General features: G+C 65.4%; 54 protein-coding genes (1 of these 54 cut by a window edge). 29 read left to right on the top strand and 25 right to left on the bottom strand.

What is annotated here, in order from left to right:
- Positions 1-301, bottom strand: the beginning of a protein-coding gene (locus PLO63_04595) for a hypothetical protein (protein HOI73407.1). Its footprint begins 338 nt before the window's first position; 301 of the gene's 639 nt are visible here — the first part of the coding sequence; its start codon is at positions 299-301; its stop codon lies off the left edge, out of view.
- 38 nt (positions 302-339) lie between these two features.
- Between PLO63_04595 and PLO63_04600 the strand changes: the two genes are divergently transcribed.
- The 9 genes from PLO63_04600 (at position 340) to PLO63_04640 (ending at position 12533) form a co-directional block, all read left to right on the top strand.
- Positions 340-1377 (top strand): methyltransferase, encoded by a 1038-nt coding sequence (locus tag PLO63_04600; protein HOI73408.1) that lies wholly within the window; start codon positions 340-342, stop codon positions 1375-1377.
- 114 nt (positions 1378-1491) lie between these two features.
- Positions 1492-1836 (top strand): DUF3467 domain-containing protein, encoded by a 345-nt coding sequence (locus tag PLO63_04605; protein ID HOI73409.1) that lies wholly within the window; start codon positions 1492-1494, stop codon positions 1834-1836.
- 277 nt (positions 1837-2113) lie between these two features.
- Entirely contained in the window at positions 2114-3937 is a 1824-nt protein-coding gene (locus tag PLO63_04610; GenBank protein ID HOI73410.1) for an HlyD family efflux transporter periplasmic adaptor subunit, read from the top strand.
- Positions 3938-3946: 9 nt separating this feature from the next.
- On the top strand, positions 3947-6091 hold the full coding sequence (locus PLO63_04615; protein HOI73411.1) for an efflux RND transporter periplasmic adaptor subunit: 2145 nt from the start codon (positions 3947-3949) through the stop codon (positions 6089-6091).
- 63 nt (positions 6092-6154) lie between these two features.
- The gene (locus PLO63_04620) at positions 6155-8161 is read left to right on the top strand and encodes a preprotein translocase subunit SecA (protein ID HOI73412.1); all 2007 of its coding nucleotides are present in this window, start codon (positions 6155-6157) and stop codon (positions 8159-8161) included.
- A 9-nt stretch (positions 8162-8170) separates the two neighbouring features.
- Entirely contained in the window at positions 8171-8911 is a 741-nt protein-coding gene (locus PLO63_04625) for an efflux RND transporter periplasmic adaptor subunit (GenBank protein ID HOI73413.1), read from the top strand.
- 258 nt (positions 8912-9169) lie between these two features.
- Positions 9170-9661 (top strand): putative molybdenum carrier protein, encoded by a 492-nt coding sequence (locus PLO63_04630; protein HOI73414.1) that lies wholly within the window; start codon positions 9170-9172, stop codon positions 9659-9661.
- Positions 9658-10959, top strand: a complete 1302-nt coding sequence (locus PLO63_04635) for a glycerate kinase (GenBank protein HOI73415.1) — start codon at positions 9658-9660, stop codon at positions 10957-10959. Before PLO63_04630 ends, PLO63_04635 begins: the two co-directional genes overlap by 4 nt.
- 14 nt (positions 10960-10973) lie before the next feature.
- The gene (locus PLO63_04640; GenBank protein HOI73416.1) at positions 10974-12533 is read left to right on the top strand and encodes an amidohydrolase; all 1560 of its coding nucleotides are present in this window, start codon (positions 10974-10976) and stop codon (positions 12531-12533) included.
- A 1-nt stretch (position 12534) separates the two neighbouring features.
- On the opposite strand, the gene PLO63_04645 is transcribed toward PLO63_04640, so the two are convergent.
- The 10 genes from PLO63_04645 to PLO63_04690 all read right to left on the bottom strand — a co-directional run bounded on the left by PLO63_04645 (position 12535) and on the right by PLO63_04690 (position 23182).
- Positions 12535-14400, bottom strand: a complete 1866-nt coding sequence (locus tag PLO63_04645; GenBank protein HOI73417.1) for an acyl-CoA dehydrogenase — start codon at positions 14398-14400, stop codon at positions 12535-12537.
- Between the two features lie 54 nt (positions 14401-14454).
- Complete coding sequence (locus tag PLO63_04650; protein HOI73418.1) at positions 14455-15510, bottom strand: dihydrodipicolinate synthase family protein; 1056 nt, start codon at positions 15508-15510, stop codon at positions 14455-14457.
- A gap of 247 nt (positions 15511-15757) precedes the next feature.
- On the bottom strand, positions 15758-16108 hold the full coding sequence (locus tag PLO63_04655; GenBank protein HOI73419.1) for a cupin domain-containing protein: 351 nt from the start codon (positions 16106-16108) through the stop codon (positions 15758-15760).
- A 49-nt stretch (positions 16109-16157) separates the two neighbouring features.
- Positions 16158-18167, bottom strand: coding sequence for a TRAP transporter permease (locus PLO63_04660; GenBank protein ID HOI73420.1), 2010 nt, complete (start codon positions 18165-18167; stop codon positions 16158-16160).
- A gap of 6 nt (positions 18168-18173) precedes the next feature.
- Entirely contained in the window at positions 18174-18644 is a 471-nt protein-coding gene (locus PLO63_04665) for a DUF1850 domain-containing protein (protein HOI73421.1), read from the bottom strand.
- 47 nt (positions 18645-18691) lie between these two features.
- Positions 18692-19660 carry a TAXI family TRAP transporter solute-binding subunit gene (locus PLO63_04670; GenBank protein ID HOI73422.1) on the bottom strand — a complete coding sequence of 323 codons (969 nt, stop codon included), beginning with the start codon at positions 19658-19660 and terminating at the stop codon, positions 18692-18694.
- 75 nt (positions 19661-19735) lie between these two features.
- Positions 19736-20884, bottom strand: coding sequence for a radical SAM protein (locus PLO63_04675; GenBank protein ID HOI73423.1), 1149 nt, complete (start codon positions 20882-20884; stop codon positions 19736-19738).
- A 42-nt stretch (positions 20885-20926) separates the two neighbouring features.
- Positions 20927-22180: a peptidoglycan DD-metalloendopeptidase family protein gene (locus tag PLO63_04680; protein ID HOI73424.1), complete on the bottom strand. Its 1254-nt coding sequence runs from the start codon at positions 22178-22180 to the stop codon at positions 20927-20929.
- On the bottom strand, positions 22140-22799 hold the full coding sequence (locus PLO63_04685) for a protein-L-isoaspartate(D-aspartate) O-methyltransferase (protein HOI73425.1): 660 nt from the start codon (positions 22797-22799) through the stop codon (positions 22140-22142). Before PLO63_04685 ends, PLO63_04680 begins: the two co-directional genes overlap by 41 nt.
- Positions 22796-23182 (bottom strand): hypothetical protein, encoded by a 387-nt coding sequence (locus PLO63_04690; GenBank protein HOI73426.1) that lies wholly within the window; start codon positions 23180-23182, stop codon positions 22796-22798. The genes PLO63_04685 and PLO63_04690 overlap by 4 nt, the downstream gene beginning before the upstream one ends.
- A gap of 179 nt (positions 23183-23361) precedes the next feature.
- Between PLO63_04690 and PLO63_04695 the strand changes: the two genes are divergently transcribed.
- Positions 23362-24951: an alkaline phosphatase family protein gene (locus PLO63_04695; protein ID HOI73427.1), complete on the top strand. Its 1590-nt coding sequence runs from the start codon at positions 23362-23364 to the stop codon at positions 24949-24951.
- A gap of 92 nt (positions 24952-25043) precedes the next feature.
- The gene (locus tag PLO63_04700) at positions 25044-25574 is read left to right on the top strand and encodes an O-acetyl-ADP-ribose deacetylase (GenBank protein HOI73428.1); all 531 of its coding nucleotides are present in this window, start codon (positions 25044-25046) and stop codon (positions 25572-25574) included.
- 7 nt (positions 25575-25581) lie between these two features.
- Here PLO63_04700 and PLO63_04705 read toward each other — a convergent pair whose 3' ends face one another.
- A complete protein-coding gene (locus tag PLO63_04705) occupies positions 25582-25932 on the bottom strand; it encodes a molybdenum cofactor biosynthesis protein MoaE (protein ID HOI73429.1) in 351 nt (116 codons plus the stop codon).
- A 79-nt stretch (positions 25933-26011) separates the two neighbouring features.
- Between PLO63_04705 and PLO63_04710 the strand changes: the two genes are divergently transcribed.
- Positions 26012-26524, top strand: a complete 513-nt coding sequence (locus tag PLO63_04710) for a DUF721 domain-containing protein (GenBank protein ID HOI73430.1) — start codon at positions 26012-26014, stop codon at positions 26522-26524.
- Here the strand turns inward: PLO63_04710 and PLO63_04715 are convergent.
- Together PLO63_04715 and PLO63_04720 are read right to left on the bottom strand one after the other, a co-directional pair.
- Positions 26466-27254: a tRNA1(Val) (adenine(37)-N6)-methyltransferase gene (locus PLO63_04715; protein HOI73431.1), complete on the bottom strand. Its 789-nt coding sequence runs from the start codon at positions 27252-27254 to the stop codon at positions 26466-26468. The genes PLO63_04710 and PLO63_04715 overlap by 59 nt on opposite strands.
- A gap of 37 nt (positions 27255-27291) precedes the next feature.
- Entirely contained in the window at positions 27292-28536 is a 1245-nt protein-coding gene (locus PLO63_04720; GenBank protein HOI73432.1) for a DUF1015 family protein, read from the bottom strand.
- 95 nt (positions 28537-28631) lie between these two features.
- On the opposite strand from PLO63_04720, the gene PLO63_04725 reads away from it, so the two are divergent.
- From PLO63_04725 to PLO63_04755, 7 genes are all read left to right on the top strand, one after another.
- Positions 28632-29117, top strand: coding sequence for an alpha/beta fold hydrolase (locus PLO63_04725; protein HOI73433.1), 486 nt, complete (start codon positions 28632-28634; stop codon positions 29115-29117).
- A 153-nt stretch (positions 29118-29270) separates the two neighbouring features.
- The gene (locus tag PLO63_04730; GenBank protein ID HOI73434.1) at positions 29271-30209 is read left to right on the top strand and encodes a poly(R)-hydroxyalkanoic acid synthase subunit PhaE; all 939 of its coding nucleotides are present in this window, start codon (positions 29271-29273) and stop codon (positions 30207-30209) included.
- Positions 30210-30218: 9 nt separating this feature from the next.
- A complete protein-coding gene (phaC, locus tag PLO63_04735) occupies positions 30219-31478 on the top strand; it encodes a class III poly(R)-hydroxyalkanoic acid synthase subunit PhaC (protein HOI73435.1) in 1260 nt (419 codons plus the stop codon).
- A 5-nt stretch (positions 31479-31483) separates the two neighbouring features.
- On the top strand, positions 31484-32542 hold the full coding sequence (locus PLO63_04740; GenBank protein ID HOI73436.1) for a GAF domain-containing protein: 1059 nt from the start codon (positions 31484-31486) through the stop codon (positions 32540-32542).
- Positions 32543-32668: 126 nt separating this feature from the next.
- Entirely contained in the window at positions 32669-33097 is a 429-nt protein-coding gene (locus tag PLO63_04745; protein HOI73437.1) for a MaoC family dehydratase, read from the top strand.
- A gap of 8 nt (positions 33098-33105) precedes the next feature.
- Complete coding sequence (locus PLO63_04750; GenBank protein HOI73438.1) at positions 33106-34131, top strand: hypothetical protein; 1026 nt, start codon at positions 33106-33108, stop codon at positions 34129-34131.
- 17 nt (positions 34132-34148) lie between these two features.
- Entirely contained in the window at positions 34149-36233 is a 2085-nt protein-coding gene (locus tag PLO63_04755) for a fused MFS/spermidine synthase (protein ID HOI73439.1), read from the top strand.
- Here PLO63_04755 and PLO63_04760 read toward each other — a convergent pair.
- The 4 genes from PLO63_04760 to PLO63_04775 form a co-directional block, all read right to left on the bottom strand.
- Positions 36228-36713, bottom strand: a complete 486-nt coding sequence (locus tag PLO63_04760; protein ID HOI73440.1) for a hypothetical protein — start codon at positions 36711-36713, stop codon at positions 36228-36230. The two genes, PLO63_04755 and PLO63_04760, sit on opposite strands and share 6 nt — an antisense overlap.
- Positions 36714-36774: 61 nt before the next feature.
- Positions 36775-38526 carry a hypothetical protein gene (locus tag PLO63_04765; GenBank protein ID HOI73441.1) on the bottom strand — a complete coding sequence of 584 codons (1752 nt, stop codon included), beginning with the start codon at positions 38524-38526 and terminating at the stop codon, positions 36775-36777.
- A 112-nt stretch (positions 38527-38638) separates the two neighbouring features.
- A complete protein-coding gene (locus PLO63_04770) occupies positions 38639-38902 on the bottom strand; it encodes a hypothetical protein (protein ID HOI73442.1) in 264 nt (87 codons plus the stop codon).
- A gap of 54 nt (positions 38903-38956) precedes the next feature.
- Complete coding sequence (locus PLO63_04775) at positions 38957-39265, bottom strand: hypothetical protein (GenBank protein ID HOI73443.1); 309 nt, start codon at positions 39263-39265, stop codon at positions 38957-38959.
- A gap of 252 nt (positions 39266-39517) precedes the next feature.
- Between PLO63_04775 and PLO63_04780 the strand changes: the two genes are divergently transcribed.
- Together PLO63_04780 and PLO63_04785 are read left to right on the top strand one after the other, a co-directional pair.
- Positions 39518-40003, top strand: coding sequence for a polyhydroxyalkanoate synthesis regulator DNA-binding domain-containing protein (locus PLO63_04780; protein HOI73444.1), 486 nt, complete (start codon positions 39518-39520; stop codon positions 40001-40003).
- On the top strand, positions 40000-40287 hold the full coding sequence (locus PLO63_04785) for a hypothetical protein (protein ID HOI73445.1): 288 nt from the start codon (positions 40000-40002) through the stop codon (positions 40285-40287). The genes PLO63_04780 and PLO63_04785 overlap by 4 nt, the downstream gene beginning before the upstream one ends.
- 27 nt (positions 40288-40314) lie before the next feature.
- Here PLO63_04785 and PLO63_04790 read toward each other — a convergent pair whose 3' ends face one another.
- The 6 genes from PLO63_04790 to PLO63_04815 form a co-directional block, all read right to left on the bottom strand.
- On the bottom strand, positions 40315-40833 hold the full coding sequence (locus tag PLO63_04790; protein HOI73446.1) for a ferritin family protein: 519 nt from the start codon (positions 40831-40833) through the stop codon (positions 40315-40317).
- A 297-nt stretch (positions 40834-41130) separates the two neighbouring features.
- Positions 41131-41475 (bottom strand): hypothetical protein, encoded by a 345-nt coding sequence (locus PLO63_04795; GenBank protein HOI73447.1) that lies wholly within the window; start codon positions 41473-41475, stop codon positions 41131-41133.
- The gene (locus tag PLO63_04800) at positions 41472-42182 is read right to left on the bottom strand and encodes a hypothetical protein (GenBank protein HOI73448.1); all 711 of its coding nucleotides are present in this window, start codon (positions 42180-42182) and stop codon (positions 41472-41474) included. Before PLO63_04800 ends, PLO63_04795 begins: the two co-directional genes overlap by 4 nt.
- Before the next feature lie 12 nt (positions 42183-42194).
- Positions 42195-43139 (bottom strand): ArsA family ATPase, encoded by a 945-nt coding sequence (locus PLO63_04805; protein HOI73449.1) that lies wholly within the window; start codon positions 43137-43139, stop codon positions 42195-42197.
- Positions 43139-43420: a hypothetical protein gene (locus PLO63_04810; protein HOI73450.1), complete on the bottom strand. Its 282-nt coding sequence runs from the start codon at positions 43418-43420 to the stop codon at positions 43139-43141. Before PLO63_04810 ends, PLO63_04805 begins: the two co-directional genes overlap by 1 nt.
- A gap of 94 nt (positions 43421-43514) precedes the next feature.
- Positions 43515-45293, bottom strand: a complete 1779-nt coding sequence (locus PLO63_04815) for a carbon starvation protein A (protein HOI73451.1) — start codon at positions 45291-45293, stop codon at positions 43515-43517.
- A 409-nt stretch (positions 45294-45702) separates the two neighbouring features.
- On the opposite strand from PLO63_04815, the gene PLO63_04820 reads away from it, so the two are divergent.
- The 5 genes from PLO63_04820 to PLO63_04840 are packed head-to-tail and all read left to right on the top strand — an operon-like array spanning position 45703 to position 50672.
- On the top strand, positions 45703-46281 hold the full coding sequence (locus PLO63_04820; GenBank protein HOI73452.1) for a cupin domain-containing protein: 579 nt from the start codon (positions 45703-45705) through the stop codon (positions 46279-46281).
- 16 nt (positions 46282-46297) lie between these two features.
- The gene (locus PLO63_04825) at positions 46298-46867 is read left to right on the top strand and encodes a 2-oxoacid:acceptor oxidoreductase family protein (GenBank protein HOI73453.1); all 570 of its coding nucleotides are present in this window, start codon (positions 46298-46300) and stop codon (positions 46865-46867) included.
- Positions 46868-46886: 19 nt separating this feature from the next.
- A complete protein-coding gene (locus PLO63_04830) occupies positions 46887-48635 on the top strand; it encodes an FAD-dependent oxidoreductase (protein ID HOI73454.1) in 1749 nt (582 codons plus the stop codon).
- On the top strand, positions 48632-49810 hold the full coding sequence (porA, locus tag PLO63_04835; GenBank protein HOI73455.1) for a pyruvate ferredoxin oxidoreductase: 1179 nt from the start codon (positions 48632-48634) through the stop codon (positions 49808-49810). Before PLO63_04830 ends, porA begins: the two co-directional genes overlap by 4 nt.
- Positions 49791-50672 (top strand): 3-methyl-2-oxobutanoate dehydrogenase subunit beta, encoded by an 882-nt coding sequence (locus tag PLO63_04840; GenBank protein ID HOI73456.1) that lies wholly within the window; start codon positions 49791-49793, stop codon positions 50670-50672. Before porA ends, PLO63_04840 begins: the two co-directional genes overlap by 20 nt.
- A 24-nt stretch (positions 50673-50696) precedes the next feature.
- Here the strand turns inward: PLO63_04840 and PLO63_04845 are convergent, their stop codons facing one another.
- A complete protein-coding gene (locus PLO63_04845) occupies positions 50697-52226 on the bottom strand; it encodes a patatin-like phospholipase family protein (GenBank protein ID HOI73457.1) in 1530 nt (509 codons plus the stop codon).
- Between the two features lie 136 nt (positions 52227-52362).
- Here PLO63_04845 and PLO63_04850 point away from each other — a divergent pair, with 136 nt between their 5' ends.
- The 3 genes from PLO63_04850 (at position 52363) to PLO63_04860 (ending at position 56105) form a co-directional block, all read left to right on the top strand.
- Positions 52363-53013, top strand: a complete 651-nt coding sequence (locus PLO63_04850) for a TetR/AcrR family transcriptional regulator (protein HOI73458.1) — start codon at positions 52363-52365, stop codon at positions 53011-53013.
- A gap of 146 nt (positions 53014-53159) precedes the next feature.
- Positions 53160-54758 (top strand): acyl-CoA dehydrogenase family protein, encoded by a 1599-nt coding sequence (locus PLO63_04855; protein HOI73459.1) that lies wholly within the window; start codon positions 53160-53162, stop codon positions 54756-54758.
- 96 nt (positions 54759-54854) lie between these two features.
- A complete protein-coding gene (locus tag PLO63_04860) occupies positions 54855-56105 on the top strand; it encodes an acyl-CoA dehydrogenase family protein (GenBank protein ID HOI73460.1) in 1251 nt (416 codons plus the stop codon).
- Positions 56106-56130: the final 25 nt, after the last annotated feature.

Genomic DNA, 56130 nt, shown 5'->3' on the forward strand with positions numbered 1-56130 from the left:
CGAGGGGCGTCTCCAGGACGATCCAGCGCCCCGCCGTGATGGGAGAGCCGGTCCGCGGATCCATGGCGGATTCGCCCCGCTTCAGCCGGGACAGGGCCTCCGCGAGTCCGGGGACGTTCAGGTCGTCGATACGCGCGCCGTCGTCGATCCAGCGCTCGACGTCGCCGGCGGATCCGCGGGTGGCCTGTTCGAAGTGGTCGTAACTGATCAGGGAGGCATCCCCCAGGCCGGATGCGATGGCCGTTGAGAGGGATGTCTTTCCTCCCCCGACGGGTGCCGCGATGGCGATGACGGGTATCATGCGGACTCCATAATGGGAAAGGGGATTTGTTGAACGGAATGACACTGCACGGCCCGAACCGGGAGTTCGATCATCTCTGCGTGGACGATTTTCTGCCGGATCTCCTGGCCGCCCGGTGCCTCGGCACGGCCTTCGAAAGCGGCCTTATCGACGATTTCCTGGCGCGCGAAACGGCCTCCCCGGAGGAGTTGGCGGACCGGTTCGGGGCGGACCGGCGGGGCATGGCGCTGCTTCTGGACCAGCTTCTGGCAAACCGGGTCCTCGTCGATCGCGGAGGCCGCTTCGGGCTGTCGGAGGCGTTTCTCCACTCCCTGTCCTACCGGGATCTCCTGGAGTTGAAGCTGGAGCTGGCGAACTTCTGCGCCTTCGACGTCCTGAGCCTGTTTCCGGACCTTGTCTTTCGCCCCCGGGAGTTTGCAGGGAAATCCGGCTTTTACGGGCTGTTTGCCTACGACCGGTGCTTCGAGCGGAGCGAGGAGGCCGTCCGGACGGCCCGGCGCTGGATGCGGATCACCACGGTGCTGACGAAGTACGAGGCCCGGGCATGCCTGAAGTACCACGATTTCGGAGGATGCCGGCGCATCCTGGACGTGGGCGGAAACAGCGGGGAATTTGCACTCAGGATCTGCAGGAGCCATCCCGGCGTTGAGGCCGTGGTCTTCGACCTGCCGCTGGTCTGCGAGATCGGCTCGGCCCACCTGCAGGCGGAGCCGGAGGCGCCCCGGATCTCCTTCGTGAAGGGCAACGCCCTCGTCGACGACTGGCCCGGCGGCTTCGACCTGGTCAGCTTCAAGTCGATGCTCCATGACTGGCCGGACGACCTGGCGGGAGAGCTGCTCGCCCGGGCCGCGGGTGCCCTCCGCCCGGGCGGAACGGTGCTCATCTTCGAGCGGAGTCCCCTTTCGCCCGGCGGAGGTCCGCTTCCCTATTCCCTGATTCCGTTTCTGCTCTTCCATCACAGTTTCCGCCCGCCCGGCTTCTATGCGGACCGCCTGCGGGCCCTCGGCTTCTGCAGGGTGGAGATCCGGAAAATCGACCTGGAGATGCCCTTCCATCTCGTGACGGGCACCCGCTGACCGCGGATCCGGGGTGGCCGTCCGGAGGCCCACCGACCGGTTGACACGGCGTATGCAGTCATATAAGAAAATTGGACAAAAGAGAATCCTGCAAATCCTGTTGAGGAGGAAAACATGGCACAGAAAAACGAGAAGACCGTTCAGGCATCCCTTCCCGGGGCCGATGCGGATAATGTCAAGGCGACGATCCGCTGGGACGTCGCCAAGATGCAGACGACCTACGCCAACGTGTGCAACGTATCCAGCACGAAGGAGGAGTTCACGCTCCTGTTCGGCATCAACAAGACCTGGAATCCCGAGCAGCGCGAATTGACGGTGGACATCAGCGACCGCGTCATCCTGAATCCCTTCGCGGCCAAGCGTCTCTCCCTCCTGCTCCGGAACATCGTCCGGCAGCACGAGAGCCGCTTCGGCGAGATCCAGCTGGAAGCCGGCGAAAAGCCGGAGGAGAACGCATAACCGGCGGGAGAAACCCACTGCCTGCCGGGGGCCGACCTGGCTCCCCGGCAGGCGGTTTGCCCGCTTCTTTTCGCCATTCACCCGTCTTGTCCGAGTCCGCCACGCCGGGCGGCCGCCAGCGGCGTCCCGGTGCCGGCCGTTCATCGATGCCAGGCCGTCCCATGTGCTTCCCGGGAAACGCCCCGCCCGTCCGCCGGATCCCGTTTCCCGGGGAGGAATTTTCCGGGAATGACCCGGTCGAGACAGGCCGTTCCAGGACCGAAGCAGGGAACCGAGAATGATTGAAAAACTCTGGGTAGATCTCGAACACGCGGATCGCTCCGACGACTTCGCTGCCGCCTGGCTGTCCATCCAGTCCTCCTTCATCCGGGGATGCGTGCAGGCCGTCCTGGTGCTTCGAGATCCCGTACGGCAGAGCTTCGCCCCCGTGGCCTCCTGGCCGGAGGGAAGCACCGGCGAGCCCTTGGCGGCGGTCCTGGAGCACACGATCACCGAGGCCGAAGGAATGCTCGTGGAGCTGTCCGAGGTCGACGGGGTTCCCGCGGACATGGAGCGGCACTACGGCCTGGCCTACCCGGTCATGGTGGACGGGGAGCTTTACGGTGCCGTGGCCATGGAGGTGACGGCGCCCTCCGGGGACGCGCTGCGTCCGGCCATGGAGGGGTTGCGCTGGGGATCCGTGTGGCTGGAGAACCGGATCCGCCGGCTCCGGGGCGAGGAGGACGCGAAGACCCTGAAGCGCATGAAGGCGGCGGTGGACATCCTGGCGGCGGTCCTGGCGGAGGAGCGCTTCGACGGGGCGGCCATGGCCTTCGTGACGGAGATCGCCAACCGCCTGGAATGCGACCGGGTGAGCCTGGGACTCGTGAAGGGGAAGCATACCCAGGTGAAGGCGATCTCCCACACGGCGATCGTCGGCAAGAAAATGAACCTGATGCATTCCATCGGCGCCGCCATGGACGAGGCGGTGATGCACCGGGGCGAGATCCTGTTCCCCGTTCCCGCGGAGGCCGGGGTCCTGGTCGTCCGGGACCACGAACAGATGGCCCGGCTGCATGGCACCCGGGCGATGATGACCCTGCCCCTGTACGGCCATGAGAAGTACTATGCAGCGATTACCCTTGAGCGGCAGGACGACAGGCCATTCTCCGAAGATGACGTCGCCTACGTCAAAAGCGTTGTCGCCCTGACGGGACCGGTGCTGGAGAGCAGGCACCGCCAGGACCGCCCCATCGTGTTCGGCGTGCTCGAGGCCATGAAGCGGCAGGCGGTCCGCCTGTTCGGGCCGGGCTACATGGTCCGGAAGGCCGCCGTCCTGGCCCTTGCGGCGGTGGTCGTCTTCTTCAGCGTGGCCATGGATGAATACCGGCTCTCCGCGGAGGCGGTCCTGGAAGGGTCCGTGAGCCGCTCCCTCGTCGCGCCCATCGACGGGTACATCAAGACGGCGAGTGCCCGGGCGGGCGACGTCGTGAAGAAGGACACCGTCATCTGCCAGCTGGACGACCGGGAGCTCATGCTGGAGCGGATCAATCTGCTGAGCAAGCGGGGCCAGTACGACCGGCAGTACAAGAAGGCCATGGCCGAGCACAACCGCGCCGAGGCGAACATCGTCAGCGCCCAGGCGGGGCAGGTCCAGGCCGAGCTGAACCTCCTGGACAACAGGCTCCGCCAGATCGTCATCCGGGCGCCATTCGACGGCATCCTCCTCAGTGGCGACCTGAGCCAGAAACACGGAGCCGCCGTGAAGCGCGGCGAAGAGCTTTTCGTGATGGCGCCGCTGGACGGGTACCGGCTCATCCTCAAGGTGGACGAGCACGGCATAGCCGACGTGAAGGAGGGGCAGCGGGGCACCCTGGTCCTGTCGTCGCTCTCCCGGGAGAAATTCCCCTTCACCGTGAAGAAGATCACCCCCCTCTCGACGGCGGAGGAGGGGAAGAACTATTTCCGCGTTGAGGCCATGCTGGACGAGATGTCCCCCCGCCTCCGGCCGGGCATGGAGGGCGTGGGCAAGATCGAAATCGACCGCCGGCTCATGATCTCCATCTGGACGAGGGGCATGATCGACTGGTTCCGCCTCCGCCTGTGGGCGTGGCTGCCCTGAGGTTTCCCGGTGGACAAGACCCTGTACAGCAGCTCCTGGTATCGCGTGGCGGGTCTGAAGCCGCTCGTGAGACGGCACGCGGAGATCCACCGGCACACCTACCGGGGGAAGGTCTGGTACGTCCTCCAGGATCATTCCTCGGGCCGCTTCCACCGGTTCACGGAGGAGTCCTATTTTCTGATCGGCCTCATGGACGGGAAGCGGACCCTCCAGGAGATCTGGGAGGCCGCCTGCCTCAAGCTGGCGGACGACATGCCGACGCAGGACGAGGTGATCGGCCTGGTCTCTCAGCTGAACAGGGCGGACGCCCTGCAGTCCGACACGGCCCCCGACGTGGAAAACCTGAGCCGGCGAAGTCGCAAGGACCGGTCGTCCCGGTTCTGGAACGCCGTGCGCTCGCCCCTGGCCATTCGCATTCCCCTCCTGGACCCGGAGCGGTTTCTCGAACGGACGAAGGGAATCGTCGCTCCGCTGTTCACGACGCCGGCTTTCCTGGTCTGGCTCGTCGTCGTCGCGGTCGGGGCCGTCCTTGCCTTCCTGCACTGGAGCGAGCTGACCTCCAACCTGGCCGACCGGGTCCTCGCCCTCGAAAATCTCCTGATCTTCTGGCTGATCTATCCCCTCGTCAAGGCGCTCCACGAATTCGGCCATGCCTGGGCAGTGAAGCACTGGGGCGGCGAGGTTCACGAGATGGGGATCATCTTCCTCGTGTTCATGCCCATCCCCTACGTCGACGCCTCGGCGACCTCGGCCTTCCGGGAAAAGAGGCGCCGGATCGTCGTCGGCGCCGCGGGCATCATGGTGGAGCTCCTGATCGCCGCCCTGGCCATGATCCTCTGGGTGAACACCGGCCCCGGGATTGTCCGGGCGGTGGCGTACAACACGATGGTCGTCGCCGGCGTCTCCACGCTTCTGTTCAACGGCAACCCCCTTCTGCGGTTCGACGCCTATTACGTCCTGTCGGACCTCCTGGAGATCCCCAACCTGGGGTCGCGTTCCAACCAGTACATCGGCTACCTGGTCCAGCGCTACGCGATCCGGAACGACGAGGCTGAGTTTGCCCTGGCCGATGCCGGGGAGGGGAGGTGGCTCGTCCTCTACGGCGTGGCCTCGTTCTTCTACCGAGTCTTCATCACGCTGCAGATCGCCCTTTTCATTGCGGGCAAGTTCTTCTTTGTCGGCGTTGTGATCGCCATCTGGGCGGTTATCGGGCTGATGGTCGTCCCGCTCGTCCGGATGACCCGAACGGTCATGAACAACCGGGCGCTCTACCGGCGGCGAGGCCGGATCGTCGGCCTGGTCGCCGTCGTTGCGGTGGTTGCCGGCGTCCTCGTCGGGGCCGTCCGCCTGCCCTCATTCACCGTCGCCGAGGGGGTGCTCTGGCCCGCGGAGCAGGCCCGGATCCACGCCCGGGTGGACGGCGAGGTCAGGGAGGTCCTGGCGAAGCCTGGCGCCCATGTGAAGAAGGGGGATCCGATCCTGCGGTGCGAAAACCCCGATCTCGTCTCCCGGGTGCACGCCCTCGAGGCGGAGATGCGGAGCTTCGGAGCCCGCCAGCGGATGGCCTTCGTCCAGGACCGGACGATGGAGCGGATGGTCCAGGAAGAGATCGCCCGCATCGCGAAGGAGCTTGCGGAGGCCAGGGAGCAGCTGGCCTACCTGGTCATCCGGAGCCCCATCGACGGGGAGATCCTGCTCCCCCGGTCCGACGACATGCCCGGCCGTTTCCTCCGGCGCGGGGAGGCCGTCGGCTACGTGGTCGACTACTCCGGGGTGGCGGTCCGGATCGTCGTTCCCCAGTCGGAAGCGGACCGGGTCCGGACGGACGTGCGCGCTGTCCAGGCCCGGCCGGCGGAGAACGTTGCCCGCGTCATCCCCTCGGAGCTCGTCCGGGAAGTGCCGGCGGCGACGGGCGACCTGCCCAGCTTCGCCCTGTCCCTCAAGGGAGGCGGGGCCTTTGCCCTCGATCCGCGCGAGACGGAGCGGCCGCGGGCCTTCGAAAAGCTCTTCCATTTCGAGGTGCGCCTGAAAGACACGACGGGGATGCGGATCGGGGAGCGGATCTACGTGCGGTTCGAGCATACGCCGGAATCGCTGGCCGAGCGGGTGTTCCGGACGTTCCGGGGCGTATTCCTCAAGCGGTTTGAAACCTGAGGCGGAAACGGCGGGCCGGCCGTACCGGCGGCGTCGCACGGCGGGAGAACGGAAGCATCCACCATGGGCAGGGACGTCAAGGATTGGCCGGTAGCGGACTACTTTCACCGCCCGGAGCGCCGGGAGCGGAGGAGGACACTGCTCGACCGCGCCGCCTGGGACCTGGCGGGCCGCTTTCTCGGTCCCGCGCGCGTCCGCACGAGCGGGCTAAAGGAGATCACGGAGCGGGTCGGCCGGCACGACCAGGCGATGCGGAGCGGGTCGGACGTGGAGCTCCGGGAGCGGGCCCAGTCCCTGAAGATGAGGCTCCGGCGGGAGGGCTTCCAGGACGACCTCATCGCGGAGACGTTTGCGCTGATCCGCGAGGCCGATGCGAGAATCCTGGGAATGCGCCCCTTCGACTGCCAGGTGGCCGGCGGCTATGCCCTGCTCCAGGGATTTCTCGCCGAGATGGACACGGGGGAGGGCAAGACCCTCGTCGCGACCCTGCCGGCCGCCACGGTAGCCATGGCGGGCCTTCCCGTCCACGTGATCACGGTCAACGATTATCTCACCGCCCGGGACGCGGAGCGGATGGGGGAGGTGTACCGCTTCCTGGGCCTCTCGATCGACTGCATCATCCACGACAAGACTCCTGCCCAGCGGCGCCGCGCCTACGGCTGCGACATCGTCTACTGCACCAACAAGGAGATCGTCTTCGATTACCTCCGGGACCGGATCGCCCTGGGCGACCGAATGGACCCGTATCGGCTGCACGCCGAGCACCTCTACGACCGGCGGGGGAAAAACAGCCGACTCCTGCTCCGGGGCCTGCATTATGCCATCGTCGATGAAGCGGACAGCGTGCTGGTGGACGAGGCCCGGACGCCCCTCATCATCTCCAGGACGGAGACCTCGGAAGACATGCAGGCCGCCCTGCGGCAGGCTCTCGAGATCGCCGGCGGCATGGAGGAGGGACGGGATTATCGCATCCACTACGAGGCCGACGACGGGATGCGGACCCTCGCCATGACCGAGGCCGCGAAGGAATCGATCCACCGGGCCGCCGATTCCATGGGGACCCTGTGGAGAAGCTCCGTCCGGCGGGAGGAGCTGGTCATGAAAGCCCTCACCGCGCTGCACCTGTATCGCCGCGACGAGCAGTACATCGTCCGGGACGGCAAGGTCCAGATCATCGACGAATTCACGGGGCGGGTCATGCCGGACCGCTCCTGGGAAGGGGGGCTCCACCAGCTCATCGAGGCGAAGGAGGGGTGCAAAATCACGGGGCAGCGGGAGACCGTGGCGCGGATCAGCTACCAGCGTTTCTTCCGTCGCTACCTCAAGATCTCCGGAATGACCGGGACGGCGAAAGAGGTGCGGCGGGAGCTGTGGTCCGTCTACGGCCTGCCCTTCGCCCGCATCCCGACAAACCGGCCCGTCCGGAGGCGCATCGAGCCCGACCGGATCTTCGCCACCCAGGACCTGAAGTGGCGGGCCGTGGCGGGCAGGATCGCGGAGCTTCACGCCGGGGAGCTCCCCGTCCTCGTCGGGACGAGGACCGTCGCGGCGTCCGAGCACCTGAGCCGCCTGCTGGCAGAGGCGGGGCTGCCTCACCAGGTTCTCAACGCCAAGCAGGACAAGGAGGAGGCGGAGATCATCGCCCGGGCCGGAGAGCCGGGGCGCATCACCATCGCCACCAACATGGCGGGCCGGGGGACGGACATCCTCCTGGCGCCGGGGGTTGCCGAGCGGGGCGGCCTCTACGTCATCATGACGGAGCGCCACGAGGCGGGACGCATCGACCGTCAGCTGGCGGGACGCTGCGGGAGGCAGGGCGATCCGGGGACCTGCGAGGCCTTTCTTTCGCTGGAGGATCCGCTGGTCAGCGAAGGGGCCCGGGCGGCGCTGGGCCGGCTGGGGGGGTGGTTGAGAAAACACGGATATGCTATAGGGGAAGCCGTCGGGAAACTGGCGATCCGGCAGGCGCAGAAGAAGGTCGAGAGGGCCCATGCGGGTGTCCGGAAGCGGCTCCTGAAATATGACGAAGAACGGGGAGACACCCTGTCGTTCTCCGGGAAAACGGAGTGAAGGCGTCTTATGAAAAAAGTATCCCGATGGGGATGGGAGGCGGCGATCGTGGCCGCGGCATGCCTGGGCCTCTTTGCCGGTGCGGCGGCGGCGGCGGATTTGAGGGGCATCCTCGAACCGAGCGAGGATATCGCGGTCAGCAGCCAGGTGCCCGGCATTATCGAGGAATTTGCGGTCGAGCGGGGGGACCGCATTACCAAGGGCCAGGTTCTCGTGCGGCTGAAGGCGGGGGTGGAGAAGGCCCAGGCGGAACTGGCGCAGCAGCGCTATGAGTTCGCGAAGCGGAAGCTCGAGCGGAACAAGGACCTCTACCAGAAGCAGCTCATCTCGATCCACGAGAAGGACGAGATGGAGACGGAACTCAGGATCATGGAGCTGCAGTACCAGGAGGCGACGGAGAAGTACAAGCTGCGCATCATCCTCAGCCCCGTCGACGGCGTCGTGGTGAAGCGGACCCTCAGTCCCGGCGAGTATGTCGGTGAGGGGGCCATCATGACCATCGCCCGCGTGGATCCGATCAACGTCGAGATCATCGCACCAGCCGGACTGTACGGATCGATCCGGAAGGGCATGTCGGCGGAGGTCCGGCCGGAGAAGCCCGCGGGCAGCGTCTACCGCGGCAAGGTGGTCGTCGTCGATCCCGTGATCGACGCCGCCAGCGGCACCTTCGGCATCCGCGTGGAGCTGCCCAATCCGAAGCATGCGATTCCGGCGGGGTTGAATTGTCGCGTCAGAATATACGGCCGCTGAGGCGACCCCGGAAAAAGCCCGGATGCTGCGTTGCGCGGCACCCCTCGTCGCTGCGGCGTACGGACAGAGTACGCCTCGCTCCTCGGGGCTTGCGCGCCTTGCCTGCGGGCTTTTTGCGGGGTCGTCCCGGCTGTCCTTGATGGATCGACTCACGGCTCGGGACTTCGGGCGCCTTGCATCCGACCATTTTTGAACAGCCCGAAGACGACGTGGAAAAAGCCCGGATGCCGCGTTGCGCGGCGCCCCCATGAGAAAATCATGATCACCCGCCTCATCTCCGGCGGCCAGACCGGTGCCGACCGGGCCGCCCTGGATTTCGCCATCCAGCGGGGCATTCCCCACGGGGGATGGGTTCCCCGTGGCAGGAAGACCGAGGCCGGGCCGCTTCCGGATCGGTATCGCCTGCAGGAAACGGCCTCGGGCGCCTACGCGGAGCGGACGGAAAAGAACGTCCTCCTGGCCGATGGAACCCTGATCATATCGAGGGGAAGCCTGAAAGGCGGCTCGCTCCTGACGAAGGAGCTGGCGGAGCGCCACGGCCGTTCCTGGATGCATGCCGACCTGGACCGCGGGTCCGTGGAGGAGGCCGCCGAGAGGATCCGGGGCTGGATCCGCGACCGGTCGATCGGCGTCCTGAACGTCGCCGGCCCCCGGGCCAGCCAGGACCCGGAGATCTACAAGGCGGTGCGAGGGGTCCTGGAGGCGGTCTTTGCCGGGTCCGGAAGGGCGGCAATGGGAGACGGGACATGAAGAGCGACGCTCAGGACATTTTCCGTGCAGCCCTCCGGGCGGTGGACCCGTTCGAGTGCGTCCGCCGTCATGCCGGCCGGGTCGAGGCCCGTCTCCGGGAGGAGCGCTGCGGGAGGCTGGCCGTCGTCGCCTTCGGGAAAGCCGCCTGCGCCATGACGCGGGGTCTCCTGGAAAGCCTGCCCGGCTGTGATGCCCCGGGAATCGTCGTCACGAAATACGGCCATGCCTCCGGCACCGTTCTGCCGGAGCGGATCGCCGTCTTCGAGGCGGGCCATCCCGTGCCGGATGAAAACGGGGTGTCGGCGACGGTCCGGGCCGTCGATCTCGCCCGCTCCGCCGGGGCGGACACCCTGGTTACCTGCCTCGTCTCCGGCGGCGGCTCGGCCCTCCTGGCTGCGCCTTGCGAAGGTGTCACCCTCGGGGAGAAACAGGAGATGACCCGGCTCCTGCTCGATGCCGGGGCGGACATCGTGGAGCTGAACACCGTGCGGAAGCACGTGTCCCGGGTGAAGGGGGGGCGCCTCGCGGAGGATGCCGCACCCGCCGGTGTGATGTCACTGATCCTCTCCGACGTGATCGGCGACCGGCTGGACTCCATCGCCTCCGGTCCGACGGCACCCGACGAAACCACCTACGGCGAAGCCCTTCGGGTCCTTGAGCGTTACCGTCTTGCCGGGCGGGTCCCCGGCAGTGTTCTCCGGACACTGGAGCGGGGGGCCCTGGGGGAGATCCCCGAGACGCCCAAGCCGGGATCGCCCCTCTTCGAACGGGTGGAAAACGTCATTGTCGGGAGCAACCGGCTGGCCCTGGAAGCCGCGCAGGAGAAGGCCCGGGAGATGGGCTACGAGGTGGTTGTCCTGACGTCGGAGCTGCGGGGCGAGGCCCGGGACGCGGCCCGCCTGCTGGCGGGGAAGGCCCGGGAGGCCCGCTCCGGAAGGACGGGCGGCGGCCGGCCCCTCTGCCTGATCTCCGGCGGGGAGACCACCGTGACGGTGAGGGGAAACGGAACCGGCGGGCGCAATACGGAGCTGGCCCTGGCCTTCGCCCTCGAAATCGAGGGGCTGGACGGGATCACGCTCCTCTCCGCCGGCACGGACGGAACGGACGGTCCCACCGACGCGGCCGGGGCCTTTGCGGACGGGAATACCGCCGTCGAGGCCCGCCGGGCCGGGCTCGATCCGGAGGCCTTCCTCGGGAACAACGACTCTTATCATTTTTTCAAAAAGGCCGGAGGGCTCCTGGTGACGGGGCCGACCGGCACCAACGTCATGGACATCCAGATCCTGCTTCTCCGTTAGGAAAGGAGGATGCCATGCAGTGCTTCGAAAACGGCGTCTTTGTCTCCTGCGAGGACGAAAACCGCGTCTTTTCCGTTCTTGTCGAGGACGGCGGCCGGATCCTCTTCACCGGCGACGAGGTCCCGGGGATGTACCGCGATGTACCGTCCCGGGTCGATCTCGGGGGAGCCTGCGCCGTTCCCGCCTTCGGGGACACGCACCTCCACTTCGCCTCCTACGCCCTGTTCCAGGCAACCCTGGACGTCCGCGACGCCCGGAACTTCTCCGAGCTGGGCGAGGCCGTCCGCGCCTACGGGGAGGCCAACCCGCGGGAAAAGGTCATCCTGGCCTTCGGCTCCTCCGCCCACACGGTGGAGGAGCGGCGGCTGCCGAACCGGCGCGATCTCGACACCGTCACCTCCCGGCCGCTCCTCATCGTGAAGTACGACGGCCACGCGGCCATGGCCAACTCAGCGCTCCTGGCGAAACTCCCCCCTGCCGTAGCCAGAAGGCCCGGCTTCGAGGGGGAGGACGGATGGCTCTTCCAGGAGGCCTTTTACGAGGGCGTGAACGCCATCACGAAGTCTGTCTCGCCGCTTCAGCTCTTCCGGAACCTCATCGGCGGGAACGACGCCCTCGCCGAAAAGGGGATCGGCTTCGCCCACACCTCCGAGGGCGTCGGGTTTCCCCTCGATCTCGACGTCGACCTGATGCGCCTTGCCGCCCGGGGGCTCCCCCTGGATTACACGGTCTTCTTCCAGACGCTGGAGGTCAAAAAGGCCCTCCGCCGGAAGCTGCCGCGCATCGGCGGCTGCTTCGCCACGGCCCTGGACGGCTGTTTCGGCTCCGAGGACGCGGCCCTCCGGGAGCCGTACTCGAACGGCACGGGCAATCGGGGCGTCCTGTTCTACGACCAGGACCGCGTTGATGCCTTCGTCAGGGAGGCGAACCGGGCGGGCCTCCAGGTGGCCCTCCACGCCATCGGCGACGCCGCCGTCGAGCAGGCCGTCCACGCCTTCGAGGCGGCCCTGGCGGACTTCCCGAGGACGGATCACCGCCACATCGTGATCCACGCGGACCTCATCCCGGAGCCCCTCCTGGACCGGGCCGCCCGGCTGGGACTCTGCCTCGCCGTCCAGCCCGCCTTCCTGGACTGGAAGCAGGAGCCCATGGAATACCTGGAGCGCATCCTGGGGGACCGGGCCGACAGCCTGATTCCCCTGAAGAGCATGCTCGACCGCGGCCTTACCGTGGCCGCCGGCTCCGACGCCCCCTGCACCCTGCCGGACCCCATGGCGGGCATCCACGCCGCCTGCAACCACCCGAACCCGGCGGAGCGCGTCTCTGTTCTCGACGCGCTCCGGATGCACACGAGCCGGGCCGCCCGGCTGTCCTTCGACGAGGAGAAGCGGGGGACCCTGACGGAGGGAAAGCTCGCCGACTTCGCTCTCCTCGGCGCGAACCTGCTGGAGACGCCGGCGGAGAGGCTCCGGGACATCGGGGTGACGGGCCTGTACCTGAGGGGGAAGCCCTTTGAAAGGAAGATCCGGGGCCCCCTGGATCTCCTCCTGGGGGCCCTCGGAGGGAAGGGCTGAGTCAGCGGGCGAAGCCGCCGTCGGGGATGTCCAGCATCGACAGGTCCTCGCTCCGGATCGCCTTCGCCGTGGCGCCGGCCTCCGGCAGGACGTGCTTGATGAAATAGCGGGCCGCCGCGATTTTCCCGGCATAGAAGGACGCTTCCGCGTCGCCGTCGATCCAGGCGGACCGTGCGGCCGGGTCCGATGCATTTACTCCCGCCGCCACGGCCAGCGCCGCCAGGCTCTTCTCCGCCACGCCGGCGCCCCAGAGCAGAAGCCACCCCAGGACCACCTTTCCCATCAGCATCAGGAACGGGTAGGCGTTGCCCACGGGGATCATGAACTTTCCCGCCCTGGCCGAGGAGGCGAAGAACATCGCAAGCTCCGCCAGCAGGTTCGCCGCCTCCTGGACGTCCGCCGCCAGGTCCCCAAGCGTTTCGTGGTTCCGGCATTCCCCGACAGTCTTCGACATCTCCCCGAGGAGGCTCATGAAATAGAGGCCCTTCTTCATGCCGAGCTTCCGCCCCACCAGGTCCAGCGCCTGGATGCCGTTGGTGCCCTCCCAGATGGAGGCGATCTTGAGGTCCCGCATGAACTGCTCGACGGGGTACTCGGAGCAGAACCCGTAGCCTCCGTAGACCTGGACCGCCGTCTCGGTGACCCGGAAGGCCGAGTCGGAGCAGTAGGCCTTGCAGATCGGCGTCAGGACCTCGATCATGCCCCGTCCGCTCTCCCGGGCCGCCTCGTCGGGGTCGGACCGGACCCGGTCGGCCAGGAGGGCCGTGAAGTAGACGAGCATGCGGATCCCCTCCACGTGGGCCTTCATCCACAGGAGCATGCGCCGCACGTCGGCGTGGCGGAGGATGGGGACCCGGGGGGCCTCGGGGTTTTTCATCTCCTCCAGGGCCGAGCCCTGTAGCCTCTCCCGGGCGTAGCGGACGGCATGGAGATAGGCGGCGGACGAGACTGCCAGGGACTGGAGGCCGACGCCGATGCGGGCCTCGTTCATGAGCTGGAACATGACCTTCATGCCCTGCCGCTCCTCGCCCAGGAGCTCCGCATAACAGTTCCCCTCGTCGCCGAAGGACAGGACGCAGGTGGCGCTTCCGTGGAGGCCCATCTTCTCCTCGATGGCGGTGACGGCGTAGTCGTTCCGCCGCCCCGGGGTGCCGTCGCCGTTCACCAGGAACTTGGGGACGAGGAAGATGGAGATGCCCCCCGTCCCGGGCGGGTCCCCCTCGATGCGGGCAAGCACCGGGTGGATGATGTTCTCCGTCAGGTCGTGGTCCCCGCTGGTGATGAACTGCTTGGTCCCCTGGATGCGGAACGTCCCGTCGGGCTGGCGGAAGGCCTTCGTCTTGATGTTGCCCACGTCGCTCCCCGCGTCGGCCTCGGTGAGGCACATGGTGCCGGCCCAGATTCCGGCGTACATCTTGTCCATGTAGCGCCGCTTCTGGTCGTCCGTTCCGTAGACCTCGATCAGGTGGGCCGCCCCCTGCGTGAGGTAGGGGTAGGAGAGGAAAGCGTCGTTGTGGACGAACCACTCCTTGGCGGCCACCTCCATGACCAGCGGAAAGCCCTGGCCGCCCGCCTCGGGGGAGGCGATCATGCTGATCCAGCCCCCGTCCCGGTAGAGCTCATAGCAGCGGCGGAATCCCGGCGGCACGGACACGCTTCCGTTCTCCAGGCGGCACCCCACCCGGTCACCCTCGCGGAGCGTCGGGAAGAGGACCTCCGTGCCGTACTTCTCCGCCTCCTTCAGGGCCATGTCGAAGAGGTCCCGGGAGAAGGCGCCGTAGCGCTCCGTCCGGAACAGGGAATCGATGCCCAGCATCTCGTAGAGCACGAACCGCTGGTCCCGCTCGTCGACGATCACACCCGACATATCCTCATTCTCCTTTCGTGATGCAGGAATGAACTGCCCGTTCGTTTTGTCCGTTCATGCCAGGTAGCCCTTCACGGGCAGCAGGGCCTGGCGCCGGAGGACCTCCCGGGTTGCCGCCAGGACGTCTCCGGGGATGCGCTCCCTCGCGTGCAGCATCGGGCCACGCCCGAGGTCCGCCGCGGGACCGAAGGCCAGGAAATGGTCCATGGCCTTGTTGGCGTTGGTGAAGGCGTTGCCCCACGGAAGCGGCCGGACGAGGGTGAAGACCTCGTTGATCGTGTCCGTCAGGCGCCGGGAAAGCATCACGGCGGTCCGCTCGTCATCCGTTTCCATTCCTTTGACCACCTCGCTCAATTCGCGTGCGAAGCAGTTGGCCGTGCTGAGGAGGAAGCCGTCATAGGGACCGCCGGCTTCCCGGAGCCACCGGGCGTAGTCCCCCTCGGCGCCCCGGACGAGGAAAACCCCACCCTTGTCGACGGCGGAGGCAGCGATCCGGTCCGCGCCGCTGGAGTCCTTGAAGAAGACGAGGCGGGGATATTTTGCCGCGAGGCGGGCGAAGGTCTCCGGCGCGGTCTCGCTTTCCGTTACCTGGGGAAGCTGGTACAGGGCCGTCGGGAGGCCGAGGTCGAGGACCGCCGTGAGGCCCGCCTCGATCTCCGCCTGTGTGAGGGAATTGCCGGCGGGAGGGCAGACGGTGAAGCCGGCAATGCCGCGGTCCGCCCAGCCGCGGATTGTTTTCTCTTCTCCGGCTTTCCCGGCCGGCCGGCCCGTGATCTTCAGCAGACCCGACAGGGTGCGCAGCACGTCCTCCGTTTTCCCGCGCAGCACGCCGATGAGGAGGCGGGAGCCGCGCCGGCGGGCCTGGGACAGGGCGAACTCCGTCACCCGGAGCGTCTCCTCCTCGTCCAGTTCCCAGCCGTCTCCCGTCGAGCCGGGGATCAGGTACCCCCCGATCCAGGGAGAGATTGCGTCCAGGTGGGCCTCCATGCGGCCGAAGTCGATGGAGCCGTCCGGGCCGTAGTGGGTGAGAAGGGGGCACCACAGGCGGGGGATCCCCCCGGGAAACAGGCCCCGCATCCAGGCCTGCCGAGTTTCCGGAACGGTCTTCATCGGTTGTCCTCCAGTTCAGAATGGGTGATTGCCTGTGACACCCCGGCCGCGCCCCCGCGTCTGGCGAGCCGTTCGAGGCGCGGGGGCTGTCACGGGGGCTCCCGCCGTCGCGGAAGCGTTTCCAGGTGTTACCGCTGTTGAACCGGAGCCCCGGAGATGGAAACGCTTCCTGATTGCTCCTCTGGGACCCCCCGGCCGCGCCCCCGCGGATGGTGGGCCGTTCGTGGCGCGGGGGGATGTCACGGGGCTACTCGTACTCCTTCGGCACGGCGCAGATCATGACGAGCGGCGCGTCCGGGGCGGTGTTCCTGTAGCGGTGCTTCTCCCCGGGGAGAACGAGGACGAAGTCTCCCTTCTTCACGGGCCGTTCCTCGCCGCTCTCCAGGACGACGGCCCCTTCCCCCTCGATGAAGTAGTTCATGTGCTCGAAGGGGTGGGTGTGGTAGGGCGTGTGCCCGCCGGGCAGGATGGTGAAGACCCGGAACGAGAACACCGGAACTCCGTCGGCCTTTCCCAGGGGAACCTGCTTCCAGACGTCCTTGACCCCCTCCATCGCCATGGGGTTCTTCTCCAGCTGGTCGAGACGGGTAATTTTCATGGCCTTCCTCCTGTCATACCGGATGATGTTGACATGGTGCGGCGCCGGATCATTCGCCGGCGACGGCCCGATCGGCCTGGCCGGTTCCTCCGGCCGGGGGTTCCGGGCCGCCCTTCTTCTTTCGCAGAAACTGGGAGAGAAACGCCAGCGCAAAGAGGGCGATGCCGGTCAGGTCGGTTATCCAGCCGGGCTTGATCAGGAGGAGTGCCGCCGCCATCAGGGCGACCGTTTCGGGCCAGGTCGCCCGGATGAGCAGGCACCGCTGCACCGAGGCGGCCAGGCAGACGATTCCGAAGGCCGCCGTGCAGACGGCCAGGAAGATGCCCGGCCAGTGGCCGATCATCAGGAGCTCCGGGGCGTAGACGAACATGAAGGGGATGATGAAACCGGCGATGCCGAGCTGGAAGGCCGCCAGCCCCGTCTTCCAGGGGTCCGACCGGGCGATTCCCGCGCCCGCGTAGGCCGCCAGGGCGACCGGCGGTGTGATGTCGGCCCTCGTGCCGAAGTAGAGGATGAACAGGTGGGCGGCGATGGCCAGGACACCCATGTCGACGAGAGCCGGGGCTACCAGCGACGTGATGATGATGTACTGGGCCGTCGTCGGCACGCCCATGCCCAGGAACAGGCAGGCGATCATCGTGAAGGGCAGGGCAAGGAACAGGTAGCCCTGGGAGGCGTCGATGACGAGGGACGAGAACTTCAGGCCCAGTCCCGTCATGGTGATGCTGCCGATGATGATGCCCGCCGCGGCGCAGGCGGCGGCGACCTGGACGGAGCCCACGGCCCCGTCGCGCAGGGCCTCCAGGATTCCGACCCCGAAGGCCTTCAGGGATTCCTTCCGGACGACGGCCATGAGAAACGAGGTCAGGACCGTCACGGCGATGGCCCAGAAGACTGCCCGCTCGGGGGAGTAGTCTTCCATGAGGAAGTAGATGAGGGCGCCGATGGAAAACAGGTGATGCCAGCCCCGTGCGAAGGCGCCGCGGATGCCGGGGAGCTCCGATTTGTCCAGGCCCTTGAGGCCGAGGGAGACGGCCCGGAAGTGGACCTGCATGAACGTGGCGAAGAAGGCCAGCGCGGCGGGGATGAAGGCGGCGACGCAGACCTTGAAGTAGGGGATCGCCAGGAACTCGGCCATGATGAAGGCCGCCGCGCCCATGACGGGCGGCATGATCTGGCCCATCGTGGAGGCCGAGGCCTCGACGCCCGCGGCGAAGTGGGCGGGATAGCCCGTCCGCTTCATCAGGGGGATCGTGAAGGAACCCGTGGTCACCGTGTTGGCCACGGAGCTTCCCGAGATCATCCCGAAAAACGTGGACGAAATGACCGCCGCCTTGGCGGGTCCTCCCCTCGTCCTCCCCGTGAGGGCGAAGGCGACGTCCGTGAAGAACTCCCCCGCCCCTGTCTTGCGCAGCAGGGTCCCGTAGAGGATGAAGAGGAGGATGAAGTTGGCAGACACCCCGACGGGCACGCCGAAAATGCCGTCCGTGGACAGGGCGAGATAGGTCGAGAGGCGCTTGATGCTGTATCCCTTGTGGGAGATGAAATCGGGCAGCCAGGGCCCCAACAGGGCATAAAGGAGGAAGAACACGGCGATCAGCGTGACGGCCAGTCCCGTGGACCGCCGCGCGGCCTCCAGGACGATCAGGACCATCAGGCTCCCCATGACCACGTCCAGGGTCTCGTAGGTACCGGCCCGGTTCATGATCGGCGTCGAGTAGAGGAAGATCCAGATGCAGATGGCCGCCGAGGCGATCAGGAAGACCCCGTCGAGGATCGACATGCGGTTCCAGGGAGAGCGCTTCTTCGAGAGGGGGTACAGGGCGAACACCAGGACCGACATGAAGAACCAGTGGAGAACCCGGTGGTCCAGGGCGAAGAAGGGGTGGGCGTAGGCGTAAAAGAGGTGGTAGAGGCTGGCCGCGACGGCAAAAACGGAGAGCAGCATCTTCGCGGCACCCCGGTACGTGCGCACCCGCTCGAATTTCTCGAGGATCTCCTGGCCGCGCTGTTTTTCTTCCTCGAATTCCCGCTGGAGGGTCTTTTCGATTTCCGGCATGCGATCTCACGCCCCACGTCGGACGATCCGGATCCGGATCAGGCTTCCTCCCGGCGCGATCTCCGCCAGGACGATCCTGCCGCCGCCCGCCCGAATCTCCTGGCGGGAGACGCGGCCGACCCGGAGCAGAAGCTCCCGGAAAGGCCGGTTCACCGTCACACGTGTCCGGTCTCCCCGGAAGGAAATTTTGGCCTGCGGGTGCGATTCCAGCCCCGCGCCGTACCATTCGTACTCCTCCTCCACAAGGACAAAGCCCCCGTCGTCCCCGACCCGGAAAAGGTCCAGGACGGGCGTCCCGTCGGAAGAGTGGATGTACTCAAGGCGAAAGACGTCACCCGGCCTGACGGGGATTTCCCGGAGCAGGCCGCCGTCCGGGTGGCGAAGGATCTGGAGGAAAAGGGAATCCGCACCCTCCGCCGCCCGGAAGACGGACAGCAGCAGGACCGCCGCCAGAAGCCATGTCGTCGTCCGCTTCATCGGTGGAAAAGGCCCGGCCGGATGGACACCGGCCGGGCGGGATATCCCTATTTCAGCGCCTTGACTTCCCGGAAGTAGCGGATCGCGCCCGGATGCAGCGGGATCGGGCTGTTGACGGCGTTGGCCGGCGTCAGCTGCGCGGCAACCGGATGGATGTTGACGAGGGCGAATTTGCCTGTCTTGACGTTGCTGAAGATGGCCTTGGTGACCTTGTACGCCACGTCGTCGGACATCTTCCTGTTCGCCACGAGGACGTTGGAGTCGCCGAGGCAGAGGATTTCCTTGTCCTGTCCGGGATAGGTCTTCGCCGGGATGGGGATCTTGATGTAATAGGGGTATTTCTTGACGATCTTGTCCGCCATGGGCCGCTCGATGGGGATCAGGACGATGTCCCGGGAGGAGGCCAGGTCCAGGACCGCGGCGCCGGGGTAGGCGAAGTTGAAGAACACGGCGTCCACGACGCCGTCCTTCAGGGCCTGGACGGATTCGTTCTGCGAGAGGTTGGCGATGGTGATGTCCTTGTTGAGCCTGAAACCGTACTCTTCGAGGATGGCCTTCGCCATGTTGGCGCAGCCGCTGCCGGGGACGTCGATGGAGACCTTCTTCCCCTTCAGGTCCTTGATGGATCGGATTCCCGACTGCTTCGTCGTCACGATGTGCTCCGGTGCCGGGTACATCTGGAAGAGGGCCACGAGTGGGTATTTCTGCTTGAAGGGATCCTTGCCGAGGGTGGCGTTGTAGGCGATGCTGCCCATCACCATGCCCATGTCGGACTCGCCGCCACCGACGAGACGGGTGTTCTCGACGGAGGCTCCCGTGGATTCCGAGGCACAGCGGAACCCCTCCACGGTCTTTTCGATGATGACGGCCATGCCGCCGCCGAGGGGATAGTAAGCGCCGCCGGGGCTTCCCGACGAGAGGGTAAGGAAGGTTTTCTTCTGTGCCAGGGCTTCACCGCCGGGGACCAGCGCCAGGACCAGCATGAAGGCCGCGATGCAAAGGAAAGCTCTCTTCATGATTCCACCTCCGTCGTTTTGGTCCACCTTCAATATCGTTCGTATTCCAATATGTCGAGACTTTTTCGGGCGGGCTCAGATGTACTGCTGCATGATCCTGGTCAGGTCCCGGTCCATCGCGCCGTTGCCCTGGTCCGAGTAGGAGTCGATGATCCCTCCGAGGTGGTTGTAGGTGTACGCATCGGAAAGGTCGCCGAGCCGGCGGTAGATCCCCTTGCGCCGGCCGAGGCGGTAAATGAGCCGGTCCCGGTCGGGAAGGGCGAAGAACCGGTCGATCGTTGCCAGGAGCTTCGGCTTGTCCTCCGGCAGCTTTCCCTCCAGCTCCTCCAGGAGGTTGAGGATGTGGTCGCTCACCACGGTGGAGGTGATACCGTCGAGCGTCTCGATGAAGAGCCGGATCTCCTTGAGGATCTCCTCGTCCGGGAGAGGGCGGAATTCCCCGTTCTGGCGCATGGTGTACAGATCCGTTCCCGGGACGACCTGGAGGGTCCGGAGGCGGATGAAGTCGGGGTTGATGGCGTTGAGCACCTTCGCCGTCTCGACGGCGTGTTCGTTGGACCAGCGGTCGCCCCCGAGACCGGGGATGACGTATTCCGAGAGCGAGATTCCCGCGGCCACGACGTTCCTGCCGCCCTGGATGTGGTCGGCGGCGGTGGCGCCCTTCTTGATGAACTCCAGGACCGGATCGTACCCGCTCTCCAGCCCGATGTGAATCCGGGAGAGGCCCGCCTCCTTCAGCCGCGTGAGATCCTCCACGCTCTTGCGGGCCGCCGTCTTGGACCGGCAGTAGGAGGTGATCCGCTTGACCCAGGGGAACTGTTCCCGGATGAAATTCAGTACGTCAACGAGGTCGTCGGTCTTCATGATGATGGAGTTGGCGTCCTGCAGGAAGACCGACTCGCCGCCGAAGTAGAGCCAGGCGACGACGGAGCGGATGCCCTCGGAGCCGTCCTCGTCGGACTCGAAGAAGTAGTTCGCCAGCGACTGGGTGATCCGGCCGCCATGACCGTATTTCCAGGAGGTCTCGGTGATCCGGTCGACCATGGACCGGATCGTCCGGATGTCGCGCTTGATCTCGTCCACGGACCGGAGCTCGAATTTCGTGCCCCGGTAGGTGTGGCAGAAGGCGCACTTGTTCCAGGGACAGTTGCGGGTCAGCCGGATGAGAAGGCTCTTTGCCTCGCTGGGAGGCCGGATGGGGCCCAGTTCAAAGGTTCCGTTCATGAGGGAAAACTCCGCGGGATTATTTTTCGGTAATATGGGTGCTCAATTGAGGAAAAGCAAGGGATTGCAGGCCTTGTTCTTCACGCGCACTTCGAAGTGAAGCGCGCCGGAGCCGCTCCGGTGGTCCCGCCCCACCGAGCCGATCCGGGACCCTGCCCGGACCCTGTCGTCGGCATTCACCTGGCGGCTTCCCAGGTTTGTGTAGACCGTGGCATACGCGTCGTCATGCCGGAGGATGATGGTCTCTCCGTAGTCCTTCAGGGGGGCCGAGAAGATGACGGTCCCCTCCTCGGCGGAAAGAACGGCCGCTCCTTCCCGGGCGGTGATCCGGATGCCGTTGGAATACATGCCGTTCGGCTGGGGACCGAAGCGCGTGATCACCTTGCCCTTTACCGGCCACAGGAGCTTCTTGCGCTTCGGCTTTTCCGTCTTCTGCTCCGCGTCATCGGTCCGGGCCGGTGCCGCGGCCGTCTCTTTTCCGTTGCCGCCGGGTGCGGCCGGTGCCTGCGTTTTGCTGCGTGGTGGATCTTCTTTTGGCCGGACGGCTGTCTCGCGGGCCCGGTCGGCCTTCTCCTCCGCCCGGGCCCGGGACGCCTTCAGGGCATCGGCGGCCCGCTTCTTCTCCTCTGCCGCGGCCTGCTCCGCCTTCTCGCGGTCCGCCTCCGAGACATAGACCCGCCCCTCGGCGATGGTGATCCGCCCCGCCGGGGCTCCCGTTTCCTCCCCGCGGACCGGGGCCTTCGCCGCGGCCTTTGCCGGTGCGGCAGCCGGGCCGGTGCCCGGCTTTTCTTTCGGCTCTTTTCCCGTTTGCTCCCGAACTTTGGTCGCGGCGGCCTTTCCCGGGGCGGGCTCCGGTTTTACGGTCTTCCCGGTGCTCCGCTTCGGTCCGGTCCGCTCTTTTCCCTGGGCGGGCTGCTTGTCCCGGGCCGTCCGGGGTCGGGTGTCCTCGATGATTTTTTTGGCCCCCGGGATGAAGAGCGCCCGGTCGGCCTCCAGGTGATCTTTCCGGGACATGCCGTTGGCCTCGCGGATCGCATCGGCGTTGATGCCGTAGGCCCTGGCGATTCCGGACAGGGTCTCGCCCTTCTTGACCAGGTGGTAAACGCCTTTAGCAGGGCGGGTCCGGGGAGCGGCGTCCGCCGGGCCGGGTAGGATGATCGCAAACAGGAAAAACGGCAGGATTGCCAGCGCGGCCAGGATGCGGCACAGAGCCGTTCCGGGGAGCCGGCGGGATGACGTTCCGGCGGCGGTTTCGTCAGAATGCCTGCCAGCCGTGGTCTCCGATGAGGTCCACAAATCGGCATCCCCCCAGGTTTTCCTTTTTCAGGTCGTTCGGGTCCTCGGAAAGGCGGGTGTACTTCATGAGCGTCTGGGTGAATCGTCCCCCCACGGGAACGACGAGCCGCCCCCCCACGGCCAGCTGGGCGGTCAGGGGTTCCGGCAGCGCGGGCGCGCCGGCCGTGACGATGATCCCGTCGAAGGGGGCCTCGTCGCGCCAGCCGTAGGTGCCGTCGGCCACCCGGATGGCGACATTGAAGAGATTCAAGCCCTCCAGGAGCCGCCGGGCCTTTGTCGCCAGGGCGGGGATCCGCTCGATGGAAAAGACATGGTCCGCCAGCATCGCCAGGATCGCCGCCTGGTAACCCGATCCCGTTCCGATCTCGAGCACCTTTTCCTTCCCCGTCAGCTCCAAGGCCTCCGTCATGAGCGCCACGATATAGGGCTGGGAGATGGTCTGGTGCTCATCGATGGGGAGGGGACTGTCGTTGTAGGCCTGGCTGATGATGGCCTCGTCGACGAAGAGATGGCGCGGGACCGTCTCCATGGCCTTCATGAGGCGCCGGTCCTCGATGCCCCGGGCCCGGATCTGCGTTTCCACCATCTTCAGTCGCTGTTTCCGGTAGAGATCCGTCATCGGTCGACCAGGCGCCGCTTCTTCGGCGGAATGCGGTAGAATTCCTCGATCCGCTGGTGCCGGCGGAGGCCCAGGGCCTCGCGGGTGACGATGAGGTAGTACTTGCGGATCTCCGCGTATTCGCGGGCCGAATTGAACTGCTCGATCTTTTCGTTGATGTCGGAGACCAGTTTCCGGTGTCGCCGGTGTGCAGGACCGCCTTCCGCGGGATCGTTTTCCGGGGCTTTGAGCAGGGCCATCTCCTCCCCGATGGCCGTGTCGATGACCTTCAGGCTTTCGAGGGCCTCGGCCAGGCGGTCGCTGGCCCGCGTGAGAACGGCGATCCGCTCTCTCAGGAGCTCTTCCTGCAGGATGTCCTGGGCGGTCTTTTTTGTCGAGATCATGAGGCGGTCCGTTTCGGAATTCTCCCCCCGGGGTAACAGTTTTCCACTATCATGCCGGACGCTTCAATTCAACCCCAAAGCCCATTCCGCCAAGGCCCGCGGCAAGTTCCCCTTTACACCCCCCCGGGTTTTCGCTACAACGTCCGGGCTGAAGAAATCCCTCCGAAAGGTTTGTTGCCATGACTGTTTTGCACCCTTTTCCCCTGTCCGCCGCCGTCCGCGAGGCCTACCGCTCCGGCCGCGAGGACGAGACCCTTCCGCCTGTTGTCCTGTGCGACGCCGGGGGACGCCCCCTGGGCCGCTTCCGGAAGGGCGATTCCGTGATCTTCTACAACATCCGCGGCGAGCGGGAGGGGGAGCTGACGGAGAGCCTGATTCGAAACGATTTTCCGCATTTCCCGGTGGAGAACGGCCTGGATCTCAAGTTTGCCACGATGATCTCCTACGGGAAGGACCTGGACGTCCGGGTGGCCTTTCCCTCCGAGGAGGCGGTCACGGATACCCTGGGCGACGTCCTCTCGCGGAACGGCATCCCCCAGGTCCGGATTACCGAGGCGGAAAAGGCCGTCCATGTCGGGTTCTTCCTCAGTGGGAAGCGGACGGGGCTTCTCCCCGGGGAGGAGCGGATCGTCGTTCCCACCCGGAAGGACGTGGCCCTCTTCGACGAGGCGCCGGAAATGTCCGTCGCGGGCATCACGGAGGCGGTCCTGGAGAAGCTTCGCGATCCGTCGTCCCGCTTCGTCTTTGCGAACCTCCCCAACGTGGACGTGGTGGGCCACATCGAGAACGAGGGGGCCGTCATGAAGGCCGTCGAGGCGGTGGACCGGGCGGCCGGTGTCCTGACCGACGCGGCCCTCCGGGCGGGCTGGACCGTCATTGTCACCGCCGACCACGGGTCCGCCGAGAAGTGGCTGTATCCCGACGGCGCCGTGGACACGGGCCACACCGACAGCCCCGTGCCGTTCCTGCTCCTGGGACCGGCGGGACCGGTTCCCCTCCGCCCCAGGGGCACCCTGATCGACGCGGCGCCGACGATCCTGGACCTGCTGGGCCTCCCGGCGCCCGCCGCCATGACGGGCCGGAGCCTCCTGGCGAGCGAAGGGGAGAAGCCCCGGGCCGAACGGCTCCTCGTGCTGCTCCTGGACGGCTGGGGCTTGAATCCCGGGCGGGAAGGGAACCTCATCGCGAAGGCGGATACGCCCGCCATGGACAGACTCCTGGCGGCGGGGGCGCACGCGGCGCTAGAGGCGGCCGGGGAGGCCGTGGGGCTCCCGGCGGGAACCGTGGGGAACTCCGAGGCGGGGCACCTGCACCTCGGCGCCGGGCGGGTGATCTACTCCGACCGCGTCCGGATCGACCGGGCCATCGCCGACGGGTCGTTTGCCCGGAACGAGGCCTTCCGCTGGGCCGCCGAGGGGGCAAAACGGGACGGGAAGGCCCTTCACCTGATGGGGATCGTCTCGTTCTTCAGCTCCCACGGGTCCCTGAACCACCTGTACGCCCTGATGGACCTGGCCAAGGACACGGGGCCCGGGGAGGTCTATATCCACGCCATGCTCGGCCGGCGGGGGGAGCAGCCGGAGAGCGGGGCCCGGTACATCGAGCAGGTGGAGCGGCGGGCCGCGGAGTCCGGCTGCAGCAGGGTCGTTTCCGTCATCGGCCGCTACTGGTCCATGGACCGGGAGGAGAACTGGGACCGCATCGAGAAGACCTACCGGATGCTCGTCCATGGGGAAGGGCAGCCGATCCGGGTTGAAACGGGTTCGTAAGGCCGGGCTTTCCACCGGAGGGGTCGGTGCAGCGCCGCCCGCCGCGGCAGGGGCGGGGGGAAACCGTCCGGAACCGGACGGGAGGGGAAGACATGGAAGCGGTGGTCAACAAGACCAGGCTGGCCCTGGTGGAGGGGGACATCACCCGGGAGGAGACGGACGCCATCGCCAACGCGGCCAATGAGGGGCTCCGGGGCGGAGGCGGCGTGGACGGCGCCATCCATCGGGCCGGGGGACCGGCCATCATGGCGGAGTGCCGGAAGATCGGCTTCTGCCCCACGGGGCAGGCCGTCGTCACCACCGGCGGGAACCTGAAGGCGAAGTACGTGATCCACACGGTGGGGCCCGTGTACCGGGGCGGGACGAGGGGCGAGGAGAGGCTGCTGGCGAGCTGCTACATCGAGTGCCTGAAGCAGGCAGTCGCCCGGGGGCTGAAGAGCATCGCCTTCCCGTCGATCAGCACGGGGGTCTACGGGTATCCCATGGACGAGGCCGCCCGCGTGTCCCTCAAAGCCGTAATCGATTTCCTGAAGGAGAACGAGACCCTGGAGACGGTGCGCTTCGTCCTGTTCGGAAAGGCGGCGCTGGAGGCGTACGAGCGGGAACTGCGGAAGCTGTTATAGAAACCGGTCAGGCTTCCGTCTTCCGGGTGACGTCGGCCTTGATCGCGTTCACCGCGTCCATCAGGGCGGCGAAGACGTTTTCCCGGAAGTCGCCCGCCACGACGACGTACATGACGTCCTCGCCCACGCGCAGGGTCCCCTCCCGGATCTCCGCCAGGACCTCCACGATGCCGGGGCGGGCCTTGATCCCGGCGATGATGGCGGCGAGGCGCTCCCGGTCGGCCCGGACGGTCACCTGCGAAACGGGGCGGCCGTCCCGGGAGGTGGCCCGGACGACGCCGTTGTGGCAGAGGATCATCCCCGCCTCGGAAAAGCGGGGATGGGACTTGACAGATTCGATCATGTCCATCAGATTCATTGCGAAACCTCGATGTTGTCCTGGTTGTTGAAACGCCCCTGAACGGGCGTCCTTTCATCCGTTTTTCAGCAGGACCGCCATGCGCCGCAAAGGAACCCCGAGACTGGAGCCCCTCGGGCTGATCATCCGGAAGGTGGCAAAGCGCGAGGGAGTCCCCCTCCAGGCGGCGGACCTGCGTCTCCTGTCCTTCTGGGACCGGTCGGTGGGACCCCAGGTGGCCGCCCAGACCTATCCCGAGGACATCCGCCGCGGCATCCTCCAGGTGCGGGTCTCCTCCTCCGTGTGGATGCACCAGCTCCAGTTCCTGAAGGAGGACATCCTGCGGAAGCTCCGGGACGTCATGGGAAGCGAGGAGGTCAAGGGGCTTCGCTTTTCCATCGGCGAGATCCCCCGGTCGGCGGCGGCGCCGAAACGGGAGGCTCCGCCCCGGGAGATCCTCGGAACCTCGCTCCTGAAGGCCAGGGACCGTCGGCTCATCGACGAGAGCCTGGCGGTCGTGGCGGACCCGGAGCTTCGGGAGCTCCTGAAGCGGGTCATGACGAAGGACCTGCTTCGCCGGCGGATCCGGGAACAGCGGCGAGGCCGTCCATGATCCGCTCCATCTCCCCGGAGTAGTGTCGCCCGTCCCCGTAAAGGAACAGCGGCGGCATCACGTCCAATTCTTCTCCCCCCCCACGGGTCCCCTCGACGAGGAGAAACTCGCCCTCCGAACCGGAGCGGGAGTGGACCATCCGGAGGCGCTTCGGCTCGATGCCGCGGGCCTTCATGCCCGCGATCATCGCGGCGGCCCTCCTCGCGGGATAGATCGCGCACATGCGGCCGCCCTCCCGAAGGAGTTTTGCCGCCGCGTCGAGAAAGTCCTCCAGGCTCCCGGCGATCTCGTGGCGCGCCATGGCCTTCTCGGGGTTCGGATTGACCCGGCCGGAGCGGGGTTTCCGGTAGGGCGGGTTGAATACCACCAGGTCGAAGGAGGATGCTGCCAGGATCGGGACCGCCCGGCGGACGTCGCCCGTCCGGACCCGGATACGGTCGGCCAGGCCGTTGAGCGCTGCCGACCGGCGCGCCCGGTCGACCATCTCCGGCTGCAACTCCAGGGCCTCCACGAAGGGGCGTTCCGGGCGGGTGGCCAGGATCAGGGCGAGGATGCCGCTCCCCGTCCCCAGGTCCGCCGCCGTCTCGTCCGGCCGGAGACACACGAACGAGGCCAGGAGCAGGGCGTCCACGGAGAACCGGTAGCCCCGCTTCGCCTGGATGACCCGGAGGCGCCCGCCGCAGATGGGGTCCAGGGTCTCGTCTTCCTTCAGGGATACCGCGTGTTCCATGGGTGCCGGCGAAACCGGACGGCGTCGTCCCGGGTCGTCATTCCAGGAAATGGACGAAGAGGCCGCTCCGGAGCTTTGGCTCGAACCAGGTCGATTTCGGGGGCATGACCCGCCCGGTGTCGGCCACTGCCATCATCTGGTCGAGACTCGTGGGAAACAGCGTGAAGGCCACGGCAGAGCGGCCCGAATCGACCAGCCTCTCCAGCTCCCCGGGGCCTCGGATGCCGCCGACGAAGTCGATGCGGTCGTCCGTCCGGGGGTCGCCGATGCCGAGAATCGGACCCAGGAGGCGGTCCTGGAGGATCGAGACGTCCAGCGAGGCGACGGGGTCGTCCGTGTCTTCCGGTCCGGGAAGGTACGTCAGGCCGTACCAGCGCCCGCGCAGGTACATGCCGAAGTCGCCCGCCCGGCCCGGTCTTTTCTCCGGGATGCCGGGGGTGACGCGGAAACGGCGGGACACCTCCCGGAGGAAGGACTCGTCGTCCATCCCGTTCAGGTCCCGGACGGCCCGGTTGTAGTCCATGATGCGGATCTCGTCGTGGGAGAACAGGACGGCAAGGAAGAAGTTCCAGGGCTCATCCCCTTTCCAGGCCCCCGGGTCGGCCTCTCTCCGAGCCCGGGCGACCGCGTCGGCGGCCGCCGCCCGGTGATGGCCGTCGGCGATGTAGAGCGCGTCCACGGTCGAGAAAGCCTGCCGGATGGCCGCTTCCACGGCGGGATCGTCCACGGTCCAGACGGTGTGCCCGACGCCGTCGTCGGCGGTGAAGTCGACCGCCGGAGGCCCGCCGCTCACCTTCCGCAGGGCGTCCCGAAGATCCTCCCGGCTCCGGTAGGCGACGAAGACGGGTCCCGTCTGGGCGTTCAGCCGGTCGACGTGCCGGGTCCGCTCCCGCTCCTTGTCCTCCCGGGTGAACTCGTGCCTGCGGATGGTTCCGGACTCGTATTCCTTTGTGCTCAGGACGGCCACGAGGCCCGTCTGGCTGTGGCCGCCCATGGTCTGGCGGTACAGGTAGAAATGCGGGATTTCGTCCCGCACGAGGGTTTCCTCCCGGAGCAGCCGGTCCAGGTTCTCCCGGCCGCGGGCGAACACGGCGGCGGCGTCGGAGGGAACGTCCGCGGGGAGATCGACTTCCGACTTCTCGACGCGGAGAAAGCTCTGCGGGTTGTCCGCGGCCAGGCGGGCGGCCTCGTCGCGGCTGACGACATCGTACGGGGGGGCCGCCACCTGCCGGGCACAGTCCCAGCGGGGATGAACGGCGGTGAAGGGTTCTACGGTTACCATGGTTGACAGATCCTTCTTGTGAAAATGACTTGGGACTGGCAGAATCCGAATCCTTCATAACACAGCCGGAAAAACCTGAACAGGAGGAAGTTTCCATGTCCCAGCCGATACGTGTCTTCATCCACGGTCTCGAAAGCACCAGCCAGGGCACGAAGGGGGTCTGGTTCCGGGAGCGCTATCCCGGCATGATCATCGGGGATTACCGGGGGAGCCTGGCGGAGCGGATGGAGGTGCTCCGGGAGAGGCTGGAGGGCAGGGAAAACCTGATCCTGGTGGGCTCCAGCTACGGCGGCCTCATGGCGGCCCTGTTTGCCTGCGCCTCCCCGGAGCGGGTACGGCGGCTCGTTCTCCTGGCGCCGGCCCTTCATCTGGACGAGTTTGCGCCCTGCCTGGACCGCCGCATCGGCATGCCCGTCTCCCTCTATCACGGCTCTTTCGACGATGTTGTGCCCCCGGGGCCCGTCCGCGAGATCGCCGGCCGGGTGTTTTCCGATCTGACGTATCACCTCTTGGAGGACGACCATAGCATCCACCGGAACTTTCCCCTCCTCCCCTGGGACCTTCTCCTGGAGGTCCGCTGAGGAGGGGAAAGCCGGGATTCCCGTTGACACGGATCCGGATTCATATTACCTTTCAGCCAGTTCCCACGCTCAGAGCCACCCGCTCTGAGGCATCCGGTCCCCATTTCGGGGCACAGCCGTTCACCCATTGCCGTTACCGTCGGGAGGTCCATCATGAGTGCTGAACAGGAGGGGCGTAGCCGGTCGGAGTTTCCGCTGGCCGACTGGATCAAGCAGTCCCAGGAACTCTGGACGAGCTGGATGCAGGTGGCGTCCCAGGCCCGGGGAGTCCCGGATCCGGAGGAGCGGCAGCCGGGAAAGGCGGAAGCGGGAGCGGGCCGGGGGCGCATGCAGGAGAACTGGGAGACGGCCTTCCGGATGTGGAAGGCTCTCTCGAGCGCCACCAGCGATCCGACCACCGCCGATGCCGCCGTCAAGGGGCTTGGAACCCTGCCCGATTTTTACATGAAGCTGGCGCAGGCCGGCTGGCTGGCCGTCATGAAGGCCCAGGAGCGGATGGTCGAGAAGGCCGGCAAGATCGGGCAGAAGACCGAAGCCTACCAGTTTGAAGCCATCGACCAGAACCTGATCAACGCCTGGAAAGAAATATACGAGGAGGAGGTGCGGCAGTTTTACAAGATTCCCCAGTTGGGCCTGACCCGCTACTACCAGGAGCGGTTCAACGAGTGCCTGGACCAGATGAACCTCTTCCAGGCGGCCCTGTCGGAATTCCTTTACGTCCTCTCCGTGCCGGTGGAGAAAACCACCAAGGTCTTCCAGGAGAAGCTGGAGACGCTCCAGAGCGAAGGGAAGATTCCCGAGAAGTCCCGGGACTACTATCAACTCTGGCTCCGGATCCTCGAGGGACACTACATGACGCTGTTCCAGTCTCCCGAGTACCTGGAGGCCCTGCGCAACGTGCTCGGCCAGCTGGATTCCTTCATCGCATCGAAGAACCTGGTCCTGCAGGACGTGCTCCAGTTCCTGCCGGTGCCCACGAACAAGGAGATGGATGAACTGATCAAGGACCTGCATGTCTTCAAGCGGCGCGTCCGGGAACTGGAACGAAGGGTGAAGGCCCTCGAAAAAGGATCCGCCCCCGCCGCCGGATAGGAGGGAACGATGGAACAGCCGAAGATCTCCCTGGACCTGATCCTGACCAGCCTGGCGGAAGACGCCGAAAAGGCGCAGGAGCGCGTGACCAAGGCCTCGGAAGTCCTCCTGAGCCCGCTCTATACCGACCTGGCCACAACGCCCTACGACGTGGTCTGGCAGGAGGACCGGGTCAAGCTCAAGCATTACCGGACGGACATCGAGAAGTCCCTGAAGACACCGCTCCTGGTGGTGTATGCCCTCATCAACCGGGAGACCATGCTGGACCTTCAGCCCGACCGGAGCGTCGTCCGGACCTTCATGAACAACGGGCTGGATCTCTACATGCTGGACTGGGGCTACGCGACGCGCAAGGACCGGTATCTGACCATCGACGATCACGTGAACGGCTACATCGACGGGGCCGTGGACTTCATCCGGGAGCGGACCGGCGTGGAGAAGATCAACCTCATGGGGATCTGCATGGGCGGTACGTTCTGCGTCATCTACTCGGCCCAGCATCCCGAAAAGATCCGGAACCTCGTCACCACCGTGACCCCCTCCAGCTTCGACACCACGAAGGGGCTGCTGCACAGCTGGATGCGGGCCATCGACGTGGACCGGCTGGTGGACACGTTCGCAAACCTGCCGGGCGACATCATGAACCTGGGATTCCTGCTCCTCAACCCGGCCCGGTTGATGATCGACAAGTACATCGGCTTCTTCGAGAACATGGACAACAAGGCCTTCGTGGAGAATTTCGTCCGGATGGAGAAGTGGATCTTCGACAGCCCCGACGTCCCCGGGGAGACCTTCCGGCAGTTCGTCAAGGATCTCTATCACGGGAATCTCCTCATCCAGAGCAAAATGATGGTGGGCGGTAAGCGGGTGGACCTGAAGCGGATCACCATGCCGCTCCTCAACTTCTACGGCCGGTACGACCACCTGGTTCCCCCGGAGGCCTGTGAGCAGCTGACGAAGGCGGTGGGAAGCAAGGACACGGAGGACATCTGCCTGGACACGGGGCACATCGGGATCTACGTCAGCTCCAAGACCCAGCGGGAGTTCGCCCCGAAGATCATCCGGTGGCTCAAGGAGAGGGACGGTGCTCCCGCGGCGGCTAAAAAATCCGCAAAGCGAGCGGGCGTGCTGGTCGTGAAGGCCTCGCCGGCGGCGAAGGCAACAAAGGGGAAGGGGAAATCCAGTACGAAACCGGCGAAGCCGCCAGCCCGGGGCGGCCGTGCACCGGCGGACCGGATGACGGGCCGCGAATCCATGGAAGCGAGGTAGAGACGATGCCTGCGAAGAAAAAGGAAGGGAAGGATTATTTCCAGACGATCAAGACGGTCAGCCGCGCCCTGGGAACCACCATGGAGAGGGACAAGCTTCTCGACCTGGTCGTCCGGAGCGCCGTGGAGACCATGGACGGCAAGGCGGCCGCCCTGTTCCTGGCGGATGAAAAGACGAACCGGTTTGTACCGGTCGCCCAGAAGGGACTCTCCCGGAAGTACCATCATGCCGGCCCGGAGAGCGTGGGCCAGGTCCCGAAGGAGATCATGAAGAATGGGTACCTTCACTACCGGGACGCGGTGAACGACAAGCGCCTGGCGAACCGGGACCTCAAGAAGGCAGAGGGGATCGGCTCCATCCTGGCGGTGCCGGTCCTGGTGAAGGACCGGCCCATCGGAATCCTCTCCCTCTACACGGCAAAGATCCGCGACTTCTCCGACGATGAAATCGAGTTCCTCACCACCCTGGCCGAGCAGGGGGGAATGGCGATTGAACACGCGCGTCTCCTGGAGACGATCCGCGCCTACATCCGCATCTCCCTGGAGCTGATATCGGACATCAACTCGAGCCTCGACATCCGGGTGATTCTCCAGACCCTGACGGAGAAGATGGCCAGGGCCCTCGACCTGAAGGCCGCCAGCATCCGCCTGCTGAACGACGACAAGACGGAGTTGCGCCTCGTCGCCAGTTACGGCCTGAGCGAGAAGTACCTCCACAAGGGTCCGGTCTACGCCGAGCAGAGCATTGCCGAGGCGCTCTCGGGGGTGCCCGTGATCGTCCGGGACGCCGCCAAGGACAAAGGAGTCCAGTACCGCAAAGAGAAGAAGGAGGAGGGCATCGTTTCGATCCTCTGCGTTCCCATCAAGGCCAGGGAGGGCGTCATCGGCGTGCTTCGCCTCTACACGAACGCTCCCCGGGAGTTCTCGGACCAGGACATCCAGCTGGTGTCGGTCCTGGCCCATCAGGGCGGCCTGGCGATCCAGAACGCGAGCCTCTTCATGATGCTCCAGGATGATTTGAAGGGGATGAAGGACGACGCGTGGAGTCATCGCTGCTGGTTCTGACGATCTCGCACGAAGCCCGGATGCGGCGTTGCGCTTCATCCCTCGTCGCTGCGATATGCCGGGGAAGGCCGGACATCCTGAAAAAGACGACCGACGCTCGGATCGGAAACGGAAAGGAGAAATGACATGATGGGCATCACCATCGACCGGATGAAGGTCGGAGACGCCGCCGAGCTTTCCAAGACCGTCTCGGAGACGGATGTTTACCTGTATGCCGGCATCAGCGGCGACTTCAATCCGGCTCACCTGGACGAAGCCTATGCCGGGAAGACCTTCTTCAAGGGCCGCATCGCCCACGGCATGCTCTCGGCGGGCTTCATCTCGGCCCTCCTGGGGACGAGGCTGCCGGGGCCGGGGACCATCTACCTGCGTCAGGAGCTGAACTTTCTGGCGCCCGTCCGCATGGGGGACACGATTACGGCACGGGTGGAGGTGGCGGAGCTGACCCCCGACAAGAACAGGGCCCGCCTGAAGACGACCTGCCGGAACCAGGAGGGGACCGTCGTGCTGGACGGGGAGGCCGTCGTCATGCCGCCGAAGGCTCCGAAATCGTGAAAACCGGGATGTTTCGCAATGATCCGGCCGAGGTGACGCCCGGGGAAAGCGGGCGCCCCCCGGCCACCGCAACCGGCCGGGAGGGCGGCGACAGGAAGGTCCGGGCGGCCTTTTTTCGAAGGAGCCTGTTTCTCTTCCTGGTGATGGGTGTCCTGTCGGGCTGTGCTTCCCTGTCGGGACAGCCGGTGACGGATCCGGCGGCCTGGCCCGGCCGATGCGAGGCCCTGCGGCGGGACCTTGAGAAAGATCCTTCCGCCGCCGTTGTGGCCACCCCCCGGCCCGACCGGTCCTATTCCGTGCCCTACTGGGTCCTCGTGGTCGACGGCGTCTCCATTCCCATCCCCCCCGTTCCCTATCGGGACATCCGCGTCCTGCGCGCCGGGTTTTCCCGCGGCCTGCCGACGGTCGTCCTCGTCGGCGCGGAGCCTCCGACCGCCGTATCCCTGACTTCCATGCCTCCGCCGCCCCCCTACGAAGACCTCTTCGCCCTGGCCGGAGAAGACCCGACGGACGAGGGCCGGGCCCTGACGAAGCGCCTCTTCGGCGGTCCCGTGAAGCACGACCGGCTCCTGGAGATCGGGTACGCCGGCCGTCCGGCCGACCTCACCTGCCGCCCGGAGAACCGGGAGAAGGAAATCCCCCTGGCCGTGGCGCTGATCCTGAAGACCGTCGGCAACCCGCTGGAGGAAGTGCATGAAGGGATCGCAGGACGGCGCGGCTGGATGACCCTCACGACCGAAAAAGGCGAGGCCGTCCGCTGGCAGGCGACACTTCCCGCGAATGGCCGCTGGCTCCTCATCGACGTTCGCACGGCCGCCGGGGGGCCTTTCCGGGACGCGGGCCTGGCCGTCGGCAGAAACGACATGGTGCGGGCCCTGGGCCGGCCTTCCTGGCTGGCGGCCCTGGCGGCGGTCCTGGATGACCCGGAGAACGGAAGGCTCTGGGAAGTCCTGGCGGACGCGCTGGCAAAGGCGGACTTCCCGCCGGAGTCCGTCGGTCGTGTCCGTCAGATGGCCCCGGGGGCGGTGCGGTGAATAATCCGGGAGCCGGCATGAACCCTTCGCCGTTCCGTCGGACGGCGCGCACGATCCTGACCGTCCACGTTTTTCTCGGCGCGTTCCTCCTGTTTTCCCTGGAGCCGATGACGGGGCGTCTCCTCCTGCCCATCATGGGCGGAACCATCCAGGTCTGGCTGGTCTGCCTGATGTTCTTCCAGGGAATGCTCCTGGCGGGTTACCTCTATGCCCATCTGTACGCCGCCCGGGCCGGCGCCGGCCATCTCCTGCTCCTCCTGGTCCCGCTGGCTTTTCTTCCCCTGTCGATTCCTTCGGCCCCCGACCCGGCAGCACCCCTGGCGTCGCTCCTCCGTCTGCTCGCGCTCCATGTGGCCGTCCCATTCGGCATTCTGTCCACCACCGCCGTGGTGGCCCAGCTCTGGCTGTCCCGCTCCGCCCTGGGCGGCGGAACCAATGTCTTCGTCCTCTATGGTGCATCCAACGCCGGTTCGCTTCTTGGACTGCTGGCCTATCCCTTCCTGGTGGAGCCGTACCTCGGCCTGGCGGCCCAGGGACGGATCTGGACCGCCGGCTACATTCTTTATGGGATCCTCGCAGCGGCCGCCTGGCTCCTCCTTCGACCGCAAAAGCGGCTGCCGGAGGAAGCGGAGACGTCCGGTCCGGCGGCCGGTGCCGCTTCGGAGGGGGGGAACTGGATCCCCTGGATTCTCCTGAGCGCACTGCCTTCCGCCTTCCTCCTGACGGTGACCAACGTCATCGCCGTGGAAGTCGGCTCCTATCCGCTTGTCTGGATCCTCCCGCTGGCCCTGTACCTGGCCAGCTTTGTCGTTGTCTTCCGGGACGGACCGGGACTTCCGGGCAGTTTGAGACTCCTGTGGCCGGAGATCCTGCTGGCGGCACTCCTGCTCTACCTGCTGACGTCGCCCCGGCTGACGTACCTGGCGGCGCACCTGGCGGTCCTCTTCGTCCTCTGCCTGCTGGCCAACGACGCGCTGTACCGGCTCCGGCCGCCGCCGGCCCGCCTGACGGGATACTACCTGGTGATCGCCCTTGGCGGCGCCCTCGGCGGCGCCGCCATCAGCCTCGGCGCCCCGCTCGCGTTCGGCGGCCTCTACGAATACCCGCTGACGGTCCTTGCCCTGGGTGGGGTCTTGGCGTGGATTCAGCGAAGGGACCTGGCGGAGTTCTGGAGACACTCGACGGGGGTCATGAAGAGCATGCGGGCGGCAGGCCTTGGCGTCCTGGCAGGGATGATCCTGCTGGGCGCCTGGTCGGTGGGCTCCTTCCAGGAAAAGGAGCGTCTGCGGAATTACTACGGCATTCTCCGGGTGGTGGAAGAGGCCGCTGGTTCCGACGCCCCCCGGGGGGTCCGGACGCTCATACACGGATCCACGCTCCACGGCACCCAGTTTCTCGACGAATCGAGGCGCAGGAAGCCTACCCTGTATTATGGAGAAAACCGGGGGTTGGGAGACGTCTTTGCGGGGCTGCCCGTTCCCCGGAGAGTGGGTGCCGTCGGGCTCGGGGCGGGAACCGTGGCGGCCTACGGGCGGCCCGGGGACCGGATCGACTTCTTCGAGATCGACCCCGACGTGGAGACGGTTGCCCGGCGCTGGTTCACCTACCTGGCCGATACACAGGCCCGGGTGCGGGTCTTCCCGGGGGACGGACGGCTGTCCCTGGAGCGGGCCGCGGGGGGAGAAGAAGGCTACGATCTTCTGTTCGTCGATGCCTTCAGCGGCGATGGCATTCCAACCCACCTGCTGACGGTGGAGGCTGTCGAGGGATACCGGAAGCGGCTGTCCGCGGACGGGCTGATGGTCTTTCACCTCTCCAACCGCTATTACGACCTCCGGCCGGTCGTGAAGGCGATTGCCGGGAGCATGGGTCTGATAGGGGCCGTGAAGGTGGCGGGTCCCGATCCCGCCGATGGCCGCTACCGTCTGACAACGGTCTACGTGGCCCTGGCGGCGGCGCCCGGCCGGCTGGATGCGCTTACGGAACGGGGATGGATTCCCTTCAGGGCGGACGACGGCATTCCCGCCTGCCGCCCCTGGACGGACGATTACGTGAACGTCCTGGTGCCGCTGGCCGCAAAGATCCGGGCCGGACAGCTATGATGCGAGGGGCTTCTTTTTTTTCTCGAGATGCCGCCCCATGCTTTTCATGAGATTCTGAAACTCCTCCGTCTGCTTCTGCATCAGGCCCTGGAGCCCCTCGATCATGCCGGACGGATCCAGCCCCTTCTCCGCCAGGAGATTCTGCTGACGGAGAACGGTTTCTTCCAGCCGGGCGACCGCCTGCTTCAACTCCTCGTTTTCCCGCTGCAGGGCCTCCAGATCCTCCCGGGGGGCGACATTGAAGAGGGCCAGGTATTCGTGGAGGGACTGGAGGAAGGATTCGCGGGTCTGCCGCCAGAAATCGGTGATGTCCGTGTCCCTCTCCCGGTCGAGTCCGTAGGCTTTGCGAAAGAACTCCGTCAGGCTCTCGGAGCCCTGGAAGCCCTGGCGCATCCAGGCCGTCACGTCCTCGAACTGCTGGCGGCCCCGGGCCAGGGCCAGGAAGTAGCGTCCCCAGAATTCATAAAAGCTTCGGTCCATCGGGTCACCTCCCAGGGGCATCCTCAAACGTTCGGATGCAGGGTCTTTGTCCTTCCGGCATTCATGCTTCCGGAAGGGGTTTTTCGGTTTCTTCCGCCTCCGCCTCGAGATCGAGCTGGAAGCGGACGGGCCCCCGGTATCCCTTGCCGAAACGGGTGTGGAGGGCGCAGGCGGATTCAGGATCGGACCAGGACGTGGCAATGGCGCCGTGGCCCTTCGGGAAGGGCGTCACCTCCACGTTGTCGAGGTGGTCCAGGGGCGCCAGGGCGGCATCGCGGTCCACCAGGTCGTCCCCTTCGGCGTAGCAGATGAGCCAGCGGATCCCCTTCTCGCGGATGCCCCGCAGGTTGAGGGTCCTGCCGAAGAGCGTCACCGGAAGCGTGCCGTCGGCGGTGATGGGGATCGTGTAGGAGTCGAAGCTGAGCCGGGTGATTCCCTCCGGCAGGTCGTTCCGGTCGTAGATCAGCCAGTGGTTCATCGCCGCCGCCGTCTTTCCGATGTGAACGGGTCCGCCGTCTCGCTGGAAATTGGTCATGTCCCGGTAGAGGGTTACCAGGGGCGCCTCCTTCTCCATGCTCTTGAGCTTGTAGACCCAGCTCATGACCTTGCCGTCGACGATGCGGTTTCCGCTGGGCAGCTCCTTGACGGCGTAGTTCAGGTCCCGGAAGCGGGGAGGAAGGTGCTGCATGTATTCCACGAGCGACCTGCTCCGGGTGCCGTCCATGGGAGCGACACAGGTGATCAGCGCGTCCGCCAGTCCGTCGAGTTCCCCCGACAGGATGTCCAGGAGGGCGATGAAGCCGCCCTGGCAGAAACCGTTGAGCGTGACGGGGCGGCCATGGGCGGCCTTCAGGGTCTCGCAGAACCGCCGGGTGTCCAGGGCATCGTCCTCTCCGGTCATGACCTGCACTGCCGGATTCGTCTCGATGTCCTTGAGGATCCGGATGTACGTCGGAACGCCCTGGTTGGCGAAGGCGTGGACGTAGCTCTTGTTTTCCCCGGGCAGGAAGGCCAGGATGTTGGGGCCCAGGACGTAGGGGTGCATGATCAGGACGGGCTTGCCGGATTCCCGGGTTTTCACGTCCGGATCCCGCGGCAGGACCCGGTACAGGGAGAAGCGGTCCGTTTCATCCGCCAGAACGTATCCGCCATCGTCGAAATGAAAGCCGAACTCCGGCCCGATGGCCCGGATCGCCTCGGGGTAGCGGTACACCAGCGCGTCCATCAGCCGGGCCATGCCGGCGCTGTAGTCCCTGAGCCCTTCCTCCCGTTTGCCCAGGAGGCTGTTGAGAATCGCCCTGCCAAGACGGAGAGCCTCCCGGCGGTGGAAGTCGTCAAGCCCGCTCATCGTCCCTTTCGCGCCCTGCTCGGCAATCTGGGTGTTGAACCGGAGCAGTTCAAAATAATCTACGGCGCTCTGCAGAACGGGCGTCCGGACGAGCTTGTCCTTCTCCAGCGAGCTGAAGGAGCCCAGGGCCGTCCAGTAGGGGTTCATGAACTCGTTGAGATAGGCCAGGACGCCGACGCCGTAGTGCTGTCCGGCTTCGACGGTACCGGTCGCCGTCTCCACGGCCCGCAGGTAGTACTCTGTCTGGAGATCGAGGAGGGAACGAACGGATTCCCAGAGGGGGACCGAGATGCCGGCGGGATACGTCAGGGTGCTCTTCAGGAGCGAGGTGTTGGCCTGCCAGGTCTTCGTGAAGGCAGTGAACAGCTCCATGTGTGTCTCGGCAAGCCGCTGCCGGCATTCGCGGGTTATGGAGAAGGCGGCTTCGGAGATGGTTGCCGGTGACCCGGCGGTTCTTGTGTTCATGGCGAATCCCAGGATCGGTTGCATAAACGAATCCCGGCGGTCTCACGGCCGCCGGGATCCGAAGTTCAGGAATTCCGAAGTCGAATGAATTTCCCGGGCGGGACGCCTCGGTCTACTTCGCCTTGGCGAAATATTCCTCGACCTTCTTGTAGTTGGCGTCCACGATGCCCTTGTAGTCTTCGCGGCCCTTCTTGTAGGCCCGGACCCACTCGCTGATGAGCTTCTTCCCCTCCTCGGGAAACCACGGGGCCTGCTCCATGTACATGTTGACCATCTTTTCCGTCTGGTCCTGGAGGACCATCATGGCGTTGAATGTGTTGTCGAAGGCCGTCTTGTTGAAATCGATCATCTGTTTGGTAATCTGTTTGGGATCCATCTTCCAACCTCCTTTCATAGGGATACGGGTTCTGCCGGCACGTTCCGGCGATGCTTACTTCGCTTTGCCTGCCTTCCCTGCTTCCTTTGCCACGTCCTCCCATGTCTTGGAGGCGAAGAACTTTTCCACTTTCCCGTAGCTCTCGTCCACGGCGCTCCGGAAATCCTCACGGCCCTGGCGGTACGTCTTCATCCACTCCCCGACGATCTTCCGGCCTTCTTCGGGAATCCAGGGGGACTGGTCCATCGCGGTCTGCATCATCTTCTCCGTCTGCTCCTGCAGAATCGTCATGGCGTTGAAGCTGCTGTCAAAGGTTGTCTTGTAGAAACCAACGATCTGTTTTACGATTTTTTCCTGTTCCATGCTCCGGGTACCTCCCTGCGCTCCTGCGCTTGATTTTTGCCGCTAATATAACCCGGCGGAAGGGCATGTCAAGGGAAAATGTTGCATTGCAATATAAATCATTCGGAAGCGGTCCTTGGTGTCGACCTATGATCTGAATGATATTATTGATGTATTATTCGTCATGCTTTTTTCCGTTCAGAAGAAAATATAATTTATGTTGCAATGAAACAATCTTCCCGGTAGATTGTTTCCACACCGGGAGAAAAGACCATGGCCGAGACACTGCTCGTCAGAAAATATGGAAACCGCCGCCTCTACGATACGGAGCGGAGCACCTACATCACGATCGAGGAACTGACCCGCCTGATCAAGGAAGGCCGGACCGTCTCCGTCGAGGATGCTAAGACGAAGGAAGACGTGACGGCCTTTATCCTGACCCAGATTCTCCTGGAGGAATCCCGTAAGAGGGAGTTTCTGCTTCCCGTCCCGCTTCTTCACCTGGTGATCCGCTTCGGGGACAACCTGCTCTCGGATTTTTTCGAGAACTACCTCCAGCAGATCATGAAAAACTACCTTGCCTACCGGGCCGTCGCGGACGACCAGTTCAGGAAGTGGCTGGACCTGGGGACCGAATGGTCCCAGGCAGCCGGGAAATCCGCCTCCCCCCTGTCTCCTTTCCAGAACTTTCTCGACCTGTTTTCCGAGACCCCCGGCAGGGGAGAGGCCTCAGAAAAAGGAAAGGAGCCTTCGCCATGAACCCCGAATGGACGAAAACGGTTGACGCCGTCCTCGATCGCGTCCGGGATCCCGAGAGCGGGCTTCCCGTCTCGGAGCTCGGGATCGTGAAAAAGGTCCGGCTGAGCGAAGAGGAGAAAACGCTGTACGTATTCCTCGACACGTACGGGCACCTGCCCCGGTGCGTCACCTGCGCCGCCATTGCCCAGACGGTCCTGGCCGGAATCGTCCGGGATCTCGATGCCGCCTTCCGGGACACATTTCCCGGCCTGGACGTTCAGATCGTTCCGGCTGACGTGGAATGAGTACAGCCCTGAAACAGGGTGATCCGCTTAAAAGAAGCGTCCGAACGTCAGCGCTGCATACATGGGATCGTGATCCGCGCGCAGGTTGCGGACCATCACGACGTGGGACTTCTCCTCCTTGATGATCTTCTCGATCAGCTTCTTCTGTTCCCGGTCCCGGGAGAGTCTCACCATTTCCGTATAGAACAGGATCGCGTTCGTCTCGGCCTTCATGGCTATGACGGCCGCCGCCACGACACCGTCCACCTTTTCGAGGCGCTTGTTCACCGTTTCACCCTTCGGAAACAGCCCCTCCTGTACGATGGACTCCAGGTAGTCGTCGATGTCGGGGTTCTTCAGCGACGGATCGATTCCCCCGATGTCCGCCTTCGACTTTATCTCTGTGAACAGCTTCAGGTGCTCCGCCTCCTGTTTGGCAAGCTTCATGAAGAGGTCCTTCAGGTCCCGGTCGGCAAACTTCTTCGCCGCCTTTGTATAGAACTCGATGCCTTCCTTTTCGGCCCGGATCGCAAAATCGAACACATCCAGCTGCTGTCTCTTCGCCATGACTCCCCCTCCCGTGATGGATGATGTACGGTTGGTTTTTTCCAGTGAAAGCTGACTGTGACCGAGATGCGGAACCGGATTCCGCGGTTCCGCCTGACCGGTTGCCTGGATGAGTCTCGTGGAAAGGATCGATTAAGCCGTTTGTCCTTACCGCAGCGGGAGCGGCGGCGCGGACCCTTCAAACACGTGCGATTCGCGAAAGGTTCAGGATGGAAACCGGAAACGTGTGTGCTGGAGGTTGCCGTCTTTTCTTTAAAAACTGCCCGACGGTTTCCGGGATGTCAAGAAGAAACTCCATCAGAATACGGACTTCCTCCCGTCCTTGAGCCCCTTCTCGGTCTCCGGCTTCCCCTTGCACTCCACCGGCATCGGGATGTCCTCGCCGGGTTCGCAGGGTTGGTTGCTCATCGATTTGGCGGCACAGCGCCCGATGAGATAGCCCGCGTCGTAGCAGGATTTCGGAGCCTTCGTTTCCGGTCCCGAGGCTGCGGGTGCCGGCTGCTTGACCGCACCGGTCGCGGCGGCCGGGGGGGCCGTCTGCGCCTTGCCGGCCGGGGGCTTTCCGTCTCCGCAGGCGGCCGGAAACCAGGCGGCAAGCATCAGCAGGATCGCCAGCCCAATCCCAAGACGTTCCCGTTTCATGAGTCCTCCTTGCCTGCTTTTTTCTTTCCCGGGGAGCCGGGCCGCTCATCCTTCAGGATTCCCGGGAGCCACCGGTATACGGGACCGAAGGTCCGGCCCACCTGCCCCTTCCGGGGGACGATGAACACAAAGCATCTCTTCTGCTCCGGGACGACTGCCACATGCCGCAGCTCGCCCGGGTCAGCATGGTCCGCAACAAGGCGGGCAAGCTCGTCGCGGATGGCCTTGTTCCCGAAGTAGAGCCAGAATTCTCTTCCGCCCCAGGTGAGGGACTCTTTCCGCAGCGCCGCTTCGTTGGTGATCTTCGGGCCCCGGAAGCGGGCGTAGCCCTTTTCGATCAGGTGCCCTTCCTTGATCGGATCCCGGCGCAGGTAAATGGTGATGAACATGCGGTCGTACTTCCGGATGAGCTTCGAGATGGGCATCCAAAGCCAGGCCTGGCGGGGCAGGAAGGTGAGGGTGGCATCGATCCTCTCCGCCGGAGCCTGCTTCGGGGGAAGCAGGTTTGCATGGTAGCCGATGAGTCCCCCGATGTTCGTGAACCGCTGGTCCACGGGCTTCACCACGTCCACCAGGTCGTTGAAGGCCGAGAGGAAGAGGCCGTTGTTGATGCGTTTGCCCCAGAAATATCCCAACCCCAGGAGGAAGGAGAAGGCCAGGAACAGATAGAAAAGTGGTTCACCCATCAGGTGTTCGTATGGAAACATGGTATCCTTCTTTTAGCGTGTCGACAGGTGGACCGTCAAGTCCTCCGGGATCTCGAAGAGCCGCCCGCCCTGCTCCATGCCCAGGGACGGATTCCAGGAAACGTTGACGAAGTGCACCCCGCCGCCGGCGAGCGCCTTGATCGCCCCGGTCACCTGGCGGGCCGCCGCGCCGTTCTCCGTTGTGATCTTGTTGAGGATCAGGAGCCGCAGGGGCAGCTTCAGGTCCCGCAGCCCTTCCAGCAGGCGCTGGGACTCCCGGAGGGAAAGCAGGTCCGGATTGAAGACGACGGTGACGCCGCAGTCCGCTCCCTGCAGGGTCCCGGTCAGGCTCGCAAAGTTTGCCCGCAGCGTCTTGAGGTGGTCGAGGATATCGTCGCCCTCCTCGTCGTATTTCAGGCGGATCTCCTTCGCCTTCGACCGGGAAGCGGGGTTCCGGATCTTCTGGATGGTGTGGCGCTTCTCCAGGATGTGCCGGCGGATGGCCATCAGGCGCTCGATCCAGGTTACCGTCACCAGCGGCAGGGCGAGGAAGCGCAGGGTCAGGCCCGTGGGCGGTGTATCGAAAACGACATGGTCGAACCCGTCGGCCTCCCGGATCGTCCGCTCGATGGCCGTCAGGAGGGCGTACTCCTCGATCCCCGGCGAGTACTGGAGGATCGAGAAATACCGGTCCAGGTTGAGCGTCTGGAGGTAATGGTATGTCTCGTTCAGGACCCGGGACTCCCGCTTCAGGTAATCCTTTGCCAGCCGGTGCAGGTCCACTTCTTCCAGGTGAAGGTTCCTGGAAAAGGCCTTCCGGCGGTTCTTGAGCTCGATTCCAAAGATGTCTCCGAGGTTGTGGGCCGGGTCGAGGGAGACGATCAGGACGCGGGCCCCCTGCGAGAGCTGCCAGGCCGCGGCGGCCGCCATGGTGGACTTGCCCACCCCTCCCTTGCCGGTGAAGAAGTGGATTCGCATCAGTCGACCCCCAGGACCCCGATCATTTCGGCCAGCATGTCGCCGGCGTCCTCGGCCCGCTGGTTCAGGACCTTCAACTCCTGTTCCATGAAGGGGAGGAGTTCCACGGCGAGAAATGTCGGCGGGGCCGGGTGGCCGACGAAGGAGCCCAGAAGCAGGAGGGCGAAGATGTTCTCCAGTTCCTGGGCTTCCACGCAGGTTAGGGCTACCAGCTGCTCCCGGTGGGCCGCGTCCATGTCCGAGAGAATCTGCCGGCAGCGCTTGAGGAACGATCGGGGCATGGGGAGGGGGCTCTCCGGGGATGAACGAAACGGGGGAAAAGGGGTATGGAACCCCGGCCGTGCGGCCGGGGTTCCGCCCGGGTTACGGTTACCGTCAGGACTCCTTGCGCATCTTGATGAAGTCCCAGATGAACAGCATGTTCAGAACGAGCATGATGCCCATGATGATCTGCACCGTCCAGCCCTGTCCGGGGGCCTTGGCGATGTTCGCCGGCATGACCACGATCATGAACCAGATGATGGCGCAGGTCACCGTGATCCAGAGCAGGTAGGCCGGGATGACCGCCATGATGGCGAACTTCGACTTCAGCCGCTTGGACACGTAGGCCGCCCCCGTCATGAGGGCGATGGCGGCGATGAGCTGGTTCGCCGCGCCGAAGGAGGGCCACACGATGGTGAACTGCTTGCTCCAGGCCAGGTACATCCCGATCAGGGCCGGCACCAGGGAGGCGATCCAGCGGTTCGTCAGGACACCATAGATCCCCTTGGCCGTTTCCTTCACGGGCGCCAGCATCTCCACGAGGCAGTAGCGGGCGATGCGGTTCGTCGTGTCCAGCGTGGTCAATGCAAATGCGGAGATCCATAGCCCCGCGATGATCTTGACAAGCTTGTTCGGGAGGAAGTTCAGGAAGCTTGCCGCCACCATGTCGGCGTAGGTCTGGACGACCAGGTTCGCCTGGGAGAGCTTCAGGCCCTCGGAGACCTTGGTGAAGAGGGCTCCCCAGTTGTCCAGGGTCAGGGCAAAGGCGGGGGCCGTGAAGACGGCGCCCGCGGCGGCGGCCTTGGCGGCATCGGCGGCCACCTGGGCCGCATGGGCGTTCTTCAGGGCCGTGTAGCCGAATCCGGCGATGCCGCAGATGACGATGGTGGAGAGGAACCCCTCCGTGAACATGGAGCCGTAGCCGATAAAGAGGCCGTCACTCTCCTTGGAGATCTGCTTGGACGACGTCCCCGAGGCCACCAGGGAGTGGAATCCCGAGAGGGAGCCGCAGGCGATGATCAGGGGGATGGCGGGCCAGAACGGTGTCGGCTTCCCACCGACCAGGATGGGGGAGAACTCCGTGAAGGCCGGGATCTCGACCGCGTGGAAAGTGAAGAAGGCGGCGATGAACCCGATGGCGATGCCGAAGTAGAGGAGCCACGAGTTCAGGTAATCCCTGGGCTGGAGCAGGATGTTCACGGGGATGGCCGCGGCGATGATGATGTAGAAGAAGAGGATCACCAACCACGTCTCGAAGCTCAGGGCTACGGGAACGAAGGTTCCCCCCCAGATGGCGGCACACATCAGGGCGATCCCGATGATCGTGGCCACGGGCAGGTTCATCTTCATCTGGTAGATCAGGTACCCCAGGATGAGGGCAACGATGGTCACGAAGATGGAGGCCCCGGCGATCTCCGGGGTCTTGACGAACATGGACGAGATGACCGTCGCAAAGGCCGCCACGACAAGGACCAGGAGGAAGAAGACGATCCAGTAGAAGGCCGTGCCGGTCCGCTTCGAGATGAGGTCCGAGGCAACGAACTGGATGGACTTGCCGTCGTAGCGCATGGAGGCCATCAAGGCCAGGTAGTCGTGGACGGCGCCGATGAAGATGTTGCCGAGCCAGACCCAGGCCAGGGCGGGGAGCCAGCCCCAGCACATGGCCATGGCGGGACCTACGATGGGACCCGCGCCGGCGATGGAGGAGAAGTGATGGCCGAAGAGGACCATGCGGTGGGCCGGGACGTAGTCGACGCCGTCGAAGAGGCGCTTCGAGGGGGCCTCGACCTCGTCCGAGGCCCGGACGACGTCCCGCTCGATCTTCTTGCCGTACGTGAAGTACAGGCCGACGTAGAGAATGAAACCGATAATACCGATGACAGTGGTGGTCATGCGCGACCTCCTTTCCAGAACAACGGGCTATGCCCGGAAGACTTGTTCCACCGCAGGATTCCCGGCCGTGCTCCACCTTCGAGCAGGAATGCCGGGGACCGGCGGCCCGAAGAATAATGAATTGCAGAGAAAAACTACTCTCCCGGCACTTTGCAGTCAAATGATTTTTTCCCCTCGAACCATTTTCAGAGTATTCCTTAGGCAATCAATACACACTTTCATCATTCCGTGTGGCACCGCTTTTCCGATGTCCGTGTCGATGGATTCAATTTTTGGAAAATCTGTGCTGGAAAAAAAAGTTGACATCCGATGCGCCGGGAGTACTCTGATCACCGGGGACGCACGCTGCGTCCATCCTTTCATCCGCCCGGCATCGCCATCGAGGTGCACCATGAATCAGGAACAGGCAATGGAATCGTTTGAGGGGCTCAAGATCGGTGCCAAGATCCGGGAAGCGAGGGAGAAGAAATCCCTGACCCTGCAGGATCTGGCGGCCCGATCGGGAATCAACCGGGAGAGCCTGGAGAAGATCGAGGCCGGTGAATTCGTCCCGCCCGTGGCGACCCTCCTGAAACTCGCCCGGTCGCTCGGCGTGGGGATGGCCCGCTTTTTCGAGGATGACCAGCCCGCCGTCAGGGTGTCCATCACCCGGCTCGCCGACCGCCGCCGGATCGCCCGCCGGCCTCACCACGGCGAGGGGGAGGTGGATTACGCCTACGAGTCGCTGGAGACCCGCAAGCCCGAAAAGCACATGGAGCCGCTCTTCGTCGAGTTCCAGCCGCTGGAGACGGGGGGCATGGTCTTCGCGTGCCACGACGGCGAGGAATTCGTCTATGTCCTGGAGGGGCGGCTCGAGTTCCGCACCGACGACCGGGTGGAGACGCTGACCCCCGGGGAATCCCTCTACTTCGATTCCAACCAGAACCACAGTTTCCGGGGTCTCGACGGACGGCCCGCGCGGGCCATCGTCGTCGTCTGGAGCCCCTGAGCACGGGAGACGGGACATGGTGGAGATCCGGTTCCACGGCCGTGGCGGCCAGGGGACGGTCGTGCTGACGATCCTCCTGGCCAAGGCCTTCTTCCAGGCGGGCTGGCAGGTCCAGAGCTTTCCCTTCTTCGGGGTCGAGCGGCGGGGGGCGCCGGTGGAGGCGTATCTCCGGCTGGACCGGACAAAGATTCTGGCCCGGACGAACGTCACCACGCCGGACCACGTGGTCGTCCAGGACCAGACGCTCCTGACGAGCATCGACGTGACCCGGGGGCTCAAGCCGGGGGGATGGGTTCTTCTCAACAGCGCAACCGATCCGGAAGACCCGGGTGCCTACGCCGGCCAGCAGCTCGCCTGTGTGGACGCGGGCCGGATCGCCCTCGGTCACCGGCTCGGGAGCCGGACCGCACCCATCGTCAACACGGCCATGATGGGAGCCTTCGCCCGCATGTTCGGTGAGCCGCCCATGGAAGCCATTGTCGCCGCCATCCGCGAAGAGGTTCCGTCAGAGCCGGACCGCAACATTGCAGCGGCCGAGGAGGCCTACCGGGCAGTCCGGATCCTCGGCCGGGTCCCCGTGTCCTGACCCAACGGGAGGGGAACGCATGAACCGAGACCAGAGCAGGGCCGAGGCGCTGTTTCTGCCCCGGTCCTTCACCACCACGGAAAGCAACCTGACGGGCTCGTGGCGGTACCTCCGTCCACGCTTCGAGGAGAAGACGGCTCCCTGCAGCGCCGCCTGCCCCGCCGGAGAAGACATCCCCCGCATCGAAATGCTGACGACCCAGGGCGCCTTCCGGGAGGCCTGGGAGACGATCCTGATGGAGAATCCCTTTCCGGGAGTCTGCGGGCGGGTCTGTTTCCATCCCTGCGAGGGGGTCTGCAACCGCGGCGGATTCGACTCGGCGGTGGCGGTCCACACGGTGGAGCGCTTCCTGGCCGACTCGGCCGTCCGCAACGAATTCCGGTCCGACCTGGGACGGCTTCCAGCCCGGAAGGAGCGGATCGCCATCGTCGGGTCCGGTCCCGCCGGCCTGTCGGCGGCCTGGTTCCTGGCCCGCCTGGGATACGGCGTCCGCGTCCTGGAGGCCCTTCCGGAGCCGGGAGGAATCCTGCGCTGGGGCATCCCCGCCTACCGTCTGCCGCCCTCGGCCCTCCGGCCGGAGATCGCCCGCCTGGAAGCCCTGGGCATCGAAATCAGGACGGACTGCCGGATCGACCGGGCAGGCCTGGAGTCCCTGGAGCGGGATTATGACGCCGTCTTTCTCGGCTGCGGATTCGGAAAGGACCGGCCGCTGGGAATCCCCGGGGAGGAGGAGCGGGGAGTCGAAGACGGGCTCGCCTTCCTGTCCCGCATCCGCGGCGGTGAGGAGCCGCGCCTGGAAGGCGTGTCGATTGTCGTGGGCGGGGGAAACACCGCCGTCGACGTCGCCCGGACCGTCGTCCGCCTGGGCGGACGGGCGGTCATTGCCTACCGGCGCCGCCGCCGGGACATGCCGGCCTTCGACGAAGAGCTGCAGATGGCCCTGGAGGAGGGGGTCGAGCTCCGGGAGCTCATGGCGCCCGCGGGTGTCGCGCGCCGGAACGGGAAGCTTGCGATCACGTTCCGCCGGATGAAGATCGAGGGCGAGGACGCCGACGGACGGGGGCGCATCGTCCCGGACGGCGAGGCGACGCTGGAGGTGGAGGCGGACCGCCTGTTCACGGCCGCCGGCGCCGGTGCCGCCGAGGACTGGCATCTGCCGCCCCGGAAGGAGACGGGCCTCGTCCGGCTCAGCCACACCGTCCTCACCGCGTCGGAAGGCCGTCCGGTGCGGGTGTACGGCGGCGACACGACGAACGACGTCCAGATGGTCGTCACCGCCGTTGCCTCGGGCAAGCAGGCTGCCCTGGCCCTGGACGTCCTGTTCCGGGAGGGGCCGGCGGCCGTCACGGAGCGGCTCTCCGCATGCGCCGTCGGGCCCGGGCCGTCGCTTTCCATGGAAATCTACACCGGCGGCCCCCGTGGTCTCCGGACCCGTCATGTTGTCCTGCCGGAGGAGATCAACACGGACTACTTCGCCTTCGAGCCCCGGATCACCCAGCCGCGCCTCCTGGTAGACGAGCGGTCCCGCTCCTTCGCCGAGATCGACTTGAAGATCTCCGCCGGGCTGGCCATGCGGGAAGCGGGCCGATGCTTCAACTGCGGCATCTGCAACGGTTGCGACAACTGCTACCTCTTCTGCCCCGACGTATCCATCGCCCGCGGCCGGGAAGGGGAGAACCGCCGGATCAACTACGACTACTGCAAGGGGTGCGGGCTCTGCGTGGTGGAGTGTCCCCGCAACGCCATGACCCTGGAGGGGGAATCATGAAACGGGTCCTCGAGGGAAGCCATGCCGTGGCCGAGGCGGTCCGGCTGGCCAACGTCCAGGTCATCTCGGCGTACCCCATCACGCCGCAGACGCACATCGTGGAGATCCTCTCGGACTATTGCGCCTCGGGAAAGATGAACGCCCGCTTCCTCCGGGTCGAGAGCGAGCACTCCTGCCTGGCGGCCCTGATCGGCGCCCAGAGCACCGGCGTCCGGACCTTCACCGCCACCTCCTCCCAGGGGCTGGCCCTGATGCACGAGCTCCTGCACTGGGCCTCCGGGGCGCGCCTGCCCATCGTCATGGCGGAGGTGAACCGGGCCCTGGCACCGGGGTGGAACATCTGGACGGACCAGAGCGACAGCCTGGCCCAGCGGGACACCGGCTGGATGCAGTTCTACTGCGAGGACGCCCAGGAGGTCCTCGATACGATGCTGATGGCCTACCGACTGGCGGAGATGGTGAACCTTCCGGCCATGGTGGTCCTGGACGCCTTTTTCCTGTCCCACACGTATGAGCCGGTGGACATCCCGGAGCAGGAGGAGGTGGACCGCTTCCTGCCGGCATACGCGCCGGGCTTCCGCCTGGACACGGCCCATCCCTTCGCCCTGAGCCCCCTGGTGGCGCCGAACGCCTACATGGAGATGCGCCGGGAGATCGCCGCCGCCATGGAGGACGTCCTGGTGAAGCTCGACGCCGTGGAAGAAGAGTTCGCCGGGGTCTTCGGCCGCCGCTACGGTGCCGTGGAGGCGGTCCGCTGCGAGGACGCGGAGATCGTACTCGTGACCAGCGGAACGGTGACGAGCACCGCGCGCATTCTCCTGGAAGAGCTGCGGGCGAAGGGGGAGAAGGTGGGCATTCTGAAGATCAAGCTCTTCCGGCCGTTTCCGGTGGAGGCCATCCGCCGGGCCCTGGCGGGGGCAAAGAAAGTCGCCGTGGTGGACCGCAACTTCTCCTTCGGGGCGACGGGCATCTTCGCCCAGGAGGTGCGGGCCGCCGTGTGCAACGTGCCGGACCATCCGCCCGTCTTTGGGTTCATCGCCGGCCTGGGAGGCCGGGATGTCACGACGACGGTGCTGGCGTCGATGATCGAACAGACAAAAGCCGCCGGGGTTCCGCCGGCGGAGAGCATCTGGATCGGGCTTACGGAGGCGGCCTATGCAACTGGACGTCCTTGATCAGGAACTGATGTGCTCGGGCCATGTGGGCTGCCCGGGATGCGGGGCTACCATCGCCATGCGCTTTTTCCTGAAGACCCTCGGGGAAAAAACCGTCATGGTCCTGCCGGCCTGCTGCTGGTCCGTCATCGCGGGACCCTATCCCCAGTCCACCCTGAAGATCCCGGTCATCCACTCGGCCTTCGAGACGGGGGGAGCCACCGCCACCGGCGTCCGGGCGGCCCTGGACATGCTGGGAGACACCGAGACGACCGTTGTCACCTGGGCCGGCGACGGGGGGACCTTCGACATCGGATTCCAGGCCTTAAGCGGCGCCGTGGAGCGGAACGAGGACTTCATCTACGTCTGTTACGACAACGAAGCCTACATGAACACGGGGATCCAGCGCAGTTCCTCGACGCCTTACGGGGCGTGGACGACAACGACGCCGGGCACGCACTGGAAGCATCTCCGGAAGAAGAACATCGTGGAGGCCCTGGTGGCGCACCGGATTCCCTATGCGGCGACGGCGAACATCGCCTTCCCGGAGGACCTTGTACGGAAGGCCCGGAAGGCCAAGTCCATCAAGGGCTCCCGGTTCCTTCACATCTATGCGAGCTGTCCCACGGGCTGGCGGATTCCCTCCGAGATGTCCATCAAGATCGCCCGCATGGCCGTCCAGACGAACATCTTCCCCCTCTACGAGGTGGAGGACGGCGTCCGGTACACCATCAACTACAAGCCCAGGGAATACCTGGTCCGGGAATACTTCAAGCTCCAGGGGCGGTTCCGGCACCTGACGGACCAGGATCTGGACGCGATTCAGGAGATGGTGAACGAGGACTGGCAGCTCCTGCTCCGAAAGGCCGGGGAGCACGCCTGAGCGGCGGGGCCGAGCGGCGGCCGGTCATTTCCCATGTACGCTCTCCGCTCCGTCGGGTACAGGCGGCGGTACGGGGGAGGGCGCAGCGGACTCCGGCCCCCCGGCGGACGCATCCGCACGCAGGGGGAGCACCGGTGCCGGCAGCCGGCCTCCCATATCCCGCACCATGTTCCGGAAGGGCTCCGACGAGAGGAGCAGTCTCTGCGCGACGCCGCGGAGGCGGTCCACCTCGCCCGCCGGCAGGTAGAGGGAGGTGGGGATGGACTGGAAATACTCCCGTTCCGCCTGGTCCGGCAGATAATCGAAACTCAGCTCGATGACGTAAAACTCGATGGGCGGCATGCCGGCGGCACGCAGCTCCTCGGACCAGTCCCGCACGTATCGCCTCAGGAGGTCGACGGTCTCGAAGTTGTAGCGGTTGATCATGACGGTGGAAGACGCCCCCAGGATCGCCGCCAGGCCCGGGACCTCGTCCAGGAGGCGCCACCGCGGCTTTTCCCGGGTCTCCGCGTTGACGATGACGAAGGCCATCCGCCGGACTCGGGTGTAGCCCTGCTCCCGCAGGGATTCCCGGATTCCGCCCCTCACCGCCAGGTACTCCAGGATGCTCCGGAGTCCCAGGTTGTCCGAGACGCCTCCGTCCAGCAGATGAATGTAGGGCTTGCTGCTCCGGTCGAGATAGGATGCCATGCTCCTGGCCATGTGGTAGCCGCGGCTGGCCGGATCGGGCCTCTCCAGGGACTTGTTCATCCAGTCGGGGGGCTTCCAGCCGCAGTCTCCGGCGTAGTTCTTCAGGATCACCGGTGTGAAGGCGCCCGGGAAGGCCGCCGAGGCCGCGACGGCGCGCGCAATGGGGAAACGCTTCCAGTCGGAGCAGATCAGGGAAAACTGGAGGGTCGTGAAGGGAAAAACCTGGCCGTTGAGGATATCCGTCGCGAGGATCATGACGGCGGGCCGGTCCCGCCTGGGGATGTCTCCCAGCGTCGCGCCGTCGAAGAGGATCTGGTCGTAGTATTCCTGGGCCATGTCGCTCCTTCCGAAGCGGGGCGACCAGAGACGGGCCCAGTTGAAGGGGCTGAGGAATCCGGCGATCAGGTGGGACTGGTGGTCCCGGAGGAGAAAGCGCTCGCGGTAGTCGAGGAACATGTCCCGGCCACGGAGTCCGTAGGTGGCCGCTGTGAAGCTTCCGCCGGAGACGGAGGTGATCAGGTTCACCTCATCCAGGAGGGTGCGGTGGCCCGAGCCCTCTTTCGCCTGGATCTCGATGCGGTCGAGGGCCTCCAGTACGCCGTAGGACAGCGCCGCCGCCCGGGTCCCCCCGCCGGAGAAGGCCAGGATGAGGAACAGGGGATCGTCCTTTTCAACAATGCCCCGGTCCTGCGGAGCAACGATCGTCCGCGGTCCCAGCACGGGATTGAGCGGGTACTGGGCCGTGCAGCCGGCCAGGACCGAAAGGATTCCAAGGATCAGGAGACCGAGTCGGAACGGCCCGCTGCGGAAAGGCGAATACCGTTTTGTGCGCCGGCGACGACCGGACAATCTGGAAGGATCCATCGCTTTTCCCCGGGCTCAAGGTGAAGCGGAGTATAGGCCGCACGGCCGGGTCCGTCAAGGAGAAGCATTCAATTTCCTTGCCTTTCGGCGCCCGATGCCTGTATAGAGCGACCCAGGACCGGAAAGGACGAGACGCATGGCGACGGAAGCAGACACGTTTTCCAAACTGAAGATCCGGGAGCGGGAAGCCAGGAAGAACCTGATCGTCAACGCCGCCGAGCGGTCTTTTGCCGGCAAGCCCTTCAACAAGGTGAGCATGCGGGACATCGCCCGGGAGGCCGGCATCTCGCCCGCGTCCATCTACCGGTATTTCCCGGACCAGCAGACCCTCTTCGTGGAGGCCTTTCTCCGGGGCTCCCGCCGCGTCATCGAGTCCTTCCGGGTGGCCGTCGAAGAGAACAGCGGCGTGTCCCTGGAGCGCATTGCCGGAGAGTTTCTGGACTTCCTGATCGAAAACGATCCCTATTTCCGCATGATGACCCACTTCATGCTGGACGGCTCCTTGAGCCCGGCCCTGGTGGAGCGCCTCAACGAGGAGTCCCGCCTCCTCATCGACCAGTTCGACTTCCTCTTTGAAACGATGCATGCCAAGGGCGACCGCCGCCTCCTGGCCCATGCCTTCTTCTCGGCCATGAACGGCATCCTCATCACCTTCCGGGACTATCCCGGCCGTTCAAGGGAAGAGGTGATAGAGCACATGAAGCTGGTCGGCCGGGTGATCGCGAGGCTCTTCACGCTGAGCATCACGTCGGACGGCTGGGACCGCGGGCTGGGCGTTCAGGCGTGACAGGGGGGGCGGACTCCGGCCCATTCCCACTCTTTCCATTTGTCTTTCCACAAACCAGTTGACTTTCGGCAGCGGTCCCGGTTAACAGTGAACACTGTTTACATCCAGGAACAAACCGCCGGAAACGTATACCAAAGGAGGTTGCCATGACCCTGCCGAACCGAAACAATCCCTACAAATTCGATGAGTTCTTGGACTGGAGAAAGTCCGTTGACTACTATGCCGACGACCCCTTCATCCAGAAGGTCGTCCGCTGCTTCACCGGCGCCGAGGCGGAGGCGGTGGACCGGGCGGCCCGGGAGATCTCGAAAAAGGTCTCCTTTCGCTGGCGGGACCTGACGGAGCGAATCTCCTGGCCCGAGCGGCGGCCCTTCATGATGCACTACGACGGCCACAACCGCCGCATCGACCGGATCGTCCGCCCGGCGGAGACGGAGACCCTCGAGCGGGAGATCTTTTCGGAGGCCCTCTTTTCGGAGAAGACACCGCCCTGGGTAAGGCTCATCAAGATGTACCTGATCTACCAGAACGGCGAGGCCTGCGTCTCCTGCCCCATCACCTGTACGGAGGGCATGGTGGCTCTTCTCGACCGCTTCGCCGACTCGCCGGAAGCGAAACAGATCCTGCGCCACGCCAAGGAGGGCATCGACGGCGAATTCGCCATCGGCGCCCAGTACCTCTCGGAGATCCAGGGCGGCTCCGATGTCCCGGCCAACCTTCTGGAGGCGGTCCGGGAGGACGGGGGCTGGCGCCTCTACGGCACGAAATTTTTCTGCTCCGCCGCCCACGCCGACTACGCCGTCGTCACGGCAAAGCCCGCGGGCTCGGAGGACGTGGCCCTCTTCGTCATTCCCTCGTGGCTGCCCGGAAACAGGGAGAAGGAGATCCGCAACGGCTTCACCATCGACCGGATCAAGTGGAAGACGGGAACGAGCGAACTGCCCACGGCGGAGATCACCTTCAACGGCGCCGTGGCCTACCCGGCGGGACCCCTGGACCGGGGGCTGGCCAACGTGGTGGGGATCGTCCTGACCTACTCGCGCCTCACCGTCGGCCTCTCCTGCGCCGCCTTCATGACCCGGGCCGTCCGGGAGGCGAAGCGGTACAGCGAGTTCCGCAGCGCCTTCGGCCTCGTCATCGGGCAGTTCCCCATGGTGGCCGGCCAGATCGACTGGATGGACCGCTCGGTGAAGCGGAGCACGGCCGGGGCCTTCAAGCTTTACCGGGATTTCCTGACCCTCGAGGGCGGGCTCAAAGGCGGCCTGGAGACGGGCGAGCCGGAGGCCATGAAGAAGAAGCGCTTCGACATCCGGGAGCTCATCATGCTCCAGAAGATCACCGCGTCATGGGACTGCACGGACGTGATCCGCATGGCCATGTCCATCTTCGGCGGCCACGGGATCATGGAGGACTTCTCGTCGCTCCCGCGGCTGTACCGCGACGCCGCCGTGAATGAGCTCTGGGAGGGGCCGCGAAACGTGCTGCTCACCCAGATGCACCGCGATTTCCAGCGGGCGGCGAAGTGGTATCCCCCGGCGGAGTTCGTCGGAAGAGTCCTCGAGGGCGCGGATCGATTGTTCATCGAGAAGATGTCCGCGGAGATCACGGAGCTCCTGGCCCATCCGCACCTGTTTGCTCCCGACGAAAAGACCCTCGATATCTGCCGGCGCTGGGACACCTTCTGCGCCGACCTGACCCACGCCTATCAGGACCTGGCGATGAAGGAAGTGGAGGAAAGCCGGTAGCGCCCGGGAAGGGGCGTCCGGACCGACTGAAAAAAGCTCCCCGCGCCGCGACCAGCGGTTGCGGGAGAAGAAAAGAATCCTGAAGGGGAGGTTGCCATGTTCGATTACGTATTGACGCCGGAGCAGATCAAGATCCGCGACGAAGCGCGGGACTTCGTCAAGTCCATTCCCCGCCAGATGGTCCTCGACATGGACCAGGACAAGATCAAGTTCCCCAAGGAGTTCCTCCGGGAGGCGGGCCGGCGGAACCTGATGGGCTGCCGTTACCCGAAGAAGTGGGGCGGCCGGGACCTGGACTGGGTCACGACCGGCACGGTCATGGAGGAGATCGGCACGCTTGGCTACGAGTTCGCCTGTGTCTTCGGCGTCGGGGCGGAGCTGGTCTGTGACGCCATCATCCAGCACGGAACCGACGAGCAGAAGGAGAAGTACGTGAAGCCCCTCCTGGCGGGCGAGCTCTTCGCCGCCGAGTGCCTCACGGAGCCCCGGGGCGGCTCGGATTTCTTCGGGGCCACGTCGAAGGCGGAGGACAAGGGCGACCACTTCCTCCTCAACGGCCAGAAACGGTTCATCGTCGGCGGTGAGGGGGCGGATTTCTTCTTCGTCTACGCCCGGACGAACTTCGATCCCAAGGCGAAGCCCCAGGACTGCCTCACGGCTTTCCTCGTCGACCGGGGCCCCGGTGTGGAGACGAAGTACCTTTACAACCTCCTGGGATGCCGCGGCGGCGGCACGGCGCGGCTTGTCTTCAAGGACGTGAAGGTCCCGAAGGAGAACGTCGTCGGCCGGGTAAACGGCGCCTATGACGTCTTCAACACGATGATGATCCCCGAGCGGCTGGGAACGGCGCTGATGACCATCGGCCCCGCCCGGGCGGCGCTGGAGGTGGCCACCCACTACACGGCCCGGCGCAAGGCTTTCGGACAGATCATTGCCACGTTCGAAGGCGTCAGTTTCCAGGTGGCCGAGGCGGCGATGCTGCTGGACGCCTCCAGGAGCCTGGGATACGCGACCTGCCTCGCCGTGGACAATAAGGTGGAGCGCGCGCGGGTCCGCCGGATGATCTCGGAGACGAAAAAGTTCATCACCGAGAACTGCCAGAAGGTGGTCCACAACTGCATGCAGGTCGTGGGCGGGATCGGGTACACCAACGTCTATCCCCTCGAGCGGATCTACCGCGACATCCGCCTGGCCTCCATCTGGACGGGCACCAGCGAAGTCATGTCCATGATCGTGGCGCACGAGTGGTACCGGGAGTACTTCAAGGCCCGCATGGCGAAGCTGACCCGCGACATCGAGGAGGACGCCGAGGAGGCCTTCGCCGAGGACGAGAAGATCTACGAATAAGGATGGGCGGGGCGGATTTTCAATC

Source organism: Syntrophales bacterium, from assembly GCA_035363115.1.
In the GTDB taxonomy this organism is placed as follows: Bacteria; Desulfobacterota; Syntrophia; order Syntrophales; family PHBD01; genus PHBD01.

Excerpts from the sequence above, each read along its gene's own strand:
- PLO63_04600 (HOI73408.1), top strand. The coding sequence starts at position 340 with ATGACACTGCACGGCCCGAACCGGGAGTTCGATCATCTCTGCGTGGAC.
- PLO63_04605 (HOI73409.1), top strand. The coding sequence starts at position 1,492 with ATGGCACAGAAAAACGAGAAGACCGTTCAGGCATCCCTTCCCGGGGCC.
- PLO63_04610 (HOI73410.1), top strand. The coding sequence starts at position 2,114 with ATGATTGAAAAACTCTGGGTAGATCTCGAACACGCGGATCGCTCCGAC.
- PLO63_04620 (HOI73412.1), top strand. The coding sequence starts at position 6,155 with ATGGGCAGGGACGTCAAGGATTGGCCGGTAGCGGACTACTTTCACCGC.
- PLO63_04625 (HOI73413.1), top strand. The coding sequence starts at position 8,171 with ATGAAAAAAGTATCCCGATGGGGATGGGAGGCGGCGATCGTGGCCGCG.
- PLO63_04630 (HOI73414.1), top strand. The coding sequence starts at position 9,170 with ATGATCACCCGCCTCATCTCCGGCGGCCAGACCGGTGCCGACCGGGCC.
- PLO63_04635 (HOI73415.1), top strand. The coding sequence starts at position 9,658 with ATGAAGAGCGACGCTCAGGACATTTTCCGTGCAGCCCTCCGGGCGGTG.
- PLO63_04640 (HOI73416.1), top strand. The coding sequence starts at position 10,974 with ATGCAGTGCTTCGAAAACGGCGTCTTTGTCTCCTGCGAGGACGAAAAC.
- PLO63_04645 (HOI73417.1), bottom strand. The coding sequence starts at position 14,400 with ATGTCGGGTGTGATCGTCGACGAGCGGGACCAGCGGTTCGTGCTCTAC.
- PLO63_04650 (HOI73418.1), bottom strand. The coding sequence starts at position 15,510 with ATGAAGACCGTTCCGGAAACTCGGCAGGCCTGGATGCGGGGCCTGTTT.
- PLO63_04655 (HOI73419.1), bottom strand. The coding sequence starts at position 16,108 with ATGAAAATTACCCGTCTCGACCAGCTGGAGAAGAACCCCATGGCGATG.
- PLO63_04660 (HOI73420.1), bottom strand. The coding sequence starts at position 18,167 with ATGCCGGAAATCGAAAAGACCCTCCAGCGGGAATTCGAGGAAGAAAAA.
- PLO63_04665 (HOI73421.1), bottom strand. The coding sequence starts at position 18,644 with ATGAAGCGGACGACGACATGGCTTCTGGCGGCGGTCCTGCTGCTGTCC.
- PLO63_04670 (HOI73422.1), bottom strand. The coding sequence starts at position 19,660 with ATGAAGAGAGCTTTCCTTTGCATCGCGGCCTTCATGCTGGTCCTGGCG.
- PLO63_04675 (HOI73423.1), bottom strand. The coding sequence starts at position 20,884 with ATGAACGGAACCTTTGAACTGGGCCCCATCCGGCCTCCCAGCGAGGCA.
- PLO63_04685 (HOI73425.1), bottom strand. The coding sequence starts at position 22,799 with ATGACGGATCTCTACCGGAAACAGCGACTGAAGATGGTGGAAACGCAG.
- PLO63_04690 (HOI73426.1), bottom strand. The coding sequence starts at position 23,182 with ATGATCTCGACAAAAAAGACCGCCCAGGACATCCTGCAGGAAGAGCTC.
- PLO63_04695 (HOI73427.1), top strand. The coding sequence starts at position 23,362 with ATGACTGTTTTGCACCCTTTTCCCCTGTCCGCCGCCGTCCGCGAGGCC.
- PLO63_04700 (HOI73428.1), top strand. The coding sequence starts at position 25,044 with ATGGAAGCGGTGGTCAACAAGACCAGGCTGGCCCTGGTGGAGGGGGAC.
- PLO63_04705 (HOI73429.1), bottom strand. The coding sequence starts at position 25,932 with ATGAATCTGATGGACATGATCGAATCTGTCAAGTCCCATCCCCGCTTT.
- PLO63_04710 (HOI73430.1), top strand. The coding sequence starts at position 26,012 with ATGCGCCGCAAAGGAACCCCGAGACTGGAGCCCCTCGGGCTGATCATC.
- PLO63_04715 (HOI73431.1), bottom strand. The coding sequence starts at position 27,254 with ATGGAACACGCGGTATCCCTGAAGGAAGACGAGACCCTGGACCCCATC.
- PLO63_04720 (HOI73432.1), bottom strand. The coding sequence starts at position 28,536 with ATGGTAACCGTAGAACCCTTCACCGCCGTTCATCCCCGCTGGGACTGT.
- PLO63_04725 (HOI73433.1), top strand. The coding sequence starts at position 28,632 with ATGTCCCAGCCGATACGTGTCTTCATCCACGGTCTCGAAAGCACCAGC.
- PLO63_04730 (HOI73434.1), top strand. The coding sequence starts at position 29,271 with ATGAGTGCTGAACAGGAGGGGCGTAGCCGGTCGGAGTTTCCGCTGGCC.
- phaC (HOI73435.1), top strand. The coding sequence starts at position 30,219 with ATGGAACAGCCGAAGATCTCCCTGGACCTGATCCTGACCAGCCTGGCG.
- PLO63_04740 (HOI73436.1), top strand. The coding sequence starts at position 31,484 with ATGCCTGCGAAGAAAAAGGAAGGGAAGGATTATTTCCAGACGATCAAG.
- PLO63_04745 (HOI73437.1), top strand. The coding sequence starts at position 32,669 with ATGATGGGCATCACCATCGACCGGATGAAGGTCGGAGACGCCGCCGAG.
- PLO63_04750 (HOI73438.1), top strand. The coding sequence starts at position 33,106 with ATGTTTCGCAATGATCCGGCCGAGGTGACGCCCGGGGAAAGCGGGCGC.
- PLO63_04755 (HOI73439.1), top strand. The coding sequence starts at position 34,149 with ATGAACCCTTCGCCGTTCCGTCGGACGGCGCGCACGATCCTGACCGTC.
- PLO63_04760 (HOI73440.1), bottom strand. The coding sequence starts at position 36,713 with ATGGACCGAAGCTTTTATGAATTCTGGGGACGCTACTTCCTGGCCCTG.
- PLO63_04765 (HOI73441.1), bottom strand. The coding sequence starts at position 38,526 with ATGAACACAAGAACCGCCGGGTCACCGGCAACCATCTCCGAAGCCGCC.
- PLO63_04770 (HOI73442.1), bottom strand. The coding sequence starts at position 38,902 with ATGGATCCCAAACAGATTACCAAACAGATGATCGATTTCAACAAGACG.
- PLO63_04775 (HOI73443.1), bottom strand. The coding sequence starts at position 39,265 with ATGGAACAGGAAAAAATCGTAAAACAGATCGTTGGTTTCTACAAGACA.
- PLO63_04780 (HOI73444.1), top strand. The coding sequence starts at position 39,518 with ATGGCCGAGACACTGCTCGTCAGAAAATATGGAAACCGCCGCCTCTAC.
- PLO63_04785 (HOI73445.1), top strand. The coding sequence starts at position 40,000 with ATGAACCCCGAATGGACGAAAACGGTTGACGCCGTCCTCGATCGCGTC.
- PLO63_04790 (HOI73446.1), bottom strand. The coding sequence starts at position 40,833 with ATGGCGAAGAGACAGCAGCTGGATGTGTTCGATTTTGCGATCCGGGCC.
- PLO63_04795 (HOI73447.1), bottom strand. The coding sequence starts at position 41,475 with ATGAAACGGGAACGTCTTGGGATTGGGCTGGCGATCCTGCTGATGCTT.
- PLO63_04800 (HOI73448.1), bottom strand. The coding sequence starts at position 42,182 with ATGTTTCCATACGAACACCTGATGGGTGAACCACTTTTCTATCTGTTC.
- PLO63_04805 (HOI73449.1), bottom strand. The coding sequence starts at position 43,139 with ATGCGAATCCACTTCTTCACCGGCAAGGGAGGGGTGGGCAAGTCCACC.
- PLO63_04810 (HOI73450.1), bottom strand. The coding sequence starts at position 43,420 with ATGCCCCGATCGTTCCTCAAGCGCTGCCGGCAGATTCTCTCGGACATG.
- PLO63_04815 (HOI73451.1), bottom strand. The coding sequence starts at position 45,293 with ATGACCACCACTGTCATCGGTATTATCGGTTTCATTCTCTACGTCGGC.
- PLO63_04820 (HOI73452.1), top strand. The coding sequence starts at position 45,703 with ATGGAATCGTTTGAGGGGCTCAAGATCGGTGCCAAGATCCGGGAAGCG.
- PLO63_04825 (HOI73453.1), top strand. The coding sequence starts at position 46,298 with ATGGTGGAGATCCGGTTCCACGGCCGTGGCGGCCAGGGGACGGTCGTG.
- PLO63_04830 (HOI73454.1), top strand. The coding sequence starts at position 46,887 with ATGAACCGAGACCAGAGCAGGGCCGAGGCGCTGTTTCTGCCCCGGTCC.
- porA (HOI73455.1), top strand. The coding sequence starts at position 48,632 with ATGAAACGGGTCCTCGAGGGAAGCCATGCCGTGGCCGAGGCGGTCCGG.
- PLO63_04840 (HOI73456.1), top strand. The coding sequence starts at position 49,791 with ATGCAACTGGACGTCCTTGATCAGGAACTGATGTGCTCGGGCCATGTG.
- PLO63_04845 (HOI73457.1), bottom strand. The coding sequence starts at position 52,226 with ATGGATCCTTCCAGATTGTCCGGTCGTCGCCGGCGCACAAAACGGTAT.
- PLO63_04850 (HOI73458.1), top strand. The coding sequence starts at position 52,363 with ATGGCGACGGAAGCAGACACGTTTTCCAAACTGAAGATCCGGGAGCGG.
- PLO63_04855 (HOI73459.1), top strand. The coding sequence starts at position 53,160 with ATGACCCTGCCGAACCGAAACAATCCCTACAAATTCGATGAGTTCTTG.
- PLO63_04860 (HOI73460.1), top strand. The coding sequence starts at position 54,855 with ATGTTCGATTACGTATTGACGCCGGAGCAGATCAAGATCCGCGACGAA.